This window comes from Bradyrhizobium sp. UFLA05-112, from assembly GCF_053572325.1.
The window spans coordinates 1-57,671 of sequence record NZ_JBANBK010000046.1 but is presented as its reverse complement, the minus strand read 5'-3'; the positions used below and the strand labels follow the sequence as shown (position 1 = coordinate 57,671).

General features: G+C 64.6%; 48 protein-coding genes and 3 pseudogenes (1 of these 51 running past the window's edge). 22 read left to right on the top strand and 29 right to left on the bottom strand.

Annotation, left to right across the window (positions count from 1 at the left end):
* The 3 genes from SO180_RS24985 to SO180_RS24975 all read left to right on the top strand — a co-directional run.
* Window positions 1-405: the 3' end of a quinone oxidoreductase family protein gene (locus tag SO180_RS24985; RefSeq protein ID WP_449381494.1), read on the top strand. It extends 567 nt beyond the left edge of the window; only the last 405 of its 972 coding nucleotides appear in the window; its start codon lies off the left edge, out of view; it ends in the stop codon at window positions 403-405.
* Between the two features lie 209 nt (window positions 406-614).
* Window positions 615-1,988: a cation-efflux pump gene (locus SO180_RS24980; RefSeq protein ID WP_449381493.1), complete on the top strand. Its 1,374-nt coding sequence runs from the start codon at window positions 615-617 to the stop codon at window positions 1,986-1,988.
* 223 nt (window positions 1,989-2,211) lie between these two features.
* Window positions 2,212-4,542, top strand: coding sequence for a PAS domain-containing sensor histidine kinase (locus SO180_RS24975; RefSeq protein ID WP_449381492.1), 2,331 nt, complete (start codon window positions 2,212-2,214; stop codon window positions 4,540-4,542).
* A gap of 6 nt (window positions 4,543-4,548) precedes the next feature.
* On the opposite strand, the gene SO180_RS24970 is transcribed toward SO180_RS24975, so the two are convergent.
* The gene (locus tag SO180_RS24970; protein WP_284261668.1) at window positions 4,549-5,442 is read right to left on the bottom strand and encodes a LysR family transcriptional regulator; all 894 of its coding nucleotides are present in this window, start codon (window positions 5,440-5,442) and stop codon (window positions 4,549-4,551) included.
* A 227-nt stretch (window positions 5,443-5,669) separates the two neighbouring features.
* On the opposite strand from SO180_RS24970, the gene SO180_RS24965 reads away from it, so the two are divergent.
* From SO180_RS24965 to SO180_RS24945, 5 genes are read left to right on the top strand one after another with little or no spacing between them, the layout of a single operon-like run.
* Window positions 5,670-6,146 carry a formate dehydrogenase subunit gamma gene (locus SO180_RS24965; RefSeq protein ID WP_449381491.1) on the top strand — a complete coding sequence of 159 codons (477 nt, stop codon included), beginning with the start codon at window positions 5,670-5,672 and terminating at the stop codon, window positions 6,144-6,146.
* On the top strand, window positions 6,143-7,699 hold the full coding sequence (locus SO180_RS24960) for a formate dehydrogenase beta subunit (RefSeq protein ID WP_449381490.1): 1,557 nt from the start codon (window positions 6,143-6,145) through the stop codon (window positions 7,697-7,699). The genes SO180_RS24965 and SO180_RS24960 overlap by 4 nt, the downstream gene beginning before the upstream one ends.
* Before the next feature lie 10 nt (window positions 7,700-7,709).
* Complete coding sequence (gene fdhF / locus SO180_RS24955; protein WP_449381489.1) at window positions 7,710-10,583, top strand: formate dehydrogenase subunit alpha; 2,874 nt, start codon at window positions 7,710-7,712, stop codon at window positions 10,581-10,583.
* Between the two features lie 4 nt (window positions 10,584-10,587).
* The gene (fdhD, locus tag SO180_RS24950) at window positions 10,588-11,412 is read left to right on the top strand and encodes a formate dehydrogenase accessory sulfurtransferase FdhD (RefSeq protein WP_449381488.1); all 825 of its coding nucleotides are present in this window, start codon (window positions 10,588-10,590) and stop codon (window positions 11,410-11,412) included.
* The gene (locus SO180_RS24945) at window positions 11,402-11,635 is read left to right on the top strand and encodes a formate dehydrogenase subunit delta (RefSeq protein ID WP_449381487.1); all 234 of its coding nucleotides are present in this window, start codon (window positions 11,402-11,404) and stop codon (window positions 11,633-11,635) included. Before fdhD ends, SO180_RS24945 begins: the two co-directional genes overlap by 11 nt.
* Here the strand turns inward: SO180_RS24945 and SO180_RS24940 are convergent.
* The 13 genes from SO180_RS24940 to SO180_RS24880 all read right to left on the bottom strand — a co-directional run bounded on the left by SO180_RS24940 (window position 11,610) and on the right by SO180_RS24880 (window position 27,410).
* Window positions 11,610-14,576 (bottom strand): bifunctional [glutamine synthetase] adenylyltransferase/[glutamine synthetase]-adenylyl-L-tyrosine phosphorylase, encoded by a 2,967-nt coding sequence (locus SO180_RS24940; protein WP_449381486.1) that lies wholly within the window; start codon window positions 14,574-14,576, stop codon window positions 11,610-11,612. The two genes, SO180_RS24945 and SO180_RS24940, sit on opposite strands and share 26 nt — an antisense overlap.
* Window positions 14,573-16,033: a sensor histidine kinase gene (locus SO180_RS24935; RefSeq protein WP_449381485.1), complete on the bottom strand. Its 1,461-nt coding sequence runs from the start codon at window positions 16,031-16,033 to the stop codon at window positions 14,573-14,575. The genes SO180_RS24940 and SO180_RS24935 overlap by 4 nt, the downstream gene beginning before the upstream one ends.
* Window positions 16,017-16,697 (bottom strand): response regulator transcription factor, encoded by a 681-nt coding sequence (locus SO180_RS24930; RefSeq protein ID WP_449381507.1) that lies wholly within the window; start codon window positions 16,695-16,697, stop codon window positions 16,017-16,019. The genes SO180_RS24935 and SO180_RS24930 overlap by 17 nt, the downstream gene beginning before the upstream one ends.
* A 274-nt stretch (window positions 16,698-16,971) precedes the next feature.
* On the bottom strand, window positions 16,972-18,549 hold the full coding sequence (locus tag SO180_RS24925) for a Do family serine endopeptidase (protein WP_449381484.1): 1,578 nt from the start codon (window positions 18,547-18,549) through the stop codon (window positions 16,972-16,974).
* Window positions 18,550-18,742: 193 nt separating this feature from the next.
* On the bottom strand, window positions 18,743-19,222 hold the full coding sequence (locus tag SO180_RS24920; protein ID WP_449381483.1) for a cytochrome c-type biogenesis protein: 480 nt from the start codon (window positions 19,220-19,222) through the stop codon (window positions 18,743-18,745).
* Window positions 19,223-19,226: 4 nt separating this feature from the next.
* Window positions 19,227-21,209, bottom strand: a complete 1,983-nt coding sequence (locus SO180_RS24915) for a heme lyase CcmF/NrfE family subunit (protein WP_449381482.1) — start codon at window positions 21,207-21,209, stop codon at window positions 19,227-19,229.
* Window positions 21,206-21,697 carry a cytochrome c maturation protein CcmE gene (gene ccmE, locus SO180_RS24910; protein ID WP_449381481.1) on the bottom strand — a complete coding sequence of 164 codons (492 nt, stop codon included), beginning with the start codon at window positions 21,695-21,697 and terminating at the stop codon, window positions 21,206-21,208. The genes SO180_RS24915 and ccmE overlap by 4 nt, the downstream gene beginning before the upstream one ends.
* Window positions 21,698-21,728: 31 nt before the next feature.
* The gene (gene ccmI, locus SO180_RS24905) at window positions 21,729-22,835 is read right to left on the bottom strand and encodes a c-type cytochrome biogenesis protein CcmI (protein ID WP_449381480.1); all 1,107 of its coding nucleotides are present in this window, start codon (window positions 22,833-22,835) and stop codon (window positions 21,729-21,731) included.
* 133 nt (window positions 22,836-22,968) lie between these two features.
* Window positions 22,969-23,238 (bottom strand): hypothetical protein, encoded by a 270-nt coding sequence (locus SO180_RS24900; RefSeq protein WP_449381479.1) that lies wholly within the window; start codon window positions 23,236-23,238, stop codon window positions 22,969-22,971.
* A gap of 101 nt (window positions 23,239-23,339) precedes the next feature.
* Window positions 23,340-24,734: a hypothetical protein gene (locus SO180_RS24895; protein ID WP_449381478.1), complete on the bottom strand. Its 1,395-nt coding sequence runs from the start codon at window positions 24,732-24,734 to the stop codon at window positions 23,340-23,342.
* Between the two features lie 161 nt (window positions 24,735-24,895).
* Complete coding sequence (locus tag SO180_RS24890; protein WP_449381477.1) at window positions 24,896-26,272, bottom strand: ATP-binding protein; 1,377 nt, start codon at window positions 26,270-26,272, stop codon at window positions 24,896-24,898.
* A gap of 80 nt (window positions 26,273-26,352) precedes the next feature.
* Complete coding sequence (locus SO180_RS24885) at window positions 26,353-27,027, bottom strand: response regulator transcription factor (RefSeq protein ID WP_449381476.1); 675 nt, start codon at window positions 27,025-27,027, stop codon at window positions 26,353-26,355.
* A 230-nt stretch (window positions 27,028-27,257) separates the two neighbouring features.
* Window positions 27,258-27,410, bottom strand: a complete 153-nt coding sequence (locus SO180_RS24880; protein WP_449381475.1) for a hypothetical protein — start codon at window positions 27,408-27,410, stop codon at window positions 27,258-27,260.
* A gap of 225 nt (window positions 27,411-27,635) precedes the next feature.
* Here SO180_RS24880 and ku point away from each other — a divergent pair, with 225 nt between their 5' ends.
* The 4 genes from ku to SO180_RS24860 all read left to right on the top strand — a co-directional run bounded on the left by ku (window position 27,636) and on the right by SO180_RS24860 (window position 29,702).
* Window positions 27,636-28,622, top strand: a complete 987-nt coding sequence (gene ku / locus SO180_RS24875; RefSeq protein ID WP_449381474.1) for a non-homologous end joining protein Ku — start codon at window positions 27,636-27,638, stop codon at window positions 28,620-28,622.
* Between the two features lie 60 nt (window positions 28,623-28,682).
* Window positions 28,683-28,919, top strand: a complete 237-nt coding sequence (locus tag SO180_RS24870; protein WP_449381473.1) for a hypothetical protein — start codon at window positions 28,683-28,685, stop codon at window positions 28,917-28,919.
* 196 nt (window positions 28,920-29,115) lie between these two features.
* Window positions 29,116-29,277: a hypothetical protein gene (locus tag SO180_RS24865; protein ID WP_449381472.1), complete on the top strand. Its 162-nt coding sequence runs from the start codon at window positions 29,116-29,118 to the stop codon at window positions 29,275-29,277.
* 260 nt (window positions 29,278-29,537) lie between these two features.
* Window positions 29,538-29,702 carry a Flp family type IVb pilin gene (locus SO180_RS24860; protein WP_027521278.1) on the top strand — a complete coding sequence of 55 codons (165 nt, stop codon included), beginning with the start codon at window positions 29,538-29,540 and terminating at the stop codon, window positions 29,700-29,702.
* A gap of 83 nt (window positions 29,703-29,785) precedes the next feature.
* Here SO180_RS24860 and SO180_RS24855 read toward each other — a convergent pair whose 3' ends face one another.
* Window positions 29,786-30,979 (bottom strand): M20/M25/M40 family metallo-hydrolase, encoded by a 1,194-nt coding sequence (locus SO180_RS24855; protein ID WP_449381471.1) that lies wholly within the window; start codon window positions 30,977-30,979, stop codon window positions 29,786-29,788.
* Window positions 30,980-31,085: 106 nt separating this feature from the next.
* The gene (locus SO180_RS24850) at window positions 31,086-31,661 is read right to left on the bottom strand and encodes a CAP domain-containing protein (protein ID WP_449381470.1); all 576 of its coding nucleotides are present in this window, start codon (window positions 31,659-31,661) and stop codon (window positions 31,086-31,088) included.
* 183 nt (window positions 31,662-31,844) lie between these two features.
* On the opposite strand from SO180_RS24850, the gene SO180_RS24845 reads away from it, so the two are divergent.
* Complete coding sequence (locus tag SO180_RS24845) at window positions 31,845-32,870, top strand: aldo/keto reductase (protein WP_449381469.1); 1,026 nt, start codon at window positions 31,845-31,847, stop codon at window positions 32,868-32,870.
* Between the two features lie 24 nt (window positions 32,871-32,894).
* Here the strand turns inward: SO180_RS24845 and SO180_RS24840 are convergent.
* Window positions 32,895-33,290, bottom strand: a pseudogene (locus SO180_RS24840) ((R)-mandelonitrile lyase).
* 51 nt (window positions 33,291-33,341) lie between these two features.
* On the bottom strand, window positions 33,342-34,535 hold the full coding sequence (locus SO180_RS24835; protein WP_449381468.1) for an arabinose transporter: 1,194 nt from the start codon (window positions 34,533-34,535) through the stop codon (window positions 33,342-33,344).
* 116 nt (window positions 34,536-34,651) lie between these two features.
* On the opposite strand from SO180_RS24835, the gene SO180_RS24830 reads away from it, so the two are divergent.
* From SO180_RS24830 to SO180_RS24810, 5 genes and pseudogenes are all read left to right on the top strand, one after another.
* Window positions 34,652-35,551 (top strand): LysR family transcriptional regulator, encoded by a 900-nt coding sequence (locus SO180_RS24830; RefSeq protein WP_449381467.1) that lies wholly within the window; start codon window positions 34,652-34,654, stop codon window positions 35,549-35,551.
* Window positions 35,552-35,685: 134 nt separating this feature from the next.
* Window positions 35,686-37,320: a thiamine pyrophosphate-requiring protein gene (locus SO180_RS24825; RefSeq protein ID WP_449381466.1), complete on the top strand. Its 1,635-nt coding sequence runs from the start codon at window positions 35,686-35,688 to the stop codon at window positions 37,318-37,320.
* Between the two features lie 133 nt (window positions 37,321-37,453).
* Window positions 37,454-40,045, top strand: coding sequence for a GAF domain-containing sensor histidine kinase (locus SO180_RS24820; RefSeq protein ID WP_449381465.1), 2,592 nt, complete (start codon window positions 37,454-37,456; stop codon window positions 40,043-40,045).
* 2 nt (window positions 40,046-40,047) lie between these two features.
* Window positions 40,048-40,172, top strand: a pseudogene (locus tag SO180_RS24815) (response regulator); the annotation flags it as partial.
* Window positions 40,173-40,385: 213 nt separating this feature from the next.
* Entirely contained in the window at window positions 40,386-42,062 is a 1,677-nt protein-coding gene (locus SO180_RS24810) for an alpha/beta hydrolase (RefSeq protein WP_449381506.1), read from the top strand.
* Between the two features lie 39 nt (window positions 42,063-42,101).
* Here the strand turns inward: SO180_RS24810 and SO180_RS24805 are convergent, their stop codons facing one another.
* The 6 genes from SO180_RS24805 to SO180_RS24780 form a co-directional block, all read right to left on the bottom strand.
* The gene (locus SO180_RS24805; protein WP_449381464.1) at window positions 42,102-43,415 is read right to left on the bottom strand and encodes an LLM class flavin-dependent oxidoreductase; all 1,314 of its coding nucleotides are present in this window, start codon (window positions 43,413-43,415) and stop codon (window positions 42,102-42,104) included.
* 23 nt (window positions 43,416-43,438) lie between these two features.
* Window positions 43,439-44,512 (bottom strand): ABC transporter substrate-binding protein, encoded by a 1,074-nt coding sequence (locus tag SO180_RS24800; RefSeq protein ID WP_449381463.1) that lies wholly within the window; start codon window positions 44,510-44,512, stop codon window positions 43,439-43,441.
* Between the two features lie 21 nt (window positions 44,513-44,533).
* Window positions 44,534-45,322 (bottom strand): ABC transporter permease, encoded by a 789-nt coding sequence (locus SO180_RS24795; RefSeq protein ID WP_449381462.1) that lies wholly within the window; start codon window positions 45,320-45,322, stop codon window positions 44,534-44,536.
* A 2-nt stretch (window positions 45,323-45,324) separates the two neighbouring features.
* Window positions 45,325-46,098, bottom strand: a complete 774-nt coding sequence (locus SO180_RS24790) for an ABC transporter ATP-binding protein (protein ID WP_449381461.1) — start codon at window positions 46,096-46,098, stop codon at window positions 45,325-45,327.
* A 316-nt stretch (window positions 46,099-46,414) separates the two neighbouring features.
* Entirely contained in the window at window positions 46,415-47,998 is a 1,584-nt protein-coding gene (locus SO180_RS24785) for an MDR family MFS transporter (RefSeq protein ID WP_449381460.1), read from the bottom strand.
* A 170-nt stretch (window positions 47,999-48,168) separates the two neighbouring features.
* Window positions 48,169-48,684: a YcgN family cysteine cluster protein gene (locus tag SO180_RS24780; protein WP_449381459.1), complete on the bottom strand. Its 516-nt coding sequence runs from the start codon at window positions 48,682-48,684 to the stop codon at window positions 48,169-48,171.
* A gap of 295 nt (window positions 48,685-48,979) precedes the next feature.
* Between SO180_RS24780 and SO180_RS24775 the strand changes: the two genes are divergently transcribed.
* The 4 genes from SO180_RS24775 to SO180_RS24760 all read left to right on the top strand — a co-directional run bounded on the left by SO180_RS24775 (window position 48,980) and on the right by SO180_RS24760 (window position 53,087).
* A complete protein-coding gene (locus tag SO180_RS24775) occupies window positions 48,980-51,259 on the top strand; it encodes a transglycosylase domain-containing protein (RefSeq protein ID WP_449381458.1) in 2,280 nt (759 codons plus the stop codon).
* 9 nt (window positions 51,260-51,268) lie between these two features.
* Window positions 51,269-51,847 carry a DUF1214 domain-containing protein gene (locus SO180_RS24770; RefSeq protein WP_449381457.1) on the top strand — a complete coding sequence of 193 codons (579 nt, stop codon included), beginning with the start codon at window positions 51,269-51,271 and terminating at the stop codon, window positions 51,845-51,847.
* Window positions 51,844-52,428 carry a DUF1254 domain-containing protein gene (locus tag SO180_RS24765; protein ID WP_449381456.1) on the top strand — a complete coding sequence of 195 codons (585 nt, stop codon included), beginning with the start codon at window positions 51,844-51,846 and terminating at the stop codon, window positions 52,426-52,428. The genes SO180_RS24770 and SO180_RS24765 overlap by 4 nt, the downstream gene beginning before the upstream one ends.
* A 506-nt stretch (window positions 52,429-52,934) precedes the next feature.
* A complete protein-coding gene (locus SO180_RS24760; protein WP_449381455.1) occupies window positions 52,935-53,087 on the top strand; it encodes a hypothetical protein in 153 nt (50 codons plus the stop codon).
* A 622-nt stretch (window positions 53,088-53,709) separates the two neighbouring features.
* Here the strand turns inward: SO180_RS24760 and SO180_RS24755 are convergent.
* The 5 genes and pseudogenes from SO180_RS24755 to SO180_RS24735 form a co-directional block, all read right to left on the bottom strand.
* Window positions 53,710-54,030 (bottom strand): 4Fe-4S binding protein, encoded by a 321-nt coding sequence (locus SO180_RS24755; protein ID WP_449381454.1) that lies wholly within the window; start codon window positions 54,028-54,030, stop codon window positions 53,710-53,712.
* Window positions 54,027-55,652: an FAD-dependent oxidoreductase gene (locus SO180_RS24750; protein ID WP_449381453.1), complete on the bottom strand. Its 1,626-nt coding sequence runs from the start codon at window positions 55,650-55,652 to the stop codon at window positions 54,027-54,029. Before SO180_RS24750 ends, SO180_RS24755 begins: the two co-directional genes overlap by 4 nt.
* A gap of 43 nt (window positions 55,653-55,695) precedes the next feature.
* Window positions 55,696-56,565 carry an ABC transporter permease gene (locus tag SO180_RS24745; protein WP_449381452.1) on the bottom strand — a complete coding sequence of 290 codons (870 nt, stop codon included), beginning with the start codon at window positions 56,563-56,565 and terminating at the stop codon, window positions 55,696-55,698.
* On the bottom strand, window positions 56,558-57,439 hold the full coding sequence (locus SO180_RS24740; protein WP_449381451.1) for an ABC transporter ATP-binding protein: 882 nt from the start codon (window positions 57,437-57,439) through the stop codon (window positions 56,558-56,560). The genes SO180_RS24745 and SO180_RS24740 overlap by 8 nt, the downstream gene beginning before the upstream one ends.
* Window positions 57,436-57,671 (bottom strand): annotated as a pseudogene (locus tag SO180_RS24735) (ABC transporter substrate-binding protein); the annotation flags it as partial. The pseudogene SO180_RS24735 and the gene SO180_RS24740, both read right to left, overlap by 4 nt.

Below are 57,671 nucleotides of genomic sequence, written 5' to 3'. Positions count from 1 at the left end.
GATCCCGGCTGGGTCGATCAGGTGGTGACGGCCACCGGCGGCGATGGTGTCGACCTCATCGTCGACCAGGTCTCGGGCAAGGTCGCGAACCAGAACCTTGCCGCCACCAAGGTGAAGGGGCGCATCGTCAATGTCGGCCGTCTCGGCGGCACGCATGCCGACTTCAATTTCGACCTGCACGCGGCGCGCCGCATCGACTATGTCGGCGTCACCTTCCGCACCCGTACCATCGAGGAGATCCGCGAGATTTTCGAGGAGGTTCGCAAGGACATCTGGAGTGCGGTGGAGGCGCGGAAGCTGCGACTGCCGATCGACAAGGTATTTGCCTTCGGCGACATCGACGAGGCCTTCGCGCACATGGAGGCCAACAGGCATCTCGGCAAGATCGTCGTGACGCTACCGTAGGAGCCGCTCCAGTCTCGGTCTCTCGTGGGCAAAGCGAAGCGTGCCCACCATGCATCAGCGGGCGCGGAATTGATGGTGGGCACGGCGCTACCGCGCCTTTGCCCACCCTACGAGATCAAGCAAGATGTAGATCGCTCTTGCAACTCACTTGCGACTACGCCTGTGGATCATCGCTTGATGTTGGGCGATGGGCTGCTAAATCCCCGGCCATGACAGCACAGCACAGCAAAACCTCGGTCGCCGCGATCTCGATCTTCGCCAGCGGCGGCATGGCCGCCGCCAAGTTCGTGGTCGGAATCACGATCGGCTCGCTAGCGCTGATCTCGGAAGCCCTGCATTCCTCGATCGACCTGGTCGCGACCATCATCACCTGGGCGGTGGTGCGGGTGTCCGACAAGCCGGCCGACGACGAGCATCATTACGGCCACGGCAAGCTCGAGAGCATCTCCGCGCTCGGCGTCACCGCCCTGCTCTACGTGCTGGCCGGCGGCATCCTGGTCGAGGCCTATAGCCGCATCCGCGAGGGCTCGCCGCCGCCGACCATCTCGGCCGTGCCCTTCGTCGTGCTGGTGATCGACATCCTCGTCAATCTCTGGCGGGCGCGAGCGCTGCATCGCGCCGCGCGGGAGACGCGGAGCCAGGCACTCGCCGCCGACGCGCTGCATTTCGCCTCCGACGTGATGGGCTCATTTGCCGTCATCGCCGGCCTCATCCTCGCCGCCTTCGGCTTCTGGTGGGGCGACGCCGCGGCGGCCGTCGCCGTCGCCGTGATGATCGCGGCTCTTGGCCTGCGCATGGCCGGCTCCACGGTGCAGACGCTGGTCGACCGCGCGCCGGAGGGCGCGTTGGAGCAAGCCACGGCCGTGATCAAGAGCGTGCCCGGCGTGCTCGACGTCGAGCGCCTGCGCGTGCGCATGGTCGGCGCGACCTATTTCATCGACACCATCGCAAAGGTGCCGCGGACCTATCCGATCGACCGCGTCGAGGACATCAAGCGCAACGCGCAAGCCGCCGTCGGCAAGGCGTTCGGCGATGCCGACCTCACCTTCACCGCGGTCCCCGTGGCGCGCGACAACGAGACCGTGCGCGACCGCATCATGGTGATCGCACGCAATTCGGGCCTTGCCATCCATCACGTCACCGTGCACGACCTCGGCGCCAAGCTGATCGTCGGTATCGATCTCGAGGTCGACGCCGAGATGCCGCTGGTCGCGGCCCACGACGTCGCCAACACGCTGGAGCGCAACATCCAGGAGGAGTTCGGCGAGGATGTGGAGGTCGACGTCCATATCGAGCCGCTCCAGCCGGAGCTGCCGTTCGGCGTCGACGCGCCGGCGGAACGGGTGCAGGCCATTGCAGCCGCGCTCACCGGCTTCGCCGCTGATAGCGAGATCCACGACATCCATAATGTGCGCGTGCGCAACACCGATGCCGGCGAGATCGTCAACTTTCACTGTCGCGCCACGCCGTCGATGAGCGTGATCAAGGTGCACGAGCAGGTCGACGAGATCGAGCGCGCACTGCGGCGCGCCTTCCCGAGCGTGAAGCGCGTGATCAGTCACGCCGAGCCGCCGCGCGCCTGACCGATCACGCGAAGAGTCACACGTTCCCGTTTCGGACTCACCGCGCACGTCATATTGAGGACGCTCGCGGTGCACACTCTCCATTGGATAAGAATTATTTCGCGTTAACGATTCGTTGACTCTCGACAGCCCGCGAAAACTGGATTCAAATCGCTGTGATTCGGAAGCGAGCGGGGGCTTCATTCCGAATTGTGGTGCAGCAATATCTCTGGGGGCCGAAGGCATGCCGCGCGCAGACGCCGCGAGCGCGTGCGTCCAATCCGATTCGATCAAGGGATTGGCGCAATCGATCGCGAAACCGGCCTACCACCGGCTCCTGATCGCCGAGCCGGCGCTCCGGCGCGCTGTGCCTACCCTCATCATCGCCTTCCTCATCACCATCTGTCTCGGCGCCTTCGTCCAGGTCGTTGACCAGACCCGGCAGAAGCGTCTGGTGATCAAGCACGACATTCAGGCGCTCGCCGACCTCCTCGCCGAGCGCATCGACCGCGTCGCTGCGGTGCGCGTGGATCGGCAGAAGAACATCGAGCGTCTGCCGACGCTGTTGCCCGAGCTCATTCCCTCCTGGGGCACGGCTACGGGCCGCCACGTCATCGTCACCTCCGTTGGCACCGACCGCCGCATCCTCGCACGCATTCCCGTGGACACCGATCCGGCCGGCAACGACCGCCTGCTCGATGCGATCACCACCGCGCAGCTGGTTGCGACGCCGCCGCAACAGAACGACGTCTCCGATCTCACACTACCGAGCGGCAACAGCGCGATGGCAATCTCGCGTCCGATCAAGTCACTGCCCGGTCAGGTCACCGTGATCCAGGAGCGCAACGAGCCGATCTGGGGCTCGGATGCGGCGCTCTCGGTGACGCTGTCGGCGACCACCGGCTTCGTCGTCCTGATTCTCGGATTCGCCTTCCACTGGCAGTCGACCCGCGCCCGCGAGGGCGACCTGATCAACGACGCCGTGCGCGGCCGAATCGACACCGCGCTCAACCGCGGGCGCTGCGGCCTTTGGGACTGGGATCTTTCGCGCGGCAAGATCTTCTGGTCGCAGTCGATGTTTTCGATGCTGGGCCTCGACGGCCGCAACGAGCTCCTCACCTTCGGTGAGGTCAACGCGCTGGTGAAGTCGGACGACATCGACCTGTTCGCGATCGCCGACCAGCTGATCTCGGGCCAGATCGACCACATCGACCAGAGTTTCCGCATGCAGCATGTCGACGGCCACTGGATCTGGCTCCGGGTGCGCTGCGAGCGCACCCGCGCCACGGGCGATTCCGCCATGCACCTGATTGGCATCGCTGTCGACATCACCGAGCAGAAGAGCCTTGCCGAAAAGACGGTGGAAGCCGACCTGCGGCTGCGTGACGCCATCGAGACGATCCCGGAAGCCTTCGTGCTGTGGGACAACAGCGACCGTCTGGTGCTCTGCAACTCGCACTTCCAGCGCCTGCACAGACTGCCAGACTCGGCCGTCATCCCCGGGACCTCCTACGAAACCGTGCTCGAGGTCGGCCGCATGCCGGAGGTGCGCACCCGCCACAACGAGACCGCCAACCAGGGACCGGGCGCCCGCACCTTCGAGGCGCAGCTCGACGACGGCAGCTGGCTGCACATCAGCGAGCGCCGCACCAAGGACGGCGGCTACGTCTCGGTCGGCACCGACATCACGCGCATCAAGGAGCACGAGCAGAAGCTGGTCGACAACGATCTGCGCCTGCGCGCCACCGTCATCGACCTGAAGCGCTCGCAGGCGGCGCTGGAGCGCCAGACCAACGAGCTCGCCGATCTCGCCGAAAAATACCAGCGTGAAAAGACCCGCGCCGAGGAAGCCAACCAGACCAAGTCGAAATTCCTCGCCAATATGAGCCACGAGCTGCGCACGCCCTTGAACGCGATCATCGGCTTCTCGGAGGTCATGGGAAGCGGCATGTTCGGCGAGCTCGGAAACGAGAAGTACCAGGAATACTGCCAGGACATCCTCACCAGCGGCCACTATCTGCTGGAGGTCATCAACGACATCCTCGACATGTCCAAGATCGAGGCCGGCCGCATGAAGCTCGACATGGAGGAGCTGGACCTGTCGCGCACGCTCGCCGAATCGCTGCGGGTGGTCTCAGGCCGTGCCGAGGACAAGAACCTGACGCTCGATGCCGACATCGAAAACATCATCTCTGTCGTCGCCGACCGCCGCGCCACCAAGCAGATCATCGTCAACCTCCTGTCCAACGCCGTGAAGTTCACGCCCGACGGCGGCCGCATCGTGGTGCGCAGCCGGCAGCTCGAGGACAAGGTCGTGCTGATGATCGCCGACACCGGCATCGGCATCGCCCCGCATTCGCTGACGCGGCTCGGCCGGCCCTTCGAGCAGGTCGAGAGCCAGCTCACCAAGACCTATCATGGCTCGGGCCTGGGGCTTGCGATCGCCCGCTCGCTCGCGCAACTGCATGGCGGCACGATGCGGCTGCGCTCGAAAATCGACGTCGGCACCGTCGTGCGCGTCACGCTGCCGCGCGATGCCAACAAGGTCTCAGCCGGGATCTCCGCGGCCGCCTGACCCCGATCAGGATTGCAGGGTCGGCGCCACCTCGCGTGCGACGTTGACGAGCGCGGCGATCAGCGGCGTCATCGGGTCGCGCTGCGGGATCACGAGGCCAATGCTGTAGTTGACCTCGGGATCGATGATCGGAATCGAGCGGACGGTGTCCGCAAGACCGAGCGTCTCGGCAAGCTTCGCCGGCATCACGCTCGCCCAGCGCCCCGTCTTCACATGGGTGAACAGCACCAGCAGCGAGTTCGACGTCAGCGTCGGCGTCGCCTCGGCGTTCACCGAGCGCAGCGCGCGGTCGATGATGCGGCGGTTCTGCATGTCCGGCGTCAGAAGGCACAGCGGCACCTTGCCGACCTCGGCCCAGGTCACCGTCTCGCGGTCGCCGAACATCGCATCCGGCGCGGTCAGGAGGCGATAGCTCTCGTTGTAGAGCGGGATGGTGCGCACCTTGCCGATCGGCTCGTTCTCGATATAGGTCAGCCCCGCATCGACCTCGAGATTTTCGAGAAGTCCCAGCACCTCGGACGAGGTAGTCGACTGGATGCGGAAACGCACCTCCGGATGTTTGGCGCGGAACGGCGTCGTCAGCGAGGCCACCATGCCGAGCGCGGTCGGGATCGCCGCGATGCGGATCTCGCCGGAGAGCTTGTGCTTCAGGCCGTTGATCTCGTCGCGCATGGCGCGGGCGTCGCCGACGATGCGCCGCGCCCAGTCGAGCGCCCGCTCGCCTTCCGGCGTAAAGCCCTGGAAGCGCGAGCCGCGCTGGACCAGCATGACGCCGAGGATCTCCTCGAGCTGCTTGAGCCCGGTCGACATGGTCGGCTGGGTGACGCCGCAGGCCTCTGCCGCGCGTCCGAAATGCCGCTCCTTGGCGAGCGCCAGCAGAAGTTCAAGCTTGTCGAGCAACCGCTATTCCCCTGGAATTCTGTCGTGGCATGCAAGCTATCACGGCCGGCTCCCTCCAACACGCGAAAACGGGCCGCGGCAGGAACAATCATTCGATTTTCATATCAGCCAATTGCAACGACCGATCGATGCGAATTCCCGATCGCAGCATGAGACAGCTTTATTGATTCTCGAACGATTCCAAATACTCATGGAGGGGTCGGTCACCCTCTGATTGAGAATGAAGAATGACGGGGATTCACGAGCCTTGGGACGAAACGCGCGGCGCTGAGATCATCGCCGAACATGCCGGACAGGAGGGCGCGACGCTGGTCATCCTCCATGCCCTGCAAGAGGCCTTCGGCTATGTCCCGGAAGCCGCCATCCCGATGGTCGCGCAGGCGCTCAACCTGTCGCGCGCCGAGGTTCATGGTGTGTTTACCTTCTACCACGATTTTCGCCACAAGCCTGCCGGCCACCACGTCCTCAAACTCTGTCGCGCGGAAGCCTGCCAGGCTGCCGGCGGCGATGCGCTGGCCGCGCGCGCCGAAGCGAAGCTTGGCGTCTCCCTGGCCAACACCACTGCCGATGACCGGGTGACGCTGGAGCCGATCTACTGCCTCGGCCTGTGTGCCACCGCGCCTTCGGCGATGCTCGATGGCCGCCTCGTTGGCCGCCTCGACGAGAAGCGCCTCGATGCGCTGGTTGCGGAGGCGCAACGATGAAAATGCGCATATTCGTTCCCCGCGATGCGGCTGCCGTCGCTGTCGGCGCCGACGATGTGGCCGCAGCGCTCGAGCAGGCTGCGGAGAAGCGCGGCCTTCCAGTTGAGATCGTCAGGACCGGCTCACGCGGACTGTGCTGGCTGGAGCCGATGGTCGAGGTGGCGACCCCGCAGGGTCGTGTCGCGTACGGCCCTGTCAGCCCGGAAGATGTCTCCTCCGTGCTCGACGCCATGGCGAACAACGGACAGCATCCCCTGCGGCTCTGCGTCGCCGACGAGCTTCCCTGGCTGAAGCGCCAGACCCGCCTCACCTTCGCGCGCTGCGGCGTGATCGATCCGCGCTCGCTCGAGGACTATCGCGCCCATGACGGCTACAAGGGCCTCGAGCGCGCGCTGTCGCTCGGCCCGGATTCGATCCTCGCTGAGGTCACCGCGTCCGGCCTGCGCGGCCGCGGCGGTGCAGGCTTTCCGACCGGCATCAAGTGGAAAACAGTCGCCCAGGCGAAAGCCGATCGCAAATTCATCGTCTGCAATGCCGACGAAGGCGACAGCGGCACGTTCGCCGACCGCATGATCATGGAGGGCGATCCCTTCCTGGTCATCGAGGGCATGACCATCGCGGCGATCACGGTCGGCGCCACCAAAGGCTACATCTACATCCGCAGCGAATATCCGCACGCCGTCGAGGCGATGAACGCGGCGATTACGGCGGCACAGCGCGGCGGCTATCTCGGCACGAATATCGGTGGGTCCAGGCACAGCTTCGATCTCGAAGTGCGCGTCGGCGCCGGCGCCTATGTCTGCGGCGAGGAGACCTCGCTGCTGGAGAGCCTCGAAGGTCGCCGCGGCATCGTGCGCGCAAAGCCGCCGTTGCCGGCGCATCATGGTTTGTTTGGCAAGCCGACCGTCATCAACAACGTGCTGTCGTTCGCCGCCATCCCCTTCATCCTCGCCGAGGGGGCCAAGGCCTATGCCGATTTCGGCATGGGCCGTTCGCGCGGCACGATGCCGATCCAGCTCGCCGGCAACATCCGCCATGGCGGACTGTTCGAAACCGCGTTCGGCGTGACGCTCGGCGAGCTCGTCGATGACATCGGCGGTGGCACGTTTACGGGCCGACCGGTCCGCGCGGTGCAGGTCGGAGGGCCGCTCGGAGCCTACTTCCCCCGTGCGCTGTTCGACACGCCGTTCGACTATGAAGCCTTCGCCGCCCGCGACGGCCTGATAGGCCATGGCGGCATCGTCGTGTTCGACGACAGCGTCGACATGCGCAAACAGGCGCGCTTCGCGATGGAGTTCTGCGCCATCGAATCCTGCGGCAAGTGCACGCCGTGCCGGATCGGCTCGACCCGCGGCGTCGAGACCATCGAGAAAATCATGCGCGGCGAGCGCGTGAGCGAAAACCTCGCCCTCGTCGAGGACCTCTGCAACACCATGAAATTCGGCTCGCTCTGCGCGCTCGGCGGCTTCACGCCCTACCCCGTGCTGAGTGCCCTGAAACATTTCCGGGAAGATTTTGGCCCGGCACCGGCCACGCTTCAGGCCGCGGAATAGGAGAACAACGATGTCTCTGATCGAGGAAATCGACTTCGGCACGCCGCGCTCGAAATCGGAAACGATGGTCACGCTGACCATCGACGGCAAGCAAATCTCGGTGCCCGAGGGCACCTCGATCATGCGCGCGGCGATGGAAGCGGGCCACCAGATCCCGAAGCTGTGCGCGACCGACATGGTGGATGCATTCGGCTCCTGCCGCCTCTGCCTGGTCGAGATCGAAGGCCGTGCGGGCACGCCGGCCTCCTGCACCACGCCCGCGATGAACGGCCTCGTCGTGCACACCCAGACCGAGCGGCTGAAGAAGCTGCGCAAGGGCGTGATGGAGCTCTATATCTCCGACCATCCGCTCGACTGCCTCACCTGCGGCGCGAATGGCGATTGCGAGTTGCAGGACATGGCCGGCGCCGTCGGCCTGCGCGACGTGCGCTACGGCTACGAGGGCGAGAACCACGTCTTCGCCAAGTCCAATGGCGATGTGAACCCCGCCTGGATGCCGAAGGACGAGTCCAACCCCTACTTCACCTATGATCCCTCCAAGTGCATCGTCTGCTCGCGCTGCGTCCGCGCCTGCGAGGAAGTGCAAGGCACCTTCGCGCTGACGATCTCGGGCCGTGGCTTCGACAGCCGCGTCTCGCCCGGCATGAGCGAAAGCTTCCTCGGCTCCGAATGCGTCTCCTGCGGCGCCTGCGTGCAGGCCTGCCCGACCGCGACCCTGACGGAAAAGTCGGTGATCGAGATCGGCCAGCCCGAGCATTCCGTCGTCACCACCTGCGCCTATTGCGGCGTCGGCTGCGCCTTCAAGGCCGAGATGCGCGGCGAGGAAGTCGTGCGCATGGTGCCCTACAAGGACGGCAAGGCCAATCGCGGCCATTCCTGCGTCAAGGGCCGCTTCGCCTGGGGTTATACCAACCACAAGGAACGCATTCTCAAGCCGATGATCCGCGAGCGGATCGAGGATCCCTGGCGCGAAGTGTCCTGGGATGAAGCGTTTTCCTTCGCCGCCGCCAGGATGCGCGGCATCCAGAAGAAATACGGCCGCGACGCGATCGGCGGCATCACCTCGTCCCGCTGCACCAATGAAGAGACCTATCTGGTGCAGAAGCTGATTCGCGCCGGCTTCGGCAACAACAATGTCGACACCTGCGCCCGCGTCTGCCACTCGCCAACCGGCTACGGCCTCGCCACCACCTTCGGCACCTCCGCCGGCACGCAGGATTTCGACTCGGTCGAGGACACCGACGTCGTCGTCGTCATCGGCGCCAACCCGGCCTCCGCCCACCCCGTGTTCGCCTCACGCCTGAAGAAGCGGCTCCGGCAGGGCGCAAAACTGATCGTGATCGATCCGCGCCGCACCGAGATGGTGGAATCGCCTCACGTGAAGGCGCTGCACCTACCGCTGATGCCCGGCACCAACGTCGCTGTCATGACGGCGCTGGCGCATGTCATCGTCACCGATGGCCTCGTCAACGAAGACTTCGTGCGAGAGCGCTGCGACTGGAGCGAGTTCGAGGAATGGGCGGCGTTCGTCGCACAGCCGAAGAACAGCCCGGAGGCGACCGCCATCCTCACCGGCGTCGATCCCAAGGTGCTGCGCGAAGCGGCGCGCACCTACGCCACCGGCGGCAATGGCGCGATCTACTACGGGCTCGGCGTCACCGAGCACAGCCAGGGCTCGACCACGGTGATCGCGATCGCCAACCTCGCGATGGCGACCGGCAATATCGGCCGCCCCGGCGTCGGCGTGAACCCGCTGCGCGGCCAGAACAACGTGCAGGGCTCCTGCGACATGGGCTCGTTCCCGCATGAGCTGCCCGGCTATCGCCACATCTCCGGCGATGCCGTGCGCGACCAGTTCGAGGCGATGTGGAACGTCAAGCTCAATCCCGAGCCGGGCCTGCGCATTCCCAACATGTTCGATGCTGCGGTCGAAGGCACGTTCATGGGGATCTACGTGCAGGGCGAGGACATCCTGCAGTCCGATCCCAACACCTCGCACGTTGTGGCGGCGCTCTCGGCGATGGAATGCGTCATCGTCCACGACCTCTTCCTCAACGAGACCGCCAACTATGCCCATGTCTTCCTGCCCGGATCGAGCTTCCTCGAGAAGGACGGCACCTTCACCAACGCCGAGCGCCGCATCCAGCGCGTCCGCAAGGTGATGACGCCGAAGAACGGTCTGGCTGATTGGGAGGTCACCATCGGGCTTGCGAAGGCGATGGGCTTCGAGATGAACTATAGCCATCCATCCGAGATCATGGACGAGATCGCGGCGCTGACGCCGACCTTTGCCGGTGTCTCCTACGCCAAGCTCGACGAGCTTGGCTCGGTGCAGTGGCCCTGCAACGCGAAGGCGCCCGAGGGCACTCCGGTGATGCATATCGACGGCTTCGTCCGCGGCAAGGGCAAGTTCGTCGTCACCGAATATGTGGCGACCGACGAGCGTACCGGACCGCGCTATCCGCTGCTGCTGACCACCGGACGCATCCTCAGCCAGTACAATGTCGGCGCGCAGACCCGCCGAACCGACAACGTGGTCTGGCACGCAGAAGACCGGCTCGAAATCCATCCGCACGACGCCGAGCAGCGCGGGGTGCGCGACGGCGACTGGGTGCGGCTGATGAGCCGCGCCGGCGAGACCACGCTGCGCGCGGAGATCACCGACCGCGTCGCACCGGGCGTAGTCTACACCACCTTCCACCACCCGGACACGCAGGCCAACGTCATCACAACGGACTATTCGGACTGGGCGACCAACTGTCCGGAGTACAAGGTCACCGCCGTGCAGGTGTCGCCGTCCAACGGACCGTCCGACTGGCAGAAGGCCTATGACGCGCAGGCGCGGCACTCGCGCCGCATAACGCCCGCTGAAGCCGCGGAGTAAGCGCATGCATGTGGCGGTCCAGGCCATCGATCGGGATATCTGGCGCGACGGTGCGACCTCAGGCGGGACGCGGCTGATCCCGGAGGAGACACCGCTCGCGCTGACCTATAATGGCGGCACCTATGCCGTCATGATGGGAACGCCGCAGAATCTCGAAGACTTCGCCGTCGGCTTCAGCGTGAGCGAAGGCATCGTGAAATCCGCCGACGACATCCAGACGCTCGAGGTGGTTCGCCTCGATGACGGCATCGAGCTCCGGATGTGGCTGGCCTCGGAAGATGCCGGACGCATGAGCGAACGGCGGCGCCACATCGCTGGGCCGACCGGCTGCGGCATCTGCGGCATCGAGTCGATTGCGGAGGCCGTGCGGCCCGCCGCGGTCGTGCCGCAGGGGCAAACCTTCACGCCGGAGCAGATCATGACGGCGATGCAGGGCATTGCTTCCCTACAAGCGATCAACATGCAGACCCGCGCCGTGCATGCCGCTGCGTTCTGGTCCCCTGCCCGCGGCATCGTCGCGCTGCGCGAGGATGTCGGCCGCCACAACGCGCTCGACAAGCTTGCCGGCGCGCTGGCGCGCAGCCGCACGGATGCAAGCGGCGGCATGGTGCTGCTGACGAGCCGTGTCTCGGTGGAGATGGTGCAAAAGACGGCGGCGATCGGCGCGCCGGTGATGGTCGCAGTCTCGGCGCCCACTGCGCTTGCCGTGCGCACCGCGGAGGCCGCCGGCATCACGCTGATTGCCATAGCCCGGCAGGACGGATTTGAAGTGTTCACGCATGGGGGCCGCGTGGCCTGCCGTGCCACGGAGGTTGCCGATGTCGCCTGACCGCCTGATCTACATGGCCAACCAGATCGGCAAATTTTTCCAAAGCCAGGGCCATGACAAGGCCGTGCCGGGGATCGCCGAGCACATCAAGAAGTTCTGGGACCCCCGGATGAAGCGCGCGATCTTCGCGCATCTCGACGGTGGCGGCGCCGGGCTGGAGCCTCACGTCCGCGAGGCCATCGTATCGCTGAAAGAGGCTACTGCCCTTCCAACAGCGCCTTGAATACGCGTCGCACCTCGCTCTGCGTCTCCTTCACGCGAGCTTCCAGCGATGAGAAGTCCGGCGTATCACCGGCACGTGCCATCACACGCTGCAAATCGACACCGGCAGTTTCCGGCTTGAAGCGGTCGCTGACGCAGAGGCGCAGGATCTGGGTCAGATCGTGGTAAAGTCGCGCTGCCGCGCGCAGGATCTCGGTCTCCGAGTGCGCCAGCACGCCGAGTCTTGCGGCGTTCTCCAGCACCTGCATGGTCGAGACATCGAGAATCCCCGGCTTGTCATACGCGTGGACGAGCTGGAGATATTGCGCGATGAAGTCGATATCGACCATGCCGCCGGCGGCATATTTGAGGTCCCAATAGTCGGTCTCGCCCTTCTCCTGCGCGATCGCACGGCGCATGTCGGCGACGTCGTTGGCGATAGTGACGGGATCACGGCGCCGCGTCAGCACCTCGCGGATGACGGTCTCGATCCGCGCGCGGAACGCCGGCGAAGCCGACACGACGCGGGCGCGCGTCAGCGCCATGTGCTCCCAGGTCCAGGCTTCGTGGGCCTGATAGTCGGCGAAGGAAGCGATGCTGGAGGCCACCGGGCCTGCGCGGCCCGACGGTCGCAGTCGCATGTCGATCTCGTAGAGCACGCCGTAGTTGGTCCGCGTCGTGAAGGCGCTGATCAGGCGCTGGGTGAAGCGCGCGAAGTAGTGCGCCCCCTGGAGCGACTTTGGTCCGTCTGAATCTGGATTTTCGCTGTCGAAATCATAGAGCAGGATCAGGTCGAGATCGGACGCCGCCGTCATCTCGCGACTGCCGAGCCGGCCCATGGCGATGATCGCGGTCTCCTGCCCCTTGATCCGACCATGCTGGGCGGCGAAGCGATCGGCGACGAGTCCGTGCACGGTGTGCACGATGCCCTCCGCAACGTCCGCGAATGCCGTGCTCGCGTGCTGGGCGGAGACCGTGCCCGAGAGAATGCGCGTTCCGATCAGGAACAGGCTCTCCTGGCCGAACAGGCGCAGGCGGTCGAGGAACTCCTCGTAGGAATCCGCATCGCGCACTGTGGCCGCAAGCCGTGCCGATAACTCCCGCTGGTCCGGCATGGCGCCGAAGAAGCGCGGATCAATCAGGCCGTCCATCAATTGCGGCTGCCGCGCCAGCATCTCGCCGAGCCGGGGAGCAGCGCCCAGAACCAGCGCCACGAGGGCAACGAGATCGCGGTTCTGGCTGAGCAGCGTGATCAGCCGCCCGCCGCGCTGTAGGGCCTGGAGGAAATGATCGAACGCCGCGACAGCGCGGTCCGGGTCCTCGGCATGGGCAAGGCCGTCGATCAGGGCCGGCACGAATTCGACGAAGGCGCCGCGGGTCGCTTCGTTACGGAAGACACGGTAATCGCCGGTGATCCAGCCGCGTACCGTCTGTCCGACGGCGGCCGGCTTGTTGAATCCGAGCGTCGCCAGGTGCTGCAACAGGCGCGGATCGTCGGGACCTGCACCATAGTCGATCGCAGGCAGCTTGGCCGTACCGGTCGGATCGCCCTCGAACAGTTTTTCGTAGTGCCCCTGGACGATCTCGAGCTGGCGCAGGAGGTCGCGCGCAAAGGCCTCGCGACTTTCATAGCCGAAGAACCACGCCAGGCGCTCCACGGCCTCCTTGTCGTCGGGCAAGGCGTGGGTCTGCTCATCGGCGATCATCTGAAGGCGATGCTCGACCCGGCGCAGAAACTGGTAGGCGGCAGTCAGCTCGTCGCGCGCCTCAAAGGTGATCCAGTTGCTGCTGGCGAGCACGTCGAGGGCGGTCAGTGTCGGTCGCACCCGCAATTTCGGATGACGGCCACCCGCGATCAACTGCTGGGTCTGGGCGAAGAATTCGATCTCGCGGATACCGCCGCGCCCGACCTTCACGTTGTGGCCCTCGACCGCGACCTCACTCTGGCCGCGATAGGTCTGCATCTGCCGCTTCATGTCGTGAACGTCGGCGAGCGCGGCGAAGTCGAGATGCTTGCGCCAGACGAACGGCGCGATGTCGGCGAGCAGCGCCTCGCCGGCCTTCAGGTCGCCGGCGCAGGGCCGGGCCTTGATCATGGCCGCGCGCTCCCAGGTGCGCCCTTCCCGCTCGTAGTAGTGCAGCGCGGCGTCGCGTGAGATCGCAACTTGCGTCGAGGACGGATCGGGACGCAGCCGCAGATCGACGCGGAACACATAGCCGTCATAGGTGCGCTGTTGCAGCAGGCGCGCGAGCCCCTGCGTCACCCGCACGAAGAAAGGCTGCGGCTCGATGTCGGGCGCAAGCGTCGTTGCGTCGGGATCGAAGAACACGATCAGGTCGATGTCGCTGGAATAGTTCAGCTCACCCGCGCCCATCTTGCCCATCGCCAGCACGATCAGGCCGCAGCCCTCTTCCGGAGCTTCCGGATTGGCCGGCAACAGCTTGCCGCGTGCGACGTCCTGCCGCAGCAGGAACCGGAGCGCCATCTGGACCGACGACACAGCGACCTCGGTCAATGCCGCCGTCACCCGCATCACCGGCCAGACCCCGCCGATGTCGCAGAGCGCGATCAAGAGCGCCGCCTCCGATTTCATGCGGCGGAGCAGCCGCGTCACCTCGGCTTCCTCGGTGGCGGCGAGCACGGCGCGCCTGGCGTCGTCGATCAGCGACGCCAGATGCGCATCGGGATCGCACGCAAGCAGCCGGATCAGTCGCGCCGGATCGCTGCGGATCAGGTCGAACAGATAGGGCGAGAATTCTGCGATGCCGGCCAGGATTGGACGAACGAAGGGACGATCAAGCAGCGCCGCGATCGCAGCCGCATGCTGCGGCTCGAGTTCGGCGAGCCAGTCACGAAGGCGTTGTTCGGCGGTATTGGAAGCGGCAACATGGGGGCCTTCCGCGAAGCGTGCGGCCAGACTTCCACCATGCTTGTCCGCGTTTCCCGGCGCGGAGAGATTCATGCCACCTTCTGTGGCACATCCGGTATTGCAGGAGCAACCCTGTCGCCGGCCCCGGCGCGGGCGGGCAGGACCAGCGTGGCGACGAGGCCCGGATGGGCATCGCCCAACTTCAACTCACCGCCATGCAGTGTTGCAACCGCGGCGGCAAGGCTGAGACCCAGGCCCGAGCCCGGCAGCGTCCGGCTCGCCTCGAGCCGCACGAAACGTTCCACGGCATGCTTGCGATCACCTTCCGGGATACCAGGGCCGCGATCGGTGACGCTGAGCAGCACGTGATCGCCTTCGCGCCTGGCCTCGATGAGGATCTGGCGACTATCCATGCTGACCACGGTTCCCGCGGACTGCGCGGCCGGCTTGCCATACTTGATCGCGTTCTCGACGAGATTGGCGAGCGCCTGGCTGATCAGCTCGCGGTTGCCATGAACCGGCGTCGGCTCGGCCTTCACCTTCAACGTCATGCCGTCGTCCTCGGCGAGCGGCTCGTAGAGCTCATGGATGCCGCTGGCGACGTCGGAGGCGTCGAAATCGTCCATGTTGCCGCGGGCCTGGCCGGACTCGGCGCGGGCGATCATCAACAGCGCGTTGAAGGTGCGGATCAGCCCGTCGGATTCCTCGATGGTCCGCTCCAACGCCGCACGATAGTCGGCCTCGCAGCCGGACTTGGCCAGCGCCTCCTCGGCGCGGTTGCGCAGGCGCGTCAGCGGCGTCTTGAGATCATGGGCGATATTGTCGGAGACCTCCTTCAAGCCCACCATCAGCGCCTCGATGCGCTCCAGCATGGCGTTGAGATTTTCCGCGAGCCGGTCGAGCTCGTCGCCACTGCGCCCCACCGGCAGGCGCTCGCTGAGATCGCCGGTCATGATGCGATGCGCCGTGCCGCTCATCGCGTCGATACGCGTGAGCACGCGGCGTGCGACGAAGATGCCGCCGCCGAGGCCGAGCACCACGACGATCAGGATCGACCATTGCGCGGCCTTGGCGACGATGCCGAACAGGCGCCGCCGCTCGGCGAGGTCGCGGCCGATCAGAAGGCGGAAGCCGTTTTCCAGTTCAGTGACGCGCACGAGTGCGCGATGGTCGCGGTCATCAGCATCCTCAATGCGCCGGTAGGCGGTCTCCGACCAGCCGCGCGTCGCCATCACGCCCGGTGCCAGCGAGCCGACATTGCCGGCAATCGCCTGCCCAGTCGGCGTGGTCACGAGATAGAGGTTGGCGCCCGGACGCAGCGCCCGATACTCGATCGTGCGCACGAGGCCGAACATTCCGCGGCGGCCGTAGATCGCGTTGATCTCCGAGGTCTCGGCATTCACCGTCTGCGTGATCTCTTCGGTGATCAGCCGCCGCGTGTTCCAGGCGAAATAGCCGAGCAGCGATGCGGCAAACACCGCAAACAGAAACAGGTAGACCAGCGTCAGCCGGAACGCGGTCGTTCGTATCAGCTTACCGAATGCCGTCACGAATCATGTACCCCGCGCCGCGGATCGTGTGCAGCAGCGGCCGATCGAACCCCTTGTCGATCTTGGAGCGCAGCCGCGAGATGTGCACGTCGATCACGTTGGTTTGCGGATCGAAATGATAGTCCCAGACGTTCTCCAGCAGCATGGTGCGCGTCACCACCTGCCCTGCATGCTTCATGAGATATTCGAGCAGCCGGAACTCGCGCGGCTGGAGCGTCAGCTCGTCCTTGCCGCGGGCGACGCGGTGGGAGAGCCGGTCGAGCTCGAGATCGCCGACGCGATAGACCGTGTCCTCGGCTGGACCGCCGCGGCGGCGCGACAGCACCTCGACCCGCGCGAGCAGCTCGGCGAACGAGTACGGCTTCGGCAGATAGTCGTCGCCGCCGGCACGCAGGCCCTTGATGCGGTCGTCGACCTGCCCGAGCGCGGAGAGAATCAGCACCGGCGATGAATCGCCCTTGTCGCGCAGGGCGCCGATTAGCGACAGGCCGTCGCGCTTGGGCAGCATGCGGTCGACCACCAGCACGTCGTAATCGCCGCTCTCGGCCATGGCGAGGCCTTCCTCGCCGTCAGAGGCGTGGTCGGCGATGTGACCGACTTCGCGAAACGCCTTGACGAGATAATCGGCGGATTCGCGGTCGTCTTCGATGATGAGGAGGCGCATCGTGCGGTCGGCAGCGGTCAAGGAGGTCAGCCCTTCTGTCAACATGGCGCGGTCGGCAATCGCATGCAAGCGGAGCGGAAGATTCTCGAACCGGGAAAAGAGCGGGCGGTGAAGCTGGGGGACCTCACCGCCCTTAGGCCCTTCCGACGGAGGGGGGCGTATTCCACCGGAAGGTAGGATGGGGAAGCGGAGTTGCTCCGCTCCCCGGAAGGAAGCCCGCGGCGGGGGCGACTAATGCCGACGGCTCCCTTCATCTCTTGAGGCCTCCCGACCCTCAGCCCTTGGCAAGGGGGACTGCGACGAAGCGCGACTGGCCGCCGCTCTTCACGCGCATCAGGACGCTGTTCTTGTTGTCGGTGCGCGCCGCGTTGATCGCTTCGCGCACGTCGCCGGCGGTGCTCACGCTCTTGCCGGCGACCTCGAGAATCACGTCGCCTTCCTTGAAGCCGCGCTCGGCCGCGGCGCTCTTCGGATCGACCTCGGTGACCACGACGCCGTCCTTGCCGCCGCCGGCCACGCTGTTGGCGGGGGCAACCGTCATGCCGAGCTTCGGCACGTCGGTGCCGCGGGTCGGCGCCTTGCTGTTGTCGTTGTCGGTGTCGGCCTTGGCCTCGACCGTGTTCGGCAACTGGCCGAGCGTGAGGTTCAGGACCTTGTCCTGGCCCTTGTGCAGCACGTTGAGCTTCACAGTCGCACCGGGCGCCATGCCGCCGATGGTGCGGGCGAGCTCACGGGCGTCCTTGACGGACTCGCCGTTGACCGAGGTGATGACGTCGCCGGACTCGATGCCGGCCTTCGCCGCCGGGCCATTGGCCTGCGGCTCCGCCACCAGGGCGCCTTCGGCCTTCTTCATGCCGAGGCTGTCGGCGATGTCGGAGGTCACGGGTTGGATCTGCACGCCAATCCAGCCGCGGCTGACCGAGCCCTTGTCCTTGAGCTGGGCGACCACGCTCTTCACGGTCGCGGCCGGAATCGAGAACGCGATGCCGACGCTGCCGCCGGACGGCGAATAGATCGCGGTGTTGACGCCCATCACCTCGCCGTCGGTGTTGAAGGCCGGACCGCCGGAGTTGCCCTTGTTCACGGGCGCGTCGATCTGGATGAAATCGTCATACGGACCGTTGCCGATGTCGCGGCCGCTGGCCGAGACGATGCCGGCGGTCACGGTGCCGCCGAGGCCGAAGGGATTGCCGACCGCGAGCACCCAGTCGCCGATCCGCGGCTTGCCGTCGGACAGCTTTGCGAAGGAGAAGTTCGAGCCGCCCTCGACCTTGATCAAGGCGAGGTCGGTGCGCTGGTCGGTGCCGATCACCTTGGCACTGTAGGTCTTGCCGTCGTCGGTCGTGACCTCGACCTTGTCGGCGCCGTCGACCACGTGGTTGTTGGTCACGGCAAAGCCGTCGGCCGAGATGAAGAAGCCCGAGCCCTGGCCGGTGACGGCACGCCCGCCGCCGCGCGGTCCGCGCAAGCCGGGGATCCCGTCCTGCCCGCCGAAGCGGCGGAAGAAGCGCTCCATCGGCGAGCCCGGCTGGAACGGCGAATCATCACCGTCATCGTTGCTCGCGGTCTTCTCCTTGATGTTGACCTTCACCGAGATCACCGAGGGTTTCACCCGCTCGACGATGTCGGCAAATCCGATCGGACGTTCGACCTTCTTGACCTCGTTGTTGACCTGCGCATGCGCCGGGCTTGAGAACAGGTCGGACGGCGACGTCGAGGGGCTGAAGCCGTAGACGGCGACGCCCAGGCCGGCGACCACCGAGGCCATCAGCGCGAGCTTGCGGGCAACGAGCAGCGACCGGCGCGGCTGCCGGTACGACGGGAGGGACGAAAGATCGGGACGTTCGGTCATGCAGGGGATCTCCAGGGCCTTGAATTCCTTTTGGCGCTGCTTGGACAGCGCCTTACGGCCCTGAAGATGGTGATTGGCGCCTTACAGCGCGCTGGCGGCGGGGTTAAACTTTTGTAATGATGGGCAAATACCGGTGCGGCAGAATGGCGCAGGCCGAAAATGATGATTTTGCAGGAACTTAACGGAGGTTCCTTCAGCTCGATTTCGCCTCGTCGGACATCAGTGCCGCCAGCTTCGCTTCCTCGTCAGGGGTGAGCGGCGGCGCCACATTTGCAGCGCCTTGCGGCCGGCGCCGAATCTGAAGCCAGAGCGCGATACCGCCCGCGCCCAGCGCGAGCGGCGTGAGCAGCCATAGCAGCAAGGTCTGCCGTTCGAAGCGCGGCTTCAGCAGGACGAACTCGCCATAGCGTGCCACCAGGAAATCGATCACCTGGGAATTGCTGTCGCCGGCCGCGATCCGTTCGCGCACCAACAGGCGCAGGTCGCGCGCGAGCGGCGCCTCGGAGTCGTCGATCGACTGATTCTGGCAGACCATGCAGCGCAACTCGCGCGACAATTCGCGCGCACGCGCCTCCTTCGCGGGGTCGGCCATGATCTCGTCGGGCTGCACGGCGTAGGCTACGGGCAGCCCCAAAAATGCAAGCGCAAGGATCGCTGCGATCGTCCGGCGCATCGGATCACTCCGCCGGCTGCAAGCGCTGCTGCGCGCGCGCCGGTTTTGGCGCGCCAACACGCAAGCGGCGGTCAGATAGCGACAGCACGCCGCCGAACGCCATCAGCACCGGCCCCCACCAGATCAGCAGCACGAAGGGCTTGTGATAGATGCGCACCGCGATCGCGCCCTCGGCGGTAACGTCGCCGAGCGAGATGTAGAGCTGGCTCGCGCCGCGGGTCAGAAGCGCAGCTTCCGTGGTCGAGGAGCCGCGCGTGGTAAAGCTTCGCTTCGACGGTGTCATGACGCTGAGCACCTCGCCATCGCGGCTGACGTCGAACCGCGCGATCATCTCGCCGAAATTCGGGCCCTGCCGCTGGAACAGCCCATCGAGCTTCAGCTCGTAGCCGGCGACCTTGGCGACGTCGTTGGGCTTCATGGTGCCGATATATTCGCTGTTCCAGGTGGTCTCGCAGACGATGCCGATCAGCGCGATGCCAAGGCCGGCATGCGCGAAGGCCGTGCCCCAGACCGAGCGCGGCAATCCGCGCGCACGCCGCACCGCCGTTCCAAACGGCGCGCGGAACAGGCCGACGCGTTCGACGAGATCGGTCACCGCGCCGAGGATGACAAATACCGCGAGCGCGATGGCCGGAGGCGCAAGCGCGCTGCCGCCATGCGCCCAGGCCCACACCAGTGCCAGCGCCAGCAGCGCGAGGAGGCCGGCGGCCAGCAGACGCTGCGCGGCCCCAAGCAGATCGCCGCGCTTCCACGCCAGCATCGGGCCAAAGGGAACGGCAATCAGCAGCGGCACGAACAGCGGCCCGAAGGTGAGATTGAAGAACGGCGCGCCGACCGAGATCTTTTCGCCGGTCAAGACTTCCAGCCCGAGCGGATAGAGGGTTCCGACCAGCACCGTCGCGCAGGCCGTGGTGAGGAAGAGGTTGTTCAGCACCAGCGCGCCCTCGCGCGAGATCGGCGCGAACAGCCCGCCCTGCTTCAGCGACGACACGCGCGCCGCATACAGGCTCAGACTGCCGCCGATGAAAACGCAGAGGATCAGCAGGATGAAGACGCCGCGCGTGGGATCGCTGGCAAAGGCATGTACGGAGGTGAGCACGCCCGAGCGCACCAGGAAGGTGCCGAGCAGCGACAGCGAGAACGTCAGGATCGACAACAGGATTGTCCAGACCTTCAGCGCATTGCGCTTCTCCATCACCAGCGCCGAATGCAATAGCGCGGTGCCAGCGAGCCACGGCATCAGTGAGGCGTTTTCGACGGGGTCCCAGAACCACCAGCCGCCCCAGCCGAGCTCGTAGTAGGCCCAGTAGGAGCCCATCGCGATGCCGAGTGTCAGGAAGATCCAGGCAACGAGCGTCCACGGCCGCACCCACCGCGCCCAGGCGGCATCGATGCGACCTTCGATCAGCGCCGCGATCGCAAACGAGAACGAGATCGAGAAGCCGACATAGCCGAGATAGAGCATCGGCGGATGCACCGCGAGGCCGACGTCCTGGAGCACCGGATTGAGGTCGCGCCCCTCGATCGGTGGGTTGGCGATGCGCAGGAACGGATTCGAGGTGATCAGGATGAAGAGATAGAAGGCGCTCGCAACCCACGCCTGCACGGCGAGCACATGGGCGCGCAGCGACAGCGGCAGGTTGTTGCCGAAGGCAGCGACGAGGCCGCCGAACAGCGCCAGGATCGACACCCACAGCAGCATCGAGCCTTCATGGTTTCCCCACACGCCGGTGATCTTGTAGATCAGCGGCTTCATCGAGTGGGAATTCTCGTAGACGTTGGCGACGGAGAAATCCGAGGTGACGTGCAAGGTGACGAGCGCGACGAAGGACGCGCCGACGAACAGTAATTGCGCAAGCGCCGTGGAGCGCGCGACGTTCATCAATGCGGGGTCGCGCAGCCGTGCGCCGATCAGCGGCACGAAGGACTGGATCAGCGCAAGGCCCAGAGCGAGCACCAGGGCGTAGTGTCCGGATTCCGCGATCACCGTACGGCTCCCTGCGGATTGCCTTGCGCAGTCGTTGCTGCCGGCCTGGCGCCGTAATCATCTTTCCAGTGCCCCTGCTTCTTCAGTGCATCGGCAACGTCCTTGGGCATGTAGGTCTCGTCATGCTTGGCAAGCACTGTGTCGGCCTTGAACACGCCGCTGGGGTCAAGCGCGCCTTCGGCGACGACGCCCTGCCCTTCGCGGAACAGATCGGGCAGGATGCCCTTGTAGGCGACCGGTAGTTTTGCGCTGCCGTCGGCGACTTCGAAGGTCACCGCGAGATTGTCGCCACGCTGCAGCGAGCCCGGCTGCACCAGGCCGCCGAGGCGAAACCGCTTGCCCGGCGCGATGTGCTTCTCGGCGACCATCGTCGGGGTCGAGAAGAACACGATGGAGTCGCGCAGCGCGTTCAGCACCAGTGCTGCGGCGAGCGCGAGCACGGCGAGTGATCCGCCGATGATGGTCATACGTCGCTGCTTGCGCGTCATGGCTGGTTTCTTTCCGCCCTTCCTGCGATCATCATCCGTCGAGCCCGAGATTCTTCAGGCCTTCATTGAGCTGGCGCAGCCGATCGGCGTCGTTGGCTACCGCCTCGCGGGCATCGCTGAGCGCGCCCTTCGCCTTGTCGCGCTCGCCCATCACGACGTAGGCACGCACCAGGCGCAGCCAGCCGTCGACGTCATCGCCGTTCTGCTTGAGCCGGTTGGCGAGCCGCTCGACCATGCCGCGGATCATCGCGCCGCGGTCGCCTTCGCTCATGTCCTTGGCCGCTGCGATCGTGTCGTCCGAGAGCGCCGGCGCGGCGCTGCCGCCGCCGACCCGTGCCAGCGAGGATTGCACGAGCGCACGCCAGGGCGCGTCCGGCGGCGCTTTCGCAAGCACCCCGCGCCAGATCGCGGCCGCATCATCCTTGCGGCCATCTTGCTCAGCGGCGAGACCGAGAAAATAGTTTGCCTTCGGCTCCTCAGCATTGAGCGCGTGCGCGCGCTCGAATTCCGCCTTGGCTTCGGCCGTCACGACACCGCCGGCGGCGGCCAAAAGCGCCTCGCCGAGATCGGACCTTCGCTCCGCGCTTTCGCCATTATAGGAGAGCGCATTGCGATAAGCGCGCACCGCGTCATCGTAACGGCCGAGCCGCTCCAAAACCGGCGCAAGCACGTTCCAGCCGCGACCGTCGGTCGGATTCTTCTCGAGGTGCTGCTCGACCTGCGCCACCATGGTCTCGAGCGACTGCTGCATGCCGGGGGCGCGATCGCGTTGCGCCAGCGGAAAGTCGTGCAGCCTCGGCGAGCCAAGCGGAACGTAGACCAGGATCGCGACCAGCGGCAGGCCGAGCAGCGCCAGCACGGCCGCCGCGCGGCGCCATTTCAGGTTCGACCGGCCGTCCGACGCAGGCTCGCTGCTGGCCGCGGCCAGCAACCGGCGACTGATCTCGATCCGCGCAGCCTCCGCCTCCGGCGCCGCAATCAGGCCTGCGGCAAGATCGTGCTCGACTTCGGCAAGCTGGTCCTTGTAGACGGCGACCTCGCTGCCTCCGCTCTGCGCGCGGCCGGCACGGCCGAGCGGCCAGAGCACAGCGAAAATCGCCGCGACCGTCATCAGCGCGAACACGAACCATAGCGTCATCGGGCAAGCTTCCGGCAGCGCGTCATCCCGCGCCTCTCACGTGGCTTTACACCACGCTCAAGCGGGGCGGCAATTGACAATTGTCAATTTGGCGCGACCGAGGATGGGGCCGAAACGGAGACAATCCAACGGCTTAGGCGATCTCGAATTCCGCGCTCTGCGCCGCGTCCTCGCCGTGCCCGTTCAGCGCCTTCAGGAAATAGGTTCCCGGCCCGACCGTTTCCGGCAGCCTGATCCGCAACGCGCCGACCGGAACGGGAGAGGCGATCGTCGTGACCGGATCCGGCAATTGCCGGCCACTCGCCTTCTCGACCAGCACCACCTTCGCCCTGACCATCATTCTGCGATAGGTCGCCGAAATCACGCGGTTCTCGATTTCCACGAAGCTGATGACGGGTTTCATGCGCCTACAAACAGGGATTCCGACGACTTGGGCGTGGACCGTACGTTCCGTCACCGGCCTCGTCAACCACAAATTGCAGGTAAGCTGCGATACGCTTAAATTTACCCGGCGCGCGAGGATTTGCGCTCGCCGGTCAGCGCGCTTTCGGCCGCCCGGCTCATCAACGAGGCGTAGTCGTCGCCGAACAGCACTTCGCAGAAACGGATGGCAGCGGCCATCTGCTGCTGGCGATAGGCCCGGACCTTGTGGTCGGCGGCGCGCAGCGACTGCACCAGAGACTCCGTTGACCGTTCCACATATTGCTGGAGGTCCGAATAGGTGCGCAGCGTCACCTCGTTGATCGCAAGCTCGCTGGCATAGTTGCGACAGGTCGCGACAAAATCGATCAGCGCGGCTGTTTCCTCGACCTCGGTGCTGTCGACGCGGGCGCCCGGCGGAATGTCCTTCTCCGCGCGCTGGCGCAGGATGCGGCGGACACGGCCCGGTACGCTGTCGATCTCCGATTGCAGGGCGTTGGAGATATCGGCACGGATCGAAGTGAGCTGCTTGCCCCACGTGGAATCGTTGCGCAGATCGAGCTCGGTGCGCAATCCGCGCACGCCGTCATGCAGGGCCTTGAGATTCTCGGCGATGTTGTCAAAGCGGCCGCGCTTGATGTCCAGCCGCAGCATGGCGGCGAGACAGGACAGGTCATGCAGGGCCATTGTGACCGCCACGCCGAACGGCGTCGCGGCGACGCGGATCTCGTCGTCGGAGGCCGCCATCTTGATGGCGAGGCGGATGATCTGCCAGGGCGCCGTCAGCCGCTGGATCACCATCGACAGCGCAAACGGCAGCATCTGCGGCGTCTGCAGGACGGGAACGTTGAGCGCGGCCGTCACCGAGCCGATATGGGAATCGCCGAAAGCACGCAGGAACCGCGGCAGCTTCTCATTGAGGCTCGCGATGGCCTCCCGAACCGCGAGCACGGCACCGACCGAGTAGAGGTCCTCGATGACATTGGGCGGGCCAACGCGGGCAAGCGCGCGTGACTTGTCGCCGCCGCCAGGCCCCGTCAACTCGAAGATCGCGTCGGCCGCGACCGCCTGGATCTTCAGGGCCAGAGCCTCTCCGCCGTCGCCGGCAGGCAGCCGGGAAAGCGCGGCGTCGATCTCACTCACCTTGGCAGGGGCACCATCGCGGCCAAGCCATTGCCAGATCGGGAGCAGCGAGGAGCGGCGGATTTGTCCAAGGCGGATCGGAATGCCGGCCTCGACGAGGAACGGTTCCAGCGGCTGGTAAAGCAGGCGCGACAGATCCTCCGTGCGCGGCGCGGCGTCTTCATCGGCCTCGGTCTTGCGCACGATCTTACGCAGCTGCTCGAGCACGAGGGTGGCCACCGCCGTGTCCTGGCCGCGCTCCAGCGCGCGCTCGAACTCCCGCATCAGCAGCGCCTGCGACTGCGGCGGGAGCTGCGCGAGATAGTCTCTCAGCCGCTCGATCGATGTCTGGCTCATGCGCCTGGTAATGCACGGTCACGTGGCGGACGAGGGATGCGTCCGGGCGCGATCATAGGAGCCGGCGCGTTAAGAAGCCGTTTAGGAAGTTACCCAGCAGGGTGGCGTTTTGTGTCGAAACCTGCCTTTCCGGAACGGAGAAAGGCGCGCGGGAACAAAGGCTAAATGCCGGGGAGCACCAGTTCCGCCCGCAAGCCCCCGATCGGCGCGCTGCCGAGGGTCAGACTGCCGCCGTAGAGCGCGGCGAGGTCGACGACGATCGACAGGCCGAGACCAGATCCCGGCTTGGACTCGTCGAGCCGCTGCCCCCTGCGCGAGACCTGCGCCCGCTCGGCCTCGGACAGGCCACGGCCATCATCGTCGACGATGATCCGCAGGCGTGGTCCGGCATCGGGCTTGCCGGACGCGTCCACCAGCACCTCGATGAAGACACGCGAGGCCGCCCATTTGCAGGCATTGTCGACGAGATTGCCGACCATCTCCTCCAGATCCTGCCGCTCGCCGCGAAATTTCGCGACGGGATCCGCCTTGGCCTCGACGGCGATGCCGCGCTCGCGATGGATCTTCTCCATGGTCCGACGCAGCGCCTCGATGGCCGGTGCAACCTCCGTCACGGTGCCAACGATCGAGACCCTGGCCGCGATGCGGGCGCGCTCCAGGTGATGGGCGAGCTGGTCGCGCATGACGTCGGCCTGCTCCATGACCTTCTCCGCGAACGGATCGGCAGCGTGGGCGGTGGCCTCGTTGACGATCACCGAGAGCGGCGTCTTGATCGCGTGCGCGAGATTGCCGACATGGGTGCGCGCGCGCTCGACGATCTCGCGATTGGCCTCGATCAGCGCATTGGTCTCGCGCGCGAGCGGCGCGATCTCGACGGGGAATTCACCTTCCAGCCGCTCGGCACGCCCGGAGCGGATGTCGGCGATTGCCTCAGAGATGCGCTTGAGGGGCGCTAGGCCGAAGCGGACCTGGAAGACCGTGGTGAGCAGGAGCACGATACCGAGCGCCGTGAACGTGCCGCCGAGGTAATAGTCGAAGCTGCGCGTCTCGTCGAAAATCTCGGTGGCATCGCCCGCGACGCTGACCAGGAACTTGCCGTCGGCGCCGAGATCGACCGGCCGCTCCACCATCCGCAAGGTCTGACCTTCCGGCCCATCGACATAGCCGAGCCGGATGCCGGCCGCAGTCAGCTCGACGCCCTGCTCCTCCAGCTTCGGCAGCTTCTTGTCCCATAGCGAGCGCGACGAGCGCACCTCCGGCTTTTCGGTGTCGGTGCGCGTGATCTGCCAGTACCAGCCTGACAGCGGCAGCTCGAACAGCGGCTCGCCGAGCGACTGGAATTGACGGTCCGGCGGCTCATCGGGCGTGGCCACCTCGGCAATCAGCGTGCGCAGGTAGAGATTGAGCCGGCGGTCGAAGGCGCGCTCCGTGGCGTTCTTGTACACCGATGACAGCACGACACCGGTGATGGCCAGGATCACCACCAGCCACGCCGTCGCCGACAGGAACAGGCGGTTGGCAAGCGAGCTAGCGCGCATTGGATCGATCCCGGCAGGCGCAGGACGGCAGGTGGTCGGAGACGGTCATAGGTGACCAAGACCCCGGTCGCGCCGCCCGGTCAAGTACCAGGCGCAGCCGGTGGGGTCAGGAGATAGCCGAGGCCACGGACGGTCTGGATGATATCGACGTCCAGCTTCTTACGGATGCGGCCGACAAAGACCTCGATGGTGTTGGAGTCGCGGTCGAAATCCTGATCGTAGAGATGCTCGACGAGCTCGGTGCGGGAGACCACGCGCCCGGCATGGTGCATCAGATATTGCAGCAGCCGATATTCGTGCGAGGTCATCTTCACGGGGTTGCCGGAGACGGTCACCTTGTTGGTTCGGGTATCCAGCGTCACCGGTCCGCAGGTCAATTCGCTCTGGGCATGACCGGCCGATCGCCGCAGCAATGCGCGGATGCGCGCCAGCACCTCCTCGAGATGGAAGGGCTTTGCGACGTAGTCGTCGGCGCCGGCATCGAAGCCCTGGACCTTGTCGCTCCAGCGGTCGCGCGCGGTGAGGATCAGGACGGGCATGGCGCGTCCGTTGCGGCGCCAGGCCTCCAGCACCGAGATGCCGTCCTTCTTGGGCAGGCCGATATCGAGCACCACAGCGTCATAGGGCTCGTTGTCGCCGAGATAGTGCCCCTCCTCCCCGTCGAAGGCGCGGTCGACGACGTAGCCGGCGTCGGTCAGCGCCTTGGTGAGCTGGCGATTGAGATCGGGGTCGTCCTCAACAACAAGCAGGCGCACGCTTCTCTCCAAGAATAGTCCGAAAGGGATGGACTGCGGAATCTACTGCCAAGATGATCAATCCTGGCGTGAACTGAATATGAACGCCGGGAACTGGCAAATGTTACTTTTTCGTCATGAAGCCGACACGACAGCGCCCGCCATGCGGCCGGGCAAAACCGGCCGTATGGCGGGCGCAATTTGCCGCGTTCCGCGGCGAGTCGGAAGCGCTGATCGCAGCTAGCCGGCGCTCAGGTCCGGAAGAACACGAACCAGATGACGCCGAGGATCAGGATCGCAAGTCCGGTCGAGACGGTGAGCAACGCTGCGACCGACGGACCGGGCTCGCCCTGGCGCGCTTCGGTCGATGTTTCGATGATCTGATCGTCGCGTCTCGTAGCCATGGCAACCCTCAACTGCCGGGGTGTCGCGTCCAAATGCCGCGACCTCCTCGCGGCCTCTCGTGAAGTGCGGCGGGGCAACGTCTGATCGCGAACGATGTTCCGGTCCGGACTTGGCAGAGGGTCGGCGATTAACGCCGTTGCAAGATTCCATCCCGCGGCTTGCTATGATTCGCGGTTCCCCAGTGTTATCCTCGTCAGTTGTCCCTGTTGCGTTTGGAGTAGCCCATGGCCCCCCGTGCCAATTGGAAGGGTTTTTTGCGCCTCTCGCTCGTGACCTGCCCGGTCGCGCTTTATCCCGCCACTTCGGATACCGAGAAGGTCTCCTTCAACCAGATCAACCGAAAGACAGGCCACCGGATCAAGTACCTCAAGGTCGACGCCGAGACCGGCGACGAGGTCACCTCCGACGACATCGTCAAGGGCTACAAGGTCGACACCGATACCTATATCGAGGTCACCAAGGACGAGCTCGATGACATCGCGCTGGAATCGACCCACACGATCGAGATCGACGAATTCGTGCCCCAGACCGACATCGACAACCGCTATCTGATCCGCCCCTATTATCTCGTGCCGGACGGCAAGGTCGGCCATGATGCCTATGCGGTGATCCGCGAGACCATCCGGAGCATGAACAAGGTCGCGATCGGCCGCGTGGTGCTGACCAACCGCGAGCACATCATCGCGCTCGAACCGCTCGACAGCGGCCTGATGGGCACGCTGCTGCGCTACCCCTACGAGGTGCGCAGCGAGACGGAGTATTTCGACGACATCCAGGACGTGAAGCTAACCAAGGACATGCTCGACCTCGCCAAGCACATCGTCGAGAAGAAGTCCGGCGCATTCGAGCCCGAGCTGTTCGAGGACCACTACGAGACCGCGCTGATCGACCTGATCAACAAGAAGCGCAGCGGTGTCCCGCTCGCCGCCAAGGCCGCGCCGAAGACGGGCGGCAACGTCATCAACCTGATGGACGCGCTCAAGAAGAGCCTTGCGACCGAGAAGGGAGCCGCGCCCGCCGCCAAGGCCGACGGCAAGGCCAAGAAGCCGAAGAAGCGGGTCGAGGGTCAGCGCGAAATGCTGCTGCCGATCGCCGGCAAAGGCGGCAAGACTGCTGCCGGCAAGGAAGCGCCCAGGAAGACTGACAAGCAGGCCGAAAAGCAGGCCGACAAGCCGGTGCGTGCGCCGGCGCGCGGCAGGAAGGCCGGATAGCGCCACGACCTCCGGGCGACGCTGCCGTGATTTCCCTTCCCGCGTATCGCCCGGCCTGACATGCCCTGGTCGACGTCGTTCGACGAACCGATCCCCCTGCCCAACCGGCGCAAACTGCTCACGCTGCAAGAGGCGGCCGACTACATCGTGCAACTGCCAGAGGACGCGCAGCACGAAGCCCACTGGCAGACCGCCATCGAGACCCTCATCAACGCGGCTGAGACCGGTGGCGGCTGGATGATGTTCGCCCGTATCGCCATGTTGCGGGCGTTGAACGCGGACGGCCGTCGCGGATGAGCGCTGCCAGCCCCCTGCTCCCTTGCCGACCCGTTGGCGAACAGGCTCAATAATCCGTTAAGCGGCGCGTCGTTTTTCGCGACGGCCGCCTGACCTCATGGTCGCACCGGGTATTCCTACGGAAGAGAAAATTAACCGTCGATTGTCGCTCTGCGCCGCATGATCACGCTCTTGATTGAGCCAAGGTCGCACGCCCGTGCAGCAGCAGGACGGCAGAAAAAACTACATCGGCATCGTGAACGACACGAGCGACGAAGAGCGCGTCGCCGACAGTGCCGCGCGATCGCAGCCGCGCGTGATAAACTATCTGGTCGGGCGCCTCGCGGTCGTGCTGAAAAGCCATCGCAAGGACACGTAGAGACGCGCGATCACGCCATAGCGCTTTCTCGATTTCTTTACCATGCTCAGCCCCTGCAATGCCGCATCCACAGGTAGGGCACCGATTCAAATCCACCTGAATTGGGTGAGGAAACCTTAATTTAATGGGTGCCATCATACAGGCAGCACGCGAGGTCGACCGAACCTGTTATTTTGACGCGCACGAAAAAACTTAATCGACCGATTTACCCCTTCGAAAACGACGTCCGCATAGATTAGACGGATCAATAGGAGTCGACGATGGCTTTGCTTAGGTCTTTCCTTGCCGATGAAAGTGGTGCCACCGCCATTGAGTATGGTCTGATCGCCGCCGGCATTGCGCTCGCAATCGTCACGGTTGTGAACAACACGGGCTCAGCGCTGCTCAACAACAAGTTCAACTCCATCAGCTCGGCGATGAAGTAAAGCCGATAGCTGACCTGACGCGAACTCCAGCCTTCCATTGATTCCAGGACGGCGTCCGGCTTCGGCTCGAACCGTGACGCCCCTCACCGCATCGTCGCAAGCCGTAGCGCGAGCGCACAGGCGCGGTCGTATTCGTCGAGATTGATCCATTCGTCGATCGTGTGCGCCTCGTTCTGCCCCGCACCGAAGGTCACGGTCGGAATGCCGTGCCGGACCATCCAGTTCGCGTCCAGGCCGCCATTGGCAGCGCGGACGGCCGGCGCCCCTCCAACCGCGGACACGGCTTCGATCGCGCGTTTGACGACGGGCAGGCTCTCCTTCATGCGGAACGGATAATAGTCGGTCTCGGCCTTGAATTTGATGCGACCGGATTTGCCTTGCGCGTTCGTGACGCGCTTGGCGGCCTTCTCGAACGCGGCCTTGTAGGCCTTGGTGATCTCCTTGAAGAACTTTCCATCGTGACTGCGGCTTTCGCCGCGCACGTGAACATAGTCGGTGACGACGTTGGTTGCATCGCCTGCCGGGCGCCCCTCGCCGCCGGTGACGGGACCGACGTTGCTGGTGCCCTGCCGCTTGCCCTTCACCACCTTGCCGAACCAGCCGCCGGCCTTCACCTCGGCGAGCGCAAGCGCAAGGATCATCGTCGAAGAGATTCCGCGCTCCGGCGCCACGCCGGCGTGCGAGGCGCGGCCGAAAATCTCGACCTGCCAGCGATCCGCACCGACGGCACCGATGGTGACGTTGGAGGCGGAGCCGCCGTCGTAGTTGAAGGCCATCGCCGGCGAGCCGAGCTCCTCCGTCCTGACGTGGCGCGCGCCATAGAGCCCGCTCTCCTCCCGCACGCAGAACAGCAGCGTGATCGGCGGATGATCGAGCTGCTGCTTCGCAAGCTCAGCCGCCAGCGTGACGAGAACGCCGCAGCCGCAGCGGTTGTCGCCGCCGAGTGCGGTCTTCGCCGCGTTGACGATCTTGCGCCCCGACCGCTTCGGATTTGCGCCGGCGCACAGCGGCACGGTGTCCATGTGGGTCATGAACATGATGCGCGGCTGGTTGTGCATCGCGCCGCAGCCGGGCAGATCGACGATGAGGTTGCCGGTCTCGGTCGGCACGGGAATGCGTGTGTTGGCGTCGTCGAGGCGGATCGCCCCCGCCGGCACGCCACTTTCTTGCAGCGCCGCCGTAAGCTCGCGCCCGATCGCTGCCTCCTTTCCAGTCACGCCCTCGACGGCGAGGAAGCGCATGAGGCGGTCGGTGGCGGCCTGGGTGTCGACGGACATGGATGATTTCCTCGATGGACGGTGCCTGCAAGCATCCTTTGCAGCAGCCAGTTCCGCAAGGCTCCTCGCCGCAATTCGCCCGGCGATTCCAACATCGGCCTCCATCTCAAATGCAGAGGCTGAGCAGCTTGACGTGGCAATCCCTGGATTTGGATCCGCTTGAGGGCGCGGCGTCGCGTTTCACGGCGACAACGGGCTCCCTGTCCTTCTTACCCTTGCCCGGCTTCGGCTCGTAATCGCCCGCAATCACCATGGCCCAGTAGGTGCGCTTGCCGCTGGCATTCCTGGCGCTCGCGATTCCGACGCGGGAGGCGTTGTGCAACAAGAGGTTCCTGCGGTGCCCGGAGGAGTCGATCCACTGTCCGAGCGTCTTCTCGAAACTGTCGTAACCATAGGCGATGTTCTCGGCGGCGCGCCCCGCATGCGCAGGCGCAACCCGCCTGGTGAACGGCCCGAGGACCTCATGACTGAGATCGTCCTTTGCCGCCATCGCGCGCGCCTGCTCCAGCGCAATGCGGTCGAGGGTTGCATCGCGTACGACGCGAACCTCGCCGTGCTTGAGACGGAAGCCGGAGATCAGTTCGGCCGGAGATTCGGCGGCCATGACCGGCGCAGCCAGCAGCACAAAGCTGGCCATCATTCCGCCGACCATACGACGTGTCATCGTCCCCCAGGTACCCATCGGTCTCCAAGCCCGCGCGATATCCTGCCGTTTCTCCACCGGCAATGTGGACGCTTCAAGGCGCGCGCCAAGCATCCCTCCATGTGGGCACGTAATGGCACGCGGCCCAAAGTTGCGTTAGCATCCGGCCGAAGGGGCCGCACGGCGAAAGTTGCGGATACAGAACGGTCGAGGAGCATGGCGATGGAATACCGACGCTTGGGTTCGTCAGGGCTCACTGTGCCGGCGCTCAGTCTTGGAACGGGCACCTTCGGCGGGGTTGGTCGCCTCGCGGCGTGGGGCACTACTGACGCGACCGAGGCACGGCGCCTCCTGGATATCTGCCTTGATGCCGGCGTGTCGATGTTCGACAGCGCCGACGTCTATTCGCTTGGCGAATCCGAGCGCGTGCTCGGTGAGGCCATCAAAGGTCGCCGCGACAAGGTTTTGATCTCGACCAAGGCAACGTTCCGTTTCGGCGATGGGCCGAATGACATCGGCTCGTCACGGCAGCATCTGCTCGCAGCGATCGACGGCTCGCTGAGCCGGCTTGGCACCGACTATATCGACCTGTTCCAGCTCCATGGCTTCGACGCCTTTACGCCGCCCGAAGAGGTTCTTGCGACACTCGATGGGCTCGTGCGCGCCGGCAAGATCCGCTACATCGGCGTTTCGAACTTCTCGGGCTGGCACCTGATGAAGTCGCTCGCCGTCGCCGACAAATACGGTTATCCGCGCTACGTCGCCAATCAAACCTACTATTCGCTGATCGGGCGCGACTACGAATGGGAGTTGATGCCGCTCGGCGTGGACCAGGGCGTCGGCGCGGTCGTCTGGTCGCCTCTCGGCTGGGGGCGTCTCACCGGAAAGATACGCCGGGGTCAGCCGAAGCCCGAGGTCAGCCGTTTGCCCAAGACGGCCGACTTCGGGCCGCCGGTGCCGGACGAGCACGTCTATCGTGTCGTGGACGCGATCGACGAGGTTGCCAGGGAAACCGGGAAAAGCGTGTCGCAAATTGCGTTGAACTGGCTGCTCCAGCGCCCGACAGTTTCGACCTTGATCATTGGCGCGCGCAACGAGGCGCAATTGCGCGAAAATCTCGGCGCGGTCGGCTGGTCATTGAGCAGGGATCAGATCGAGCGTCTGGACGCCGCCAGCAAGGTGACGCTGCCCTATCCTTATTGGCACCAGCGAACGACCTTCACCGACCGCAATCCCCCGCCTGTCTGAGGCGCGTTTCGAACGGTCCGGCGATCATTTCCGATATTGTTCGTCGCTGACCTTTTCCATCCAGTCGACCGCCTTCCCGCCCAGTGCTTCCTGGATGGCGATGTGCGTCATGGCCGTTGTCGGCGAAGCGCCGTGCCAGTGCTTCAATCCCGGCGCAAACCACACGACGTCACCCGGACGGATTTCCTCGACGGGGCCGCCCTCGCGCTACACCCAGCCGAATCCCGCCGTGACGATCAGCGTCTGCCCGAGGGGATGCGTATGCCAAGCTGTACGTGCACCGGGCTCGAATGTGACCTGGGCGGCGCCGACCCGTGCCGGCTCCGGCGCCTGGAACAGCGGGTCGATGCGGACCGTTCCGGTGAACCAGTCTTCCGGACCTTTCTGCGAGGGGCGAGACCCGACCCTCTTGATGTCGATGTCCATGTGAAGCTCCTTATTGGTTGGAACGTCTGGTGGTTGACTTCGGTTTCATTGCGGCCTTCCCTGCGCATTGGCCGGATGCGCCATCAGCCACCAGGCGACGAGCGCGGCGGAGAGGACGGTCACCGCGCTGGCGAGGAACACAACGTTTAGCCTCGCTCCGATCGCTATCAATCCAAGCGCGGGGCTCGCAAGCCCCTGGGCCAGGTCGAGAAAGGCAGTATAGGCGCCCATCGCCAGGCCGCGGCTCTGCGCCGGCACGCGGCGGACCGCTTCGACACCGAATCCGGGGTACACCAGCGAGAAACCAAAGCCGGTAAGCGCAGCGCCCACCAACGCCATTTCGGGTCGAACGGCGAGCCAGATCAGCGCCTGCCCTGCAGCTTCGATCAGCGCGCAGACCAGCGCGACTTTTGCACCGCCGATCGCGTCGGCCGCATGGCTGAAGAACACCCGCGCCAGAATGAAGGCAACCGCGTAGGCCGTATACGCGAGCCATCCGTGCGACCACCCACGATTTGCGAACAGCAGGGCGACGAACGTGGTCACGGCACCGAAGCCGACGCTGCCGAGTGCCGAGCCCAGGCCCGGCACCCATACGGCACCGATCACTTCGGCGAAGGAGACGCGGACGTGCTGCACGGGAGCAATCGATGGAAGCTGCGCAACGAGAAGCAGGGTCACGAGCGGAGCCGCGGCGGTCGCCAACGCGATGGCCACAAAGCCGTGGGCGGCATAGAGGGCGGAGCCGGCCGGTGCGCCGATCGCGAAGGCCGCGAACATCGCCGAGCCGACCCACGCGATCACCTTGCCCGTGCTCCGGGAATCGACAAGCGCAAGTCCCCAGCTCACTGCGGCCGTGATGATGAAGCTTTCTGCACCGCCGAGCAGACCGCGTCCGAGAAACAGAATGGTGACCGATGACAGCGGAGCGCCGCTGAAACCGAGCGAGAGCAGATAGAGCAGCCCGGAAGCCGCAGCCGCCAGCAGGCCGGCGATCACGCCTCGCTTCGCCCCGCGGCTGTCCGAGTAGTGGCCCGCCCACGGTCGCGAGATCAACGAGGCGGCGAACTGACTGCCCGCGACGAGGCCGACCACGAAGCTATCGAACCCGAGGCCGTCGTGAACATGAAGCGGAAGAACGGGCAACGCAAAGCCAATGACGAGAAAGGCAACGAAGACCACGCCCATGATCGGCAGCAAGGTCGCTGCGACGCGAGGGGCCGCGACCGGTTCTTGCATCGCTGATATCGACATGTCGGCTTCGAGCTCCGTCCAACGCTGAACCGAACCTAGGACTTCCGCCGACCACAGATTAGGTGATAAATTTCGAATGCGGTTATTAGACAGGCTTATCAATGGACCGGGACGACGCGAGCGATCTCCTCGCCTTTCTCGCGGTGGCGAGAGAACGCAGTTTCACGCGGGCCGCGGCGAAGCTCGGCATGACGCAGTCCGGGCTCAGCCAGATCATCCGAAATCTCGAGGAGCGGATCGGCGTCCGACTCTTGAACCGGACGACGCGCAGCGTCACGCCCACTCAGGCTGGAGAGCGGCTGTTCCTGAGCATCGGCCCCAAATTCAACGAGATGGACGTGGAGCTTGCCGCGCTCAGCGAGCTCCGCGAAAAGCCGGCGGGGACCGTTCGTCTCACGGCGACAGAATATGCCGCCACCGAAATCCTGCTGCCTGCCCTGGGCAAGATGTTGCCGAAATACCCTGACATCCACGTCGAGGTGATCATCGATTACGGTCTCACCAACATCGTGGCGCAGCAGGTCGATGCGGGGATCCGCCCGGGCGAGCTTGTCGCCAGGGATATGATTGCCGTCAGGGTCAGCCCCGATCTTCGCATGGCGGTCGTCGGCTCGCCCGCCTACTTCGCCGAACGGAAGCGACCCAGGACCCCCCAGGACCTGACGGGCCATAACTGCCTCAATCTTCGCCTGCCGACCCATGGCGGCAGCCTCTACGCCTGGGAGTTCGAGAAGAACGGACGAGAACTCAACGTTCGCGTCGAAGGGCAGCTTGTGTTCAACAGCGCAGGCCTGCTCCTGCAGGGAGCGCTCAAGGGGTTTGGTCTCGCCTATCTGACGGAAGGCCATGTGCAGCCCTACGTCTCGAAAGGCCAGCTCGTTCGCGTTCTCAGCGACTGGTGCCCCGCCTTTTCCGGCTATCATCTCTACTATCCGAGCCGCCGCCAACCGACACCGGCTTTCTCGCTGCTGGTCGAGGCGCTGCGATATCGCGGCAAATAGCGACCGAGCGCGACAGCCCTGCATGGCAGACCTACGGCTGCGCGCGAGCGCGCGCGCTTTACGCTTCCGCGAATTCCTGATCCTCTACCCGCCAAACTGGCCGGATCAACCGGCCTGCCGAAGGGAGAGACGCGATGAAGCTCGGCACTGCGATCGCGGAAATCATGAAGCGCGAGGGGATCGAGATCCTCTGCGGCTATCCCGTCAATCACTTGATCGAGCACGCGGCGAAGGCGGAGATTCGGCCCGTCATGGTGCGGCAGGAGCGCGTCGGCATCCATATGGCGGATGCGATCTCGCGCGTCACCTCGGGGCGCAGCATCGGCGCCTTCTGCATGCAGCATGGTCCGGGGGCCGAGAACGCCATGGGCGGTGTCGCGCAGTGCTTTGGCGAGTCGGTGCCCGTGCTGGTGCTGCCGATGGGCTATCAGCGCAGGCTCTCGCACATCGAGCCGAACTTCAACTCCAGCGAGGTGATGAAGGCGTTCGCCAAATCCTCCGAACCGATCATCCTGGCCGCTGAAGTCGCCAATATCTTTCGCCGTGCCTTCACCAAGCTCAAGAACGGCCGCGGCGGTCCCGTCATCGTCGAGATCCCCTCGGACCTGTGGAACGAGGAGGTTCCGGAACCACTGACCTACACACCAGTGCTGCGCACCCGCTACGGCGCCGACCCTTTTCATGTGAAGGAGGCTGCGGCGCTTCTGATCGACGCGAAACGGCCGGTGATCTATGCCGGCCAGGGCGTGCACTACGCGCAGGCTTGGCTGCAACTGAAACGGTTCGCCGAACGGCTCGCGATCCCCGTCACCACAAGCCTCGGCGGCAAGTCGTCGTTCCCCGAGACGCATCCACTCTCGCTCGGCTCGGGTGGACTTGCCGTGCCGCGCGCCGTGCCGAAGTTCCTTGCCGAGGCCGATGTGATCTTCGGCATCGGCTGCTCCTTCACCGAGACCAGCTTTGGCATCGCCATGCCCAAGGGTAAGATCATCATCCATTCGACGCTCGATCCAAACCATCTCAACAAGGATATCGAAGCCAAGGTCGGGCTCGTCGGCGATGCCGGGCTGGTGCTCGATGCGCTGCTCGAGGAGATCGGCAAGACCGTCACGTCGAACCGCGATGCCTCGGCGGTTGCGGCCGAGATCGCGACCTCCCACAAGGATTGGCTGGCAAAGTGGATGCCAAAGCTCACCAGCAACGACGCGCCGCTCAATCCCTATCGCGTGCTCTGGGACCTCCAGCACACCGTCGACATCCACAACACCATCATTACTCATGACGCCGGCAGCCCGCGCGACCAGCTCTCGCCGTTCTGGAGGGCGGTCGAGCCCCTCTCCTATCTCGGCTGGGGCAAGACCACGCAGCTCGGCTACGGTCTTGGGCTTGCGATGGGCGCAAAGCTCGCAAGGCCGGACAAGCTTTGCATCAACGTCTGGGGCGATGCCGCGATCGGTTTTACCGGCATGGATTTCGAGACCGCGGTGCGCGAGCGCATCCCGATCCTTTCGATCCTACTCAACAACTTCTCGATGGCGATCGAGCTGAAAGTGATGCCGGTCTCGACCGAGAAATATCGCTCGACCGACATTTCCGGCGACTATGCCGCGATGGCGCGCGCCTTCGGCGGCCATGGCGAGCGGGTGACCAAGCCTGAGGACATCGTTCCCGCGATCAAACGCGGCATCCAGAAAACCCGCGACGGTATGCCGACGCTGCTGGAGTTCATCACCAGCAAGGAGACGGAGGTGTCGCGGCCGGGGGCCTGAGCGACTTGGCGAGCATTACCCGATATGCGGCGCAAGGATATTCCTGGCCTGAACGGTTCCAGAATGGAATAATCGCTGCCAGACTAGCCAATTGGGCATGGCGCCAAGACGCCGGCCAAAATGGATATTTTTGATGACTGCGCTTTCGCAGGACGTCGCAGCCGAGCTCAGGGCCAGGATTGCCGAGCTCGTACAGCAATTGCAGTCAAGCGCCGCGGCGAATGAGCGGTTGCAGCATGAGTTGGCGCTGTCGCGCGACCGGCAGGCAGCCAGCGCCGAGATTCTACGCACCATCGCCAGTGCCCCTGGCGACGCGGGTCGGTCGCTCCAACAAATCGCCGAGACCTGCGGCCGGCTGTTTGACGCCCCCAGTGTCTCGATCCAGCTCGCCGAGAATGGCGAATGGGGCGAGGCCTATCGGTTCGGTACCAGCGCCCAGCACATCCGCTCGATCGTGCCGCTCAACAAGATCACTGTCGGCGGGCAGAACATGCCGGGCCAGGTCATCACGCGAAACGAGCAGATCAACATTTCCGACCTCGATCACATCGATCCCTCGATGGCGGAATGGCCGGGCCTGCCGCTGGCGCGCGCCGCCGGCACGCGCACGATGTGCGGCACGCCGCTGCGCCGCGACGGCAAGGCGATCGGCGCACTGATCATTTATCGCGACAAGCTCCAGCCCTTCACTCCGGATGAGCTGGCGCTCCAGCAGAGCTTCGCCGACCAGGCCGTGATCGCGATCAAGAATGCACGGCTGTTCGAGGAGGTGCAGGCCAGGACGCACGAGCTGACCGAATCACTGGAGCAGCAGACCGCGACATCGGAGGTACTGAGCGTCATCAGCCGCTCGGCCGGCGATCTCGCGCCGGTATTCGACGCCATGCTCAGCAAGGCAATGCAGCTCTGCGGCGCCAATTTCGGCGTGCTCAACACCTACGATGGAGCGCAATTCCACACGGCGGCCACTTATGGACTGCCCCCCGCTTACGATCAGTTCCGGCGCAAGCTGCCCCTCAACTATGGTCCGGCCACCGCGCCGACGCGCCTTTTGGCGGGTGAAGCATTCGTCGAAATCACTGATCTGCTAGAGTCGGACGCCTATCGCAGCGGAGAGCCGAACCGTCGGGCGCTGGTCGATCTCGGCGGCGCGCGCTGCCTGCTCGCGGTGCCGTTGCTCAAGGACGAGCGCGTGGTCGGCAATGTCATGATCTTCCGACAGGAAAACCGGCGCTTTTCCGAAAAGCAGATCGCGCTCCTGCAGCAATTTGCTGCCCAGGCGGTCATCGCCATCGAGAACACGCGATTGCTCGGCGAATTGCGCGAGCGCACCGAGGATTTGACCGAGTCGCTGCAACAGCAGACGGCGACCGCCGACGTGCTCAAGGTGATCAGTCGCTCGGCCTTCGACTTGCAGGCCGTGCTCAATACACTGGTCGAATCGGCGGCACGCCTATGCGAAGCCGATATGGCGGCGATCACCCGCAAGACCGGCAATGTTTATTTCCGGGCGGGTTCCTACGGCTTTCCAATCAAATTCGCCGAATATGTAAGAGATCTCCCGGTCCTGCCCGACAAGCGCACCATCACGGGCCGGACTTTGCTGGGCGACAAGGTGGTCCATGTCACCGATGTGCTCGAAGATCCCGACTACTCCTTTGAAGGCCAGGAATTGAGCGGCAATCCGCGCAGCTTTCTTGGCGTGCCCTTGCTGCGCGAAGGCAACCCGGTTGGCGCCATTGTCCTTGCACGTCGCGAGGTCCGCCCGTTCAGCGAAAAGCAGATCGAGCTCGTTACGAGCTTCGCCGACCAGGCCGTCATCGCGATCGAGAATGTGCGCCTCTTTGACGAAGTGCAGTCCCGCACCAAAGAACTTGCCGCCTCCCTCGACGACCTCCGCACCGCCCAAGATCGGCTGATCCAGACCGAAAAGCTCGCCTCCCTCGGCCAGCTCACCGCCGGCATCGCGCATGAGATCAAGAACCCGCTCAACTTCGTCAACAATTTCGCAGCACTGTCATCGGAACTGACGGACGAGCTCAACGATATTCTGAAGTCTGCCAGACTCACCGACAATATCCGCGACGAAGTCTATGAATTGACAGGGCTCTTGAAGGACAATCTGCAAAAGATCGTCCAGCACGGGCAGCGCGCCGATTCCATCGTCAAGAACATGCTGCTGCATTCCCGCGAAGGCAGCGGCGAGCACCGGCCGACTGACGTGAACGCCTTGGTCGAGGAGAGCCTCAACCTCGCCTATCACGGTGCCCGCGCCGAGAAGCCGCAGTTCAACGTCACGCTCAAATGCGAGCTCGATCCCGAGGCTGGCATGGTCGACGCCTTCCCCCAGGAGATCACCCGCGTTCTCCTGAATCTGATCGCCAACGGCTTTTACGCGGTCGCCAAACGCAAGGCCGCGAATGGCGCTGACGACTACGAACCTGTCCTGGTCGCGGGCACACAGGATCGCGGCGCCCAAGTCGAAATCCGCATCCGCGACAACGGCATCGGCATTCCCCCTGACGTAAGAGAGAAGATGTTCAACCCCTTCTTCACGACCAAGCCGGCAGGCGAAGGTACGGGACTCGGGCTTTCCATGAGCCACGACATCATCGTGAAACAGCATGGTGGCACGATCGACGTCGAAACCGTGTCCGGCGAATTTACCGAGTTCACGATCAGATTGCCGCGCAAAGGCAATTTTTCAGACAGGACCAGAGGTTAGCCGTGACTGTGATGGTTCTCGTGGTGGACGACGAGCCCGACGTGGAGGCGTTGTTCCGCCAGCAATTTGTCGCGATCTCCGCGCTCAGCGCTTTGTGATGGATTTTGCCAATTCGGCGGCGGAGGCGCCACAGGACTCCTGACCAAGCCGATCGACTTCGCCCTGCTGCGCGGAGGGAGCGACGCGCGGCTCGCGCAGGCGGGATAGACCCTCACGGGAACCGCCGCCCGCCTCACCTCGGTTGCGATCGAGTCCGATTGTGCGATAGTCGTCCAATTCAGGAAGTCGTCGCGCCGTGGGTGCCGCTTTCAAAAATCTCGCATGGCTGATCCGACGGCAGATGTTGTCGCTGTCCGGCGTCGGCCTCATGCTGGGCGCTTTGTTCTTCGCGGCTTCGCTCACGCCGACGCTCATTCCACGCAGCTATCTCACGCAAGGCGCGCTGGCCGGCGCCTGCTTCGCGATCGGCTACGCGGCCGGCCTCCTCTGGCGCTGGCTGTGGCATTACCTTGAACTGCCCGAACCTTCGCCGCGCGTGCGATCGACCGCCAACACGCTGGTCGCGGTCGGCTGCCTGCTCGTCGTCGTCATTTATCTCTGGCGAACCGCCGAATGGCAGAACTCGATCCGCGCCGTCATGAAGATGGCGCCGGTCGAGACCGCGCATCCGTTCAAAGTCTGCGCCATCGCGCTGCTCACATTCGTCGTGCTTCTGGCGCTGGGACGGCTGTTCGTGCTCATGGTTCGCTTCCTGGCCGCACGCAAAAGTCGCGTCGTCCCGAGAAAGATCGCAAACGTCCTCGGCGTTCTCGTGGCGGCGCTGCTGTTCTGGTCGATCGCCAACAATCTCCTGATCCGCACCGCGTTCCGGGCGCTCGATTCCTCCTTCCGCGAATTCGACGCCCTGCTCGAGCCGGAGCGGCCGCAGCCGACGGCGCCCGAGAAAACGGGAAGCGCGGCATCGCTGGTGAAATGGAATGAGCTTGGACGTGCGGGGCGCGAATTCGTGGCCTCGGGTCCAACCGCAGCCGAGATCAGCGCCTTCACGGCGCAGCCCGCGCAGGAGCCCGTCCGGGTCTATGTTGGCCTCGGTGCCCGCGACACGGCGCAGGCGCGCGCCGAGCTGGCGCTGGACGAGCTCAAGCGCCAGCACGGCTTCGAGCGCGCGATCCTGATCGTCATCACGCCGACCGGCACCGGCTGGGTCGACCCTGCGGCGATGGGCACCGTCGAGTATCTCCACCACGGCAACGTGGCCAGCGTCGCGATGCAGTATTCCTATCTCAACAGCCCTCTGTCGCTGATGTTTCAGCCCGAATACGGCGCGGAAGCTGCGCGCGCCCTGTTCTCGGAAGTTTACGGCTACTGGACGACGCTGCCGAGAGACAAGCGGCCAAAACTGTACCTGCATGGTCTCAGCCTCGGCGCCATGAACTCGGAGAAATCCGCCGAGCTGTTCGAGACGATCGGCGACCCCATTGCCGGCGCGCTGTGGAGCGGGCCGCCGTTCGAGAGCCGCATCTGGCGCTCGGTCACCGCGAACCGCAATGAAGGCTCGCCGGCCTGGCTGCCTGAATTTCGCGACGGCCGCTTCGTACGCTTCATGAATCAGAACGGGCCGACGGTGCCGGCCGATGCGCCCTGGGGCGCGCTGCGCGTCGTCTATCTGCAATATGCCAGCGATCCGATCGTGCTGTTCGACTACCACGATGCCTACCGCGCACCAGCCTGGATGAAAGCGCCGCGCGGCCCGGACGTGTCACCCGAGCTGCGCTGGTATCCCGTCGTGACGATGCTCCAGCTCGCCCTCGACATGGCGGTCGCCACCAACACGCCGATGGGCTTTGGCCATGTGTACGCGCCCGAGCATTACGTCGATGCCTGGATCGCCGTCACCGATGTGCAGGACTGGTCCGCCGAGGCGCTCACGCGGTTGAAGGACCATCTTGCGGCAACAGCGAGGAAGGCGGCCGAGCGCAGCGCTGATGACAACCCTTATGCCGATCGCGGCGGATGACACGCCGCCCCGGCCCTGCACGCCAAATGGCGCGTCCATTCACGAATAGTGCAATCGCGGCGGACGCGCCAGACCGAGATGATCCCGCAGTGTCGTACCTTGATATTCGCGCCGGAACAGGCCGCGCTCCTGGAGCTCCGGAATGACGAGATCGACGAAGTCGTCCATGCTATCGGGGAGACTCAGGATCGAGATCATGAACCCATCAGCAGCATCCGCATCGCTCCATCGCTCGATGAAATCTGCGATATCGGCAGGGGTGCCGATGACGCGATTCATGCCGCCCGCGAGCTCGAGATAGAGTTCGCGAATAGTCATTCCCTTGTCCCGCGCGATATCGAAGAGTGCTTTCTGACACGTCTGATTGCCATTGGTCAGGGGCACCTCAGGAACGGGATCATCGAGATCAAAGGCGGTGAAATCGAAACCACCCGTGAGCTTACGGAGCGATTCCAAACCGATTTCAGGATGCACCAGGCTTTGCAGATATTCGAACTTCTCTTCGGCCTCACGCATCGTGCGGCCTACGACCGGGTGTATTGCAGGCAGGATCTTGATGGAATTCCTGTTGCGGCCGAAGGCTTCGGCACGCCGCTTGACATCGGCATAGAACGCCTGGGCCTTGGCGACATCCGGCTGCCCTGTGACGAAGACCAACTCGGCATATTTGGCGCCAAAGGCCTTCCCGGCCTCGGAGGCGCCGGCCTGCGCGATGACCGGATAACCTTGCACCGGCCGGGCCACATCTAGAATTCCGTCCAGCGAAAGGCGTTCACCGCGGAAGCTGACGGGGTGGAGCTTTTCGCGATCAAAGAAAACGCCGTTGGCCTTGTCGCGCGTGATGGCGCCGTCCTCCCAGCTATCCCAGAACGCGCAAACCGCGCGGAAGAACTCGTCGGCCATCTCGTAGCGCAGGTCATGCTCGGGCAATGGCCCACGGCCGAACAGAGGACCTGACGGCTGTGCCGACGTCACCACGTTCCAGCCGGCGCGACCACCGCTCAGGTGGTCGAGCGAGGCGAAACGCCGCGCCGTATGATACACCTCGTCGTAAGTCGTCGAAGACGTGCCGACCAACCCGATCCTGTCCTTTGCTGCCGCGAGATAGGACAACAAGGTCATCGGCTCGAACCGCACGACTTCCTGCCGGATGGCCAGTTGCGGCAGATTCACGGTGAAGAAATCCGGCACGAACAGCGCATCGAGCTTCCCGCGCTCCGCCGCCTGGGCGACCCGTTTGTAAAGTTGCGGATCCAGCCCCCCGCCGGCCGGAACTCCCTTGTGTCGCCAGGCCGCAGTGTGAAAGCCGCTGGCCGTCAGAAACGCACCAAGGTGGACCTGTCTCCGTGTCATTGTCTTTCCCAAGGCCACGTCACTCAGTTTCCAGTCGCGGCTTCTGCCGCGCGCCTGGCGATGTCAGCGCGGTCGAAAGCGTTGATCTCCTTGATCAGGCTATTGTCGATGACGTCGGCCGCCGTGATCTTGGCGTTGATCATGTGCCAGTCACTGATCGTGGCCAGATATCGATTGTACACGTCCACACGTGAATAGCCCCAATCCTCCAGCCTGCCGTTCAAGGGCGAGTCGCCGGAGGCGTGGGATTCCGTGAGAGCGATGTTTGACTTTTCCACTTCCGCAACAGATTTGCTGGAAGGAAGTGCCTGCGGGAAAATCTCGTAGAACACCTTCTGGGCCGCGCGTGGCGATGCAAACGTGAAAGCGAGTCCCTTGGCATAGGCGCGAGCAAGACCGATTGCTTCCTGTCTGTGGCCAGCCAGATAATCTGCTTTGGCGATCAGGCCCAACGACGGTGCAGCGTCGATGTCCGGCGCGTCGATCTTGCGCAGGGTCACGCCGGCATTTTCAATCTGCAGATGAGCCAGCGTGAAGATGCTGACTGCATCAATTTCGCCCTTGCGGAGAAAATAAGCGGCTCGCTGGGCATCGCCCACCGCGACCAACGTGACGTCCTTTTCGGGATCGAGACCCGCTGACTTGACAAGGCCTTTGGCAACAGACGCGCCGACGGCGGAGAGCGAGATCACGCCAATCTTCCTGCCCTTCAGGTCCGCGACGCTCTTCGCCTGGCTTTCGGCCGGCACCCGGATCTCCCAGGGTGAGTTCTGATACACGGTAAAGAAGACTTTCGCCTTTAGTCCCTTGGCAACGAACGCAGCGGTCGCCTCAATCGATGGGACGGCGTAGTTCATCTCGCCGGTTGCGACGAATGTCACGCAATCCATGCCCGTTGCGACATTGACGATCTCGACATTCAGCCCCTCCTGCTCGAACCATCCGAACTTCTTGGCAGCGGCGACCGGCGCCAGCGATATTCCGGCGGATGACGTGCACCAGGCGAGACGGACCGGTTTTGTCTCGCTCTTCGCCGCAACGGGCAGCAAGACGGCCAATGACACGAGCAGCGCGGACCCCAGAGACTTGAACGACATGAAGAACTCCGAATTGCCCCGTCAGCGTCCCAGACTGGAACGACGGGTCTTTCGATTGACATCCCAGGACAGAAGGTAGTCGCTGAGCAGCGCCACCATGCGGTTGAGAAGGAAGCCGATCGTTGCGAGAATGACGAGAACGGCGAACTGACCTGCGATGTCGAGATTGCTGCCCATCGTCTGAAGAAGCACGCCAAGTCCCGCACGCGCCCCCACGAATTCGGCGACTATCGCGGCGATGAGTGCAAAGGTCATCGACACCTCTGCTCCGGCCGCGATGAATGGAAGGGCACTGGGCAGACGCAGCAGCGTGAAGATTTGAACGGGGCTGGCGTCGAGCGAGCGGAGCAGGTCGACGCGATCCTTCTGCGCGGATTGAAGACCCGCGACGGCGTTTACCATCAAAGGAAAGAAGCACATCAGCGCAACGGTCACGATCTTGGATTGGATACCAAGTCCGAACCAGATGACGATGACAGGCGCGAGTGCCACCTTCGGAACTGACTGGAAGAACAGGACATACGGATAAACGTAGAAAGATGCCGTGCGGCTCATCGATATGAGCGTCGCAAGAAGCAGTGCGGCGACGAAGGCGACGCCAAAGCCGGCCAGCGTTTCCGTCAATGTCACACGCACATGTTCGAGATACAGGCCTTTCGCCAGGCCGCCCCAGAGTGCTTCTCCGACTGCCAAGGGCGTCGGAAAAATGAAGCTCGCGACTTCGAAATGCACGATGGCTACATGCCAGGCGGTCAAAAGAACGGCAAAGATGGCCAAACTGACCACGACCTTGAGAGCGATATCTTTCACGATCAATCCAGACGTCCGCCGGCGTTGAGATGACCACGAATCTGGTCGGCGTAGCGGCCGAAGGCGGCGGTCGCCGTGTCCGAAATTCCGCGCGGTCTCGCCAAGTCGATCGCAATGTCCGCACGGATCTGCCCAGGTCTTCCGCTCATCACGAGAACCCGGTCAGACAGAAGAATTGCCTCGGGGACCGAGTGAGTAACGAAGACAATTGTCTGCCGCTGCTCCAGCCACAATTGCTGCAATTGCATGTTCAGCGTTTCGCGAGTCAGAGCATCGAGCGCCCCGAACGGTTCATCCATCAGCAGCATCGTCGGATCGTTGATCAGCGCGCGAGCTATGCCCACGCGCTGCTGCATTCCTCCCGACAGCTCAAACGGATAACTCTTCGCAAAGTCGGACAGTTGCACCGTCTCCAGCAACGTCCGCGCCCTTGCTTCGGTCTTTTTCCGGTCGCGGCGATGAACAATTCCAGGAAGCATCACATTGCCGAGCACCGTGCGCCACGGGAAAAGCACAGGCGACTGAAACACCGTGCCGATCTCTCTGCGCGGGCCGCGAACATCGTCTCCGTCGATGAGAATCTGACCTTCGGAGGGACTATCAAGGCCACCGATCAGACGAAGAAGGCTGCTTTTGCCGCAGCCGGAAGGCCCGACGATGGATATGAACTCGCCCGCGAGGACGTCGAAAGTAACCTCGGTCAACGCACAGACCGAGCCGCGCTTGGACTGGAAGCGCTGCTCGACGGAACGAAGACTGATCGTACTGGAGGGCATGAGTCTTGCCGACGGAGAAGAATTGGCGCCGGTCTTACGTTCTCCGGATTCCCTCCGCCAGATGTTCTTGAAGTAAAGAATATCCTGCTAAATTGGCCGGACGTCTCGCGTCGCAATCCAATGTAAGAGGTCGCAATGCAAGCATGAAATTACCGCGGCCAATCGTCCTCCGACGCCGCTCGCGCTCCACCGCATCGGCTGAACCCAGATTGTCTGGCGCGAAACGTCTCGATGCTGTCGACGAAATTGATGCGGCTCGACTCGCTTCGCAGCAGCCAACCTTGCTGCAGCAGCCAACGACGCGATCGGGCGTCCCCTACTCCGCCATCTCGACGGGCTGCGCGCTAGCTGGTCCGGCGAGCGGCCGCTCCTCCATCAGGATCAGGCAGAGCGAGGCGAGAGCCATCATCGCGGCCGCCGCGCCGAAAACGTAGCGGAACGCCATCATCATGTCGGCCGAGGGAATCGCGTTGATCGCGCCATGATGCTCGCCGGCGAGCGGGATGTCGGCGCCGAGCGAGATCAGCAGGATCGCCGCAAACGCTGCGACCGTGAACGAGGACATCAGCGAGCGGAAAAAGTTCATCGCGCCGGTGATGGTGCCGACCTGGGCTCGGGCGACCGAATTCTGCAGCGAGACCACGCAGACCGGGAAGGTCGTACCGAGGCCCAGCGCGAACGCGGCCATCAAGACCAAGAGAGCCCACAGCGGCAACGTGAGGAACGTGAGTCCCAGTCCGCACAGCGCTGCCCACGATGTACCGACGACGGCGACGCGCTTGTAGTGCTTGGCGCGCGCCATGGTGCGGCCGGCGATTGCCGCACCGCAGGTCGAGACCGCCGCGAGCGGAATCAGCGCAAGTCCGGCCTCGCTGGCGCTGAGATGGTAGACGGACTCATAGTAGAGCGGGAGCTGCACGGTGAGACCGGTCATCGCGCCGAGCGCGCAGCCGCCGGCGGTGAGCGCGTAGGGCGCGACCGTACCGCTGAGCAGCGGCAACGGCAGGAACGGCTCGTCCGCCTGCAGCGCGTGCCACACGAAGGTCACGGCGAGCGCGACCGCGGCGCCGATCATCGCAATCACGGTCGGCGAGAGCCAGGGGTAGCGGGTGCCGCCCCAGGTCAAGACCAGCATGAAGACAACCGCGGACGCCATCAGCAAGACGCCGCCGAACCAGTCGACCTTGCGCTTGCGATGGAAGACCGGGATCCTGCCCATCTTCGGCAGCAGCAGCGCGAGCGCTGCGGCTGCGAGCGGCAGGTTGATCCAGAAGATCATCGACCAGTGCAGATGCTCGGCGAACACGCCGCCGATCACGGGACCGAGGATGCCGCCGACCATCCAGACGCTGGAGAAATAGGCCTGGTACTGGCCGCGCTCGCGCGGGCTAACCACGTCGGAGATCACGGTCTGCACCACCGGCATGATGCCGCCGCCGCCAAGGCCTTGCAGGCCGCGCGCCAAAATCAGCATCGGCATGTTTGGCGCTACCGCGCAGAGGATCGAGCCGGCCACAAAGAGGCTCAGGGAGGTTATGAGCATGGCGCGGCGGCCGTAGATGTCGCTGAGCGTGCCGAACACCGGCGCCACGGCGGTGCCGGCCAGCAGATAAGCCGTGATCACCCAGGAGAGGTTTGAGACGTCGCGGAACTGGCGTCCGATGGTCGGCAGCGCGGTCGCCACGATGGTCTGGTCGAGCGCCGCCAGGAACATCGTCAGCATCAGGCTGATGACGATGGTGCGGACTTCGTCCGCGGTCAGCGGCGCCGGCGGAGCGATGGAGGGGGCGTCGTCGACGCTCAAGACCTCGGTCGGAAGGCGGGACAGCTCTTCGGCGATGTCGTCGGACAAAGCCCTGATGTCGGCAGTCGCGTGGCTCTGCCGTTCGAACTTGTTCATTTCGGACGTAGTTCTTGTTGCGGCGCAACGCCGCGATGGAATCGTTCTATGAACTGCAATGTACGCAGCAAATCCTCATCGAGGCAGGCACCTCGATGCATGGGAGCATCCCGTCCCCGGGTCATCCCGAAGACGTGATCGGTTCGAAGACGGGAACGCAGGTGGCCTTGTCAGGCCTTGGGCCGCCTCCTCAGCCGCGCCCGCTTCGGCAGCAGCGCCGGCCACTCGACGATGTGATCCTCGAGCTCCTCGTCCGGGATCTCGTCCTCGCTGCCCTCGACCCGGCCACGCACGGAGACGCCCGCTTCATGCACGGTATTGGGATCGCCTGAGATCAGCGGGTGCCACCAATAGAGGTCGCGCCCTTCCGCGACGAGCCTGTAGCCGCAGCTCGGCGGCAGCCAGTTCAGGGTGCGGACATTGGCCGGGGTCAGGCGCACGCAATCCGGCACCTTCTCGGACCGATTCGGGTAGTCCTTGCAGGCGCAGGTGCCGGCATCGAGCAGCTTGCAGCCGACATGGGTGAAATAGATGTCCCCGGTGTCCTCGTCCTCGAGCTTGTTCAGGCAGCAGCGCCCACAGCCGTCGCAGAGGCTCTCCCATTCAGCCTCCGACATCTGCTCCAATGTCTTGGTTTTCCAGAAGAATCCTTCCTGGCCTGAAGGTCGTTTGGGAGCTGCGGTCATTGCGTCTTCAACTGGTTTCATAAGACAATCGGCCAAACCATCTAGGGCGCGGGCCGATGACGCTGCAAGTAGCGCCGTGGACGTTCCGTAAAGATGCGGGGCCAATTAGGCCTGTCGTTCAAAATCGCGAGCGTGACCATTGGTTTATGGCCCCCGCTCGGCTAGAACAACCTGCGAGTCCCCCCGAAGGACGCAATTGGGCGCCTTGGGTTTGCCGCAACGTTCCCGCAAGACGTCTCGATGCCGCCCCGGCCGGGTGCTTGAACGCTTTCGAACCGAGCCTCAAGGGTTCTAGGTGCGCCAGATCATACCACCGCATTGGAAGAGCAAGGCCCGGAATTTCTTCCTGGACCTCGATGCGCGCATCGACTCCTCGCTGTTCTCCTCGGCCAAGGGCATCCGCGAGCTCTACGAGCGCTACTCGACCTTCATGGACCGCTTCTATGTCGGGCGGTGGAAGCGCTGGGTATTCATCGAGCCGCTGTCGGAGGCCGCTACCCTCGGTCTCGGCGGCCTGGTCCTGCTGCTCACCCTCGCCATCCCCGCCTTCCGCGAGACGGCGGATGAGGACTGGCTGAAGAAGTCCGACCTCGCCGTGACCTTCCTCGACCGCTACGGCACCCCGATCGGCAGCCGCGGCATCAAGCACAACGACTCGATCCCGCTGGAAGATTTTCCGGACGTGCTGATCAAGGCGACGCTCGCCACCGAAGACCGCCGCTTCTACGATCATTTCGGCATCGACATCGCCGGCACCGCGCGCGCCCTCGTCACCAACGCCCAGGCCGGAGGCGTCCGCCAGGGCGGCTCCTCGATCACCCAGCAGCTCGCCAAGAACCTGTTCTTGAGCAACGAGCGCACCATCGAGCGCAAGATCAACGAGGCTTTCCTCGCGGTCTGGCTGGAATGGCGGCTGACCAAGAACGAGATTTTGAAGCTGTATCTGGACCGCGCCTATATGGGCGGCGGCACCTTCGGCGTCGACGGCGCGGCGCATTTCTACTTCAACAAATCCGCTCGCGACGTGACGCTTGCGGAAGCCGCGATGCTCGCCGGCCTGTTCAAGGCCCCGACCAAGTACGCGCCCCACATCAACCTGCCCGCCGCCCGCGCCCGCGCCAACGTGGTGCTCGACAACCTCGTCGATGCCGGCTTCATGACCGAGGGCCAGGTGTTCGGCGCCCGCCGCAACCCGGCCTTCGCAGTCGACCGCCGCGACGAGGCATCGCCGAACTACTATCTCGACTACGCCTTCGACGAGATGCGCAAGCTCGTCGACACCTTCCCGAAATCCTACACCGAGCGCGTCTTCGTGGTCCGCACCGCGATCGACACCAACGTGCAGAAGGCCGCGGAAGACGCGATCGAGAACCAGCTCCGTCAGTTCGGCCGCGACTATCACGCGACGCAGGCCGCGACGGTCGTCGCCGATCTCGACGGTGGCATCCGCGCCATGGTCGGCGGCCGCGACTATGGCGCAAGCCAGTTCAACCGTGCGACCGACGCCTATCGGCAGCCCGGCTCGTCGTTCAAGCCCTATGTCTACACGACGGCGCTGCTGAACGGGTTCACGCCGAACTCGAAAGTGGTCGACGGCCCGGTCTGCATCGGGAACTGGTGTCCGCAGAACTATGGCCACTCCTATTCCGGCTCGGTGACGCTGACGCAGGCGATCACCCGCTCGATCAACGTCGTGCCGGTGAAGCTCTCGATCGCGATGGGCGGCAAAGAGGGCCCGAGAGCGGGCCGCGCCAAGATCGTGGAGGTCGCCCGCCGCTTCGGCATCAAGGCGCCGCTGCCCGACACGCCGTCATTGCCGATCGGATCCGATGAAGTCACCGTGATCGAGCATGCCGTGGCGTATGCGACCTTCCCCAACAAGGGCAAGGCCGTGACCCCGCATTCCGTACTTGAAGTGCGCACCGGTGGCGGCGACCTGGTCTGGCGCTGGGACCGCGACGGTCCGAAGCCGCGGCAGGCCATTCCCGCGAACATCGCGGCCGACATGGCCGGCATGATGAGCCACGTGGTGAGCGAAGGCACCGCGCGCCGCGCCGCGCTCGACGGCATTCCGACCGCGGGCAAGACCGGCACCACCAACGCCTATCGCGACGCCTGGTTTGTCGGCTACACCGGCAACTTCACCTGCGCGGTCTGGTACGGCAATGACGACTACTCGCCGACCAACCGCATGACCGGCGGCTCGCTGCCGGCGCAGACCTGGCACGACATCATGGTCGCGGCACATCAGGGCGTCGAAGTCCGGGAGATTCCCGGCATCGGCATGGGCCAGAAACTGCCGCCGCAGCCGGTTGCCGCCAACGCACAGGCCAATGCGGCGCCGAAGGTGCTGGAGACCAAGCCCGGTCCGCCGCCGATCCTGACCAAGCGCGGCGCCGATATTCTGGTGCGGGTGGAGAAGCTGCTCGACGACGCCGCCAAGACCACGACCAAGACGACGTCCGACGACACGGCGAAGCCGGCCAAGCCCGCCTCGCCGTCGAGCGCGCTCGCCTTCCCGCAGAACTATGCGGCGGAGGAGAACGCGACCTCGTCCGGCCCGCGCAAGAACTGACCTGATCCCATGCGGCTGATCATCATCACATTGACGGCCCTTCTGCTCGCCACCGCGGTCGGCGTCGGCGCGACCTGGATGACGACGACGCGCGGCACCGACATCGGCGCGCTCACGATCGGCGCATGGACGGCGCGCCCGCGCACCGGCACCGCCGACGTCGACCCCTATTCGCGCGCCACCATCGTGCGCAACGGCGAGCTGCCGATCGGCACCGGCGACGGCGTTGCGTTCACCGCGACCACCGACGACAAGAAGAAGGCGCTCGACGGCCGCTGTGACATCGTGGTCTCCGGCGTGACCCCGCCGGCGCGGTTCTGGACGCTGACGCTCTATGACCGCAAGGGCCATCTCGTCGCCAACTCGCTGCAGCGCTACGGCTTCACCAGCCAGGAAATCGTCCGGCAGTCCGATGGCTCGTTCGAGATTCACATCGCCTCGCGCTCCCGCGCTGGCAACTGGCTGCCGACCGGCGGCATCGAGCGCTATGCGCTGATGTTCCGCCTCTACGACACGCCCGTCGGCGTTGCCACGCGTACCCAGCGCGACGCGCCGATGCCGCAGATCGCGACGGTGGGCTGCCCATGATCCGGCTCGCGTTCACGATCCTCGCCGGCGTCCTGCTCGGCCTCATCGTTCACCTCGTCAGCGTGCTGGCGCTGCCACGGATCGCGACCCAGGACGCCTATTCGCGGCTGACGCCGATGACGAAGGAGAACGCGGTCACACAGCTGCCGCTCGCCGATCCCAACACCTCGCCGATGCCGTTCATGGACCCGGCCTTTGCGCTGGCGATCTGCCGTTACGATCTCTCCGGCGGACCCTTGAAGCTGAAGGTGCCGGTGAGCCAGGCCTATACTTCGGTGTCGTTCTACACCCGCAACGAGATCGCCTATTACGCCATCAACGACCGCTCCGCCGGCAAGAAGGTGATCGAGCTCGACCTGATGACGGAAGCCCAGCACAATGCGCTGCCCGAGGACGAGGAGGTCACGGCGGCCGACCGGCTGATCATCGATTCCCCGAGCGCGACCGGCCTGATCGTCATGAAGGCGCTCGCCGCCGAGCCCGGCCTGATGCCGCAGGCCCAGGCCTCGCTGGCGGCCGCGAGCTGCGCGCCGCAGACCGACGCCCCCACCAAGGCCGAGGCCCCGCGCGGGCGGCGGTGAGCGGCCCGTCGGCAGCCGTTATCAAAAATCTGGAAAACAACCCCATGTACAGTAGCCGCGGGCCGGAGAACCGGGCCTGATTGGCTCGGTCCGGGTCGTCAGTCCAACCCGTAACCGAACGCAACCGGCTGACCCAGTGTACGACATGCCAACCGCACTGACGCCGCTTTGAAGGCATTGGGTCAAGGTGAAGAACCGGAAGCATCCAGCGATGCAGCTCACCCTGTCCTGTGGCCCGGTGCGGTCCCGCTGAGATGACGCCGTACCTTATTCGATCCCCAACGAGGAAATGCAAAAAGGGCGATGCTGGATCGGCGCGGCCCAACCAGGTGACCCCAGAGTCGTTTGAACCATGCCACATGGCCCGTCCCTCCCCTACCGTCGGCGCGATGCACAGAGCCCACATAGCGTGGACGCACCGTGGTAGTCCTTCTATCGGAGGGACCATTGGCCTCGTCGCTCACACGCCCGGCCGAAGGATCCTCATCCTTCGGGCGGATGACGCCGTGCACGCGTGGTTCGTCGTCGTGACTATCCGTCTCGGGGGCGGCGCGCTGATCCTGCACGGGTACGACGAGCTTCACTTCCTGATCTGGATCGCGTTCATTTGGTTCGCGCCGGGCGCGCTCCTGCTCGGTTACAGGAGTGAGCACCTGTGACCTCGCAGCCGAGCTTGCAGTCTGCATGTTTGCGCTATGATGCAGACAACGACGCGCCGTTTCGATTTCGGCATCGCTGGCGCCGTGACTTCGTGCCCACGTCTCAGCTGCCGCTTCCGAGTATTTGGCGACATAGAAACGTACCACGGCGCAAGAGACACCAGCTGTGGCCGTTTGGCTGAGCGCAATCAATGCTACAAAAGCTGGGATTGCTCGCCTCATCATCGCGATCCCCCGTGACACTAACGCAGCAACTTCAAACGTCTCTGCCTTGGTTCCGCTCGCCACCGCTCCTGGGATGAAGGTGCGCGGATCCCACCAGCCAGGAAAAAATGGCATCCATCCAGCTCCGCCGTCCAGTCGTTGGTAGGGAGCGCGGCGACAAATTCGGTCGGAACGTTTACAAGTTATCTATAGAATCGCACCAATGATGCATTGATTTTGCGCTAGTGATTCCCACGAAAGTTCATTCGAACAAGCGCTAAAGTTTAACAATCCCATTCTCCCGCAAGCATCCCTTCTGAGACATGAGGTTTCGGGCGGATGGGCCGCTTTGTAGCAAGAGCGGCCGCCACTCCGGTTGTGAATCGATCGCGTATCGGCCGGCGCAGGTTGAGCCCGCTCAATGCCCGAAGAGGAGATAGCTGCGGTCACCGCTCCGGCGGCTCCTGGTGTCATCGGTCCAGCCGACGGCGCGGCGATAGCTGCCCAGCGCGTCCGCCTGCTTGAGCGCAACGAGGTCGACTTGCTGGCTCTCATCCGCGAAAGGCGAGACGTAAAGCGCGTCCTCGGGACAATAGAGCTCGCAGAGGAAGCAGGTCTGGCAATCGCCCTGCCGCGCGATCACCGGAACGTCGTCGGTCTTGTCGAACACGTTGGTCGGGCACACGTTGACGCAGATGTCGCAGGACGTGCAGCGTTCGGTATCGATGACCTCGATCATTCCGCGGCCTCCGCAAAGGCCTCGGCATGCGGCCGGACCGCGGTCCAGACCTCGTCGAGACCGCCCGTCGTCACGTAGTGGCGTTGCCGGTGATCCTGATCGGGGAAATCGTCGCGGCGATGCATGCCGCGGCTTTCCTGACGCGCGAGCGCGCTGCGATACATCCACCGCGCGGTCGCAAGCATCGCTGTGCTTTCACGCGCGCGCAGCACGTCGGCCGCGCCGGCGGCGTCAGCTTCCGATGCGTCGCGCCATGCGGCGTCGAGGCGCGCCAGCGCTCCATCCAGCCGCGAAGCCTCGCGGAAATAGTTCAGCTCATACGGGAAGACTTCATCCTGGACGGCCCTCGCCAGCGCCGCCGGTTCGAACGCGCGCCGCGAGCGGCTGCGAAAACCGACCATTCCCGCTGACGATAGTTTTCGCGCGGCCGCCGTACCAGCCTGCCGCGCGTACGCCGCGGCGCCCTGCCCGGCAAGGGTCCCCGACGACATCGCCCAGGCGGCATTGTGGCTGCCGCCGCCAGTGAAACCGCCGCAGATCAGTTCGCGCGTGGCCGCATCGCCCGCCGCATAGAGTCCCGGCACGCTGGTGGCGCAGGTGTCGTCGACGATGCGCAGGCCGCCGGTGCCGCGAACGGTCCCTTCCAGCCGCAACGTCACGGCAAAACTCTCCCTGAACGGGTCGATACCGGTGCGGTCGAACGGCAGGAAGAAGTTCGGCTGCGACACGCGCATGTGCCGCTGCACGTCCTCGTCAGCCTTGTCGAGCCGGGCATAGACCGGGCCCTGAAGCAGCGCGCGGGCAATCGCCGATCGCCCGCCCTTGGACGCTGCGCCAGGAACCAAGCTGCCATCCTCATAGGTGAAGGTGGCCCAGCCGTAAAACAGCGTCTTGGTCACCGAGCCGAACGCCGGCGAGATCGCGTAAGGGTTGGAGAACTCCATGCTGCTGAACTCGGCACCGACTTCCGCGGCCATCAGATAGCCGTCGCCGGTCAGCACGTTCGATCCCAGCGTCTTGCTCAGGAACGCACAGCCACCGGTCGCGATCACCACCGCGTTGGCGCGCACTGTCCAGCGATCCTGCTTTTGCCGGCGCAAGCCGCTCGCGCCGGTAACGGCGCCGGCATCATCCACCAGCAATTCGAGCGCCGGGCTGTGATCGAGAATGGTGACGCCGGCTTGCTTGGTCCGCTTGCGCATCAGCCGCATATATTCCGGACCTTGCAACGAGTTGCGCTGCGACTTGCCGCGATCATCCACCGGATAGGGATAGCCCCATTCGGCGAGGCGATTGCTCTGCTGATAGGTGAGATCCAGCGTGCGAGCCATCCAGCGGCGATCCTGGAGATAGCCGCCGAGTTTCTCGCGGCTGGCCATCGCCGCCTCGCGCTGCGCCGGCACGGGGTCGACGTACCAGACGCCGGTGCCGGCCGCCGCCGTGGCGCCCGACGTGCCGCAAAATCCCTTGTCGGCAAGCACCACCCGCGCGCCGCGCTCGGCCGCGCTCACCGCAGCCCAGGTGCCAGCCGGGCCACCGCCGAGCACCAGCACGTCGGCATCATATTCAACGGATCCGGCCGGCGCGGACCTGCGCTCGGCGCGGTGGAGTTGGTTGGTCATCGATCACGTCTCCAGCTTATACGGTTGCAACCGGACTGCACCCTCATGCCGTGACTGGCGCCTTCCACCGCATGAAGCGCTGCTCCAGAGCCTCGAGGACAGCATTGAACGCGAGCCCGATGGTCGTGATGCCGAGGATGCCGAAATACATCTGCGGGATCAGAAAACTGTACTGGCTGTTGATGATGAGATAGCCAAGCCCCGCCTTGGCACCGACCATCTCGGAGGCGACCAGCACCAGCATGGCGGAGGCGCTGGCGAGGCGAATGCCGACGAAGATGGTCGGAAGCGCCGCCGGAAAGATCACCTTGCGGAACAGTTGCTGCGGCGTCGCGCCCATCGTCCGCGCCGACTTGATGAGGAGCGGATCGACCTGCTTCACCGCAGCGATGGTGTTGAGCAGGAGCGGCCAGGCGCAGCTATAGATCACCATGGTGATCTTCGACATCTCGCCGATTCCGAGCAGCAGGATGAACACCGGCAGCAGCGCCAACGGTGCCGTATTGCGGCACATCTCGATGAACTGCTTCAGGAGATTGCCAAGCCGGGCATACCAGCCAACGGCGAGGCCAAGTGGGACGATCAACGCAACCGAGATCAGAAATCCACTCAACGCGCGCAGCAAGCTCGCCGACACGTCGTCATAGAGTTCGCCGCTTTGCGCGAGCTGCCAGCCCGCGGCGATCACCTCCGAGAACGGCGGCAGGAATACCGGGTCGATCAAGCCGAGTCTTGGGGCGGCCTCCCACACCGACAACAAGATGATGAGCAACAAGGAGCGTTGTCCGAACCCAGACAGCGCGCGCGCGACTGCGCTGAGACGATTGACGCTCGACGACGACCGCTGGTCCGCACCGGATTGTGGACGCCCGTGCGCAAGCTCCAGCAGCGTCAGCGTCTCAAGGCTAGACATGAGCAACCTCCTTCACTTCACGTTCGACACGAGGCTTTGAGACAACGCCGCTCAATTGTCCTTGCTGGGCCTTCTGCACTTCTTCGCGAAGCAGGTTCCAGACCTCGTGCCGCACATGGCCGAACTCCGGCAGCGAGCGCACGTCGTCGGCCTCGCTGCGCAGCGAGGCCGGAACCTCGATAACCTGCTTGATCCGGCCCGGGCGTGACGTCATCACCGCTACGCGCTGGCCCAACACTACGGCCTCGTCGATGCCGTGAGTGATGAAGACGATGGTCTTGCCCGTGGCGCGCCAGATCCGCAAAAGTTCGCCCTGCAACGTCTCGCGCGTCTGCGCGTCAAGCGCAGCAAACGGCTCGTCCATCAGCAACACCTCCGGATCGTAGGCGAGGCTTCGCGCGATCGCGACGCGCTGCTTCATGCCACCGGACAGTTCGTGCGGATAGCGGCCGGCAAAGCCGGACAAGCCGACGAGATCGAGGAAGTGCCGCGCGATCTCACGCCGCTGCTGCGCCTTGAGCCCGGCGATATCGAGTCCGAACTCGACGTTTTCCACGGCGGTACGCCAGGGAAACAAAGCGTATTGCTGGAACACGATGCCGCGGTCGCGGCCGGGCCCGGTGATCGGCCGCCCGTCGAGCAGGATGCGGCCGCTGGTCGGTGTCGTCAGCCCACCCAGCAAATCGAGCAACGTCGATTTCCCGCAGCCACTCGGGCCGACCAGCGCCAGGAACTCGCCTGCGCGAACGTCGAGTGTGATGTCTTCCAGGGCGGTGAAGCGGTCCGCCGGACCGCCCCCCTCACCTCGCGTCACGAATTCCTTACGGACGTGCTCGAAGCTGATCTCGACCGGGCTGGTTTCGACTTGGCTCATCGCGCCTCCGCCGTCTTTCCCGGACGGAAGTAATTCAACTCGTTGGTGTAGATATCCGACGGTTTGAGCTGATCGGGTTTGAGAAGGCCATCCCTGACCAACCAATCGATCCACACCTGCAGCTCGGCATCACCAATGACGCCGCCCTTGGACGCAACACCGGTGCTCTTCCAATATTTGATCGGAGTGGCGTCCTCATTCCGTTTGCGCTCGGCAATGATGCGTTCGAAGC

What these genes read in the sequence shown, in the direction of transcription:
- SO180_RS24980 (WP_449381493.1), top strand. Translation starts at nt 615, where the DNA reads ATGACAGCACAGCACAGCAAAACCTCGGTCGCCGCGATCTCGATCTTC.
- SO180_RS24925 (WP_449381484.1), bottom strand. Translation starts at nt 18,549, where the DNA reads ATGACCGAACGTCCCGATCTTTCGTCCCTCCCGTCGTACCGGCAGCCG.
- SO180_RS24830 (WP_449381467.1), top strand. Translation starts at nt 34,652, where the DNA reads ATGGACCGGGACGACGCGAGCGATCTCCTCGCCTTTCTCGCGGTGGCG.
- SO180_RS24920 (WP_449381483.1), bottom strand. Translation starts at nt 19,222, where the DNA reads ATGCGCCGGACGATCGCAGCGATCCTTGCGCTTGCATTTTTGGGGCTG.
- SO180_RS24740 (WP_449381451.1), bottom strand. Translation starts at nt 57,439, where the DNA reads ATGAGCCAAGTCGAAACCAGCCCGGTCGAGATCAGCTTCGAGCACGTC.
- SO180_RS24860 (WP_027521278.1), top strand. Translation starts at nt 29,538, where the DNA reads ATGGCTTTGCTTAGGTCTTTCCTTGCCGATGAAAGTGGTGCCACCGCC.
- SO180_RS24785 (WP_449381460.1), bottom strand. Translation starts at nt 47,998, where the DNA reads ATGAACAAGTTCGAACGGCAGAGCCACGCGACTGCCGACATCAGGGCT.
- SO180_RS24825 (WP_449381466.1), top strand. Translation starts at nt 35,686, where the DNA reads ATGAAGCTCGGCACTGCGATCGCGGAAATCATGAAGCGCGAGGGGATC.
- SO180_RS24750 (WP_449381453.1), bottom strand. Translation starts at nt 55,652, where the DNA reads ATGACCAACCAACTCCACCGCGCCGAGCGCAGGTCCGCGCCGGCCGGA.
- SO180_RS24880 (WP_449381475.1), bottom strand. Translation starts at nt 27,410, where the DNA reads ATGGCTACGAGACGCGACGATCAGATCATCGAAACATCGACCGAAGCG.
- SO180_RS24805 (WP_449381464.1), bottom strand. Translation starts at nt 43,415, where the DNA reads ATGACACGGAGACAGGTCCACCTTGGTGCGTTTCTGACGGCCAGCGGC.
- SO180_RS24870 (WP_449381473.1), top strand. Translation starts at nt 28,683, where the DNA reads ATGCCCTGGTCGACGTCGTTCGACGAACCGATCCCCCTGCCCAACCGG.
- SO180_RS24845 (WP_449381469.1), top strand. Translation starts at nt 31,845, where the DNA reads ATGGAATACCGACGCTTGGGTTCGTCAGGGCTCACTGTGCCGGCGCTC.
- SO180_RS24800 (WP_449381463.1), bottom strand. Translation starts at nt 44,512, where the DNA reads ATGTCGTTCAAGTCTCTGGGGTCCGCGCTGCTCGTGTCATTGGCCGTC.
- SO180_RS24820 (WP_449381465.1), top strand. Translation starts at nt 37,454, where the DNA reads ATGACTGCGCTTTCGCAGGACGTCGCAGCCGAGCTCAGGGCCAGGATT.
- SO180_RS24960 (WP_449381490.1), top strand. Translation starts at nt 6,143, where the DNA reads ATGAAAATGCGCATATTCGTTCCCCGCGATGCGGCTGCCGTCGCTGTC.
- SO180_RS24850 (WP_449381470.1), bottom strand. Translation starts at nt 31,661, where the DNA reads ATGGGTACCTGGGGGACGATGACACGTCGTATGGTCGGCGGAATGATG.
- SO180_RS24930 (WP_449381507.1), bottom strand. Translation starts at nt 16,697, where the DNA reads ATGCGCCTCCTCATCATCGAAGACGACCGCGAATCCGCCGATTATCTC.
- SO180_RS24945 (WP_449381487.1), top strand. Translation starts at nt 11,402, where the DNA reads ATGTCGCCTGACCGCCTGATCTACATGGCCAACCAGATCGGCAAATTT.
- fdhF (WP_449381489.1), top strand. Translation starts at nt 7,710, where the DNA reads ATGTCTCTGATCGAGGAAATCGACTTCGGCACGCCGCGCTCGAAATCG.
- SO180_RS24900 (WP_449381479.1), bottom strand. Translation starts at nt 23,238, where the DNA reads ATGAAACCCGTCATCAGCTTCGTGGAAATCGAGAACCGCGTGATTTCG.
- SO180_RS24810 (WP_449381506.1), top strand. Translation starts at nt 40,386, where the DNA reads ATGTTGTCGCTGTCCGGCGTCGGCCTCATGCTGGGCGCTTTGTTCTTC.
- SO180_RS24745 (WP_449381452.1), bottom strand. Translation starts at nt 56,565, where the DNA reads ATGTCTAGCCTTGAGACGCTGACGCTGCTGGAGCTTGCGCACGGGCGT.
- SO180_RS24770 (WP_449381457.1), top strand. Translation starts at nt 51,269, where the DNA reads ATGCGGCTGATCATCATCACATTGACGGCCCTTCTGCTCGCCACCGCG.
- SO180_RS24855 (WP_449381471.1), bottom strand. Translation starts at nt 30,979, where the DNA reads ATGTCCGTCGACACCCAGGCCGCCACCGACCGCCTCATGCGCTTCCTC.
- SO180_RS24965 (WP_449381491.1), top strand. Translation starts at nt 5,670, where the DNA reads ATGACGGGGATTCACGAGCCTTGGGACGAAACGCGCGGCGCTGAGATC.
- SO180_RS24755 (WP_449381454.1), bottom strand. Translation starts at nt 54,030, where the DNA reads ATGATCGAGGTCATCGATACCGAACGCTGCACGTCCTGCGACATCTGC.
- SO180_RS24835 (WP_449381468.1), bottom strand. Translation starts at nt 34,535, where the DNA reads ATGCAAGAACCGGTCGCGGCCCCTCGCGTCGCAGCGACCTTGCTGCCG.
- ccmI (WP_449381480.1), bottom strand. Translation starts at nt 22,835, where the DNA reads ATGACGCTATGGTTCGTGTTCGCGCTGATGACGGTCGCGGCGATTTTC.
- SO180_RS24975 (WP_449381492.1), top strand. Translation starts at nt 2,212, where the DNA reads ATGCCGCGCGCAGACGCCGCGAGCGCGTGCGTCCAATCCGATTCGATC.
- ku (WP_449381474.1), top strand. Translation starts at nt 27,636, where the DNA reads ATGGCCCCCCGTGCCAATTGGAAGGGTTTTTTGCGCCTCTCGCTCGTG.
- SO180_RS24890 (WP_449381477.1), bottom strand. Translation starts at nt 26,272, where the DNA reads ATGCGCGCTAGCTCGCTTGCCAACCGCCTGTTCCTGTCGGCGACGGCG.
- fdhD (WP_449381488.1), top strand. Translation starts at nt 10,588, where the DNA reads ATGCATGTGGCGGTCCAGGCCATCGATCGGGATATCTGGCGCGACGGT.
- SO180_RS24765 (WP_449381456.1), top strand. Translation starts at nt 51,844, where the DNA reads ATGATCCGGCTCGCGTTCACGATCCTCGCCGGCGTCCTGCTCGGCCTC.
- ccmE (WP_449381481.1), bottom strand. Translation starts at nt 21,697, where the DNA reads ATGACGCGCAAGCAGCGACGTATGACCATCATCGGCGGATCACTCGCC.
- SO180_RS24940 (WP_449381486.1), bottom strand. Translation starts at nt 14,576, where the DNA reads ATGAATCTCTCCGCGCCGGGAAACGCGGACAAGCATGGTGGAAGTCTG.
- SO180_RS24895 (WP_449381478.1), bottom strand. Translation starts at nt 24,734, where the DNA reads ATGAGCCAGACATCGATCGAGCGGCTGAGAGACTATCTCGCGCAGCTC.
- SO180_RS24790 (WP_449381461.1), bottom strand. Translation starts at nt 46,098, where the DNA reads ATGCCCTCCAGTACGATCAGTCTTCGTTCCGTCGAGCAGCGCTTCCAG.
- SO180_RS24780 (WP_449381459.1), bottom strand. Translation starts at nt 48,684, where the DNA reads ATGACCGCAGCTCCCAAACGACCTTCAGGCCAGGAAGGATTCTTCTGG.